The sequence below is a fragment of the Rhizobium sp. Root1212 genome (assembly GCF_001424985.1).
In the GTDB taxonomy this organism is placed as follows: domain Bacteria; phylum Pseudomonadota; class Alphaproteobacteria; order Rhizobiales; family Rhizobiaceae; genus Pararhizobium.
Genome location: NZ_LMDA01000005.1, coordinates 1 through 55,648, shown reverse-complemented (window position 1 = coordinate 55,648; position 55,648 = coordinate 1). Strand labels below are relative to the sequence as shown.

The following is a 55,648-nucleotide window of genomic DNA, read 5'->3' as shown; positions in this document are numbered from 1 at the left end:
GATGCGGTCGGCCAGCGACAGGGCCTCGGCCTGATCGTGAGTGACGAAGATCATCGTGATGCCGGTTTCCTTCTGCACGCGCTGCAACTCGGCGCGCATTTCGACGCGCAGGCGGGCATCGAGATTGGAGAGCGGCTCGTCGAGCAGCAGCACCTTCGGTTCCATCACCATCGAGCGCGCAAGCGCCACGCGCTGCTGCTGGCCGCCGGAAAGCTCTGCGGGTTTGCGGCCGGAAAGGGCTGCGAGACCGACCGATTTGATGCCGGCGGTGACACGGGCGTTAATATCGGCATCCGCCATGCGCTTCAGCCGCAGGCCGAAGGCGACGTTTTCGTAGACCGTCAGGTGCGGGAAGAGCGCGTAGGACTGGAAGACGAGGCCGACATTGCGCTTGTTGGCGGAAACGCGGGTGATGTCGGTGCCATCCAGCGTGATGCGGCCGGAGGTCGGGTTCAGGAGACCGGCGATGGAGCGCATCGTCGTCGTCTTGCCGCAGCCGGAGGGGCCGAGGAAGGCGACGAGCTCGCCCTTGCGGATATCGAGATTGAACTTATTGACGGCGATGGAATTGCCGTAGGAAAGCGTCAGGTTTTCAAGGGAGAGAAAGGCGCGATCAGACATAGCGGGAAAATCCAAGGAAGCGTTCTGCGAGGAAGACGATGCCGATCGACATCAGGGCCAGGAGAGCCGACAGCGCAGCGACGGAGGGATCGTAGGTGGTTTCCATGTAGGAAAGCATGTCGATGGGCAGCGTGCGCACGCCGGGACCGGACAGGAACAGCGAGACCGGCACCTGGTTGAAGCTCGTCACGAAGCCGAGAATGAAGGCGGCGAGGATGCCGGACTGGATGTTCGGCAGCACCACCTTGAAGAAGGCGCCGAGACGGGTGGCGCCGAGCAGCACCGCCGCCTCCTCCATGTCGGAACGCAGGTTGTTGAAGCTCGATGAGACGACGCGCACCGTATAGGGCAGTACCAGCGCCGTATGGGCGAGGAAAAGCGCAATCCCGATCGAGAAGCTGAAGGGCACGACGACATAACGCAGCAGCGCCAGGCCGACGATGATGCCGGGCACGATGATCGGCAAAGTGACGATGGTGTTGACCACCTCGCCGAAGGGCAGCTTGTAGCGCGACAGCGCATAGGCCGCGGGCACGCCGAGCAGCAGCGCCAGGAAGGTGCCGCCGACGGCCAGGATCATCGACATGATGAAGCTGTCGCGGAAACTTTCGACGGTGAAGACCTTGGCGATCCAGCGCAGCGACAGGCCCTGCGGCGGGAAGGTCAGCGTATCGCCGGCCGAAAGCGAGGCGGCGACGATGATCAGGAACGGGCCGATCAGGAAGATCAGCAGTGCCGCGAGGATGAGGGGGGAAAAGGTGCGGTTCATCGCTTGTTCCTCGCGGTGGCGAGCCGCTTCAACAGCAGGTTCGCGGCAAAACACATGGCGATCAGGATGAAGGCGATGACGCTCGCCGAGACGAAATCATTGGCGACGGTGACACGCTGGAAAAGCAGCGTCTCCAGCATCAGCACCTTCGAGCCGCCGAGGATGGCAGGGGTGATGTAGGCGGTCAGCGAGCCGGTGAAGACCAGCGTGCCGCCGACGACGAGGCCTTCGCGGGTCAAGGGCAGGATGACCTTCCAGAACACCTGGAACCAGTTGGCGCCCAGCACGCGCGCGGCAAGGATCGCATCCTTCGGCATGTTTTCGAGCGCGCTGATCAGCGACAGGGTCATCAGCGGCAGGAAGAGCTGCAACAGGCCGATGAACACGGCGGTTTCGGTAAACAGCAGCCGGATCGGCTCGTCGCTGAGGCCAATTGCCTGCAGCGCCTGATTAACGATGCCGGTGCGGCCCAAAATGACGATCCAGGCATAGGTGCGCGCCACCGGCGAAATCATCAGCGGCAGCGAGATGAGGCCGATCATCCGGCCCTTGCCCGCGGCGCTGAGATTGACGATAGCGAAGGCAGCCGCATAGCCGATGACGGCCGAAACCAGCGTCACGGCGATGCCGAGCTTGAAGGTTCGCACCAGCACCAGCCGGTTCAGCGGCTCGGAAAAGAAATGGCCATAGGCTGCGAAGGTCCAGCCGGTGGGGCTGCGAAACCCCTCGGCCAGCACGATGACGACCGGCACCAGGAAGATGATGGCCGCGAAGACAGCCGCCGGCAAAGCCAGCACCAAGGCTTCGGCGCGATTTTGAAACATGCCGTGTTCCTGCTGAAAGGGAGGGGGAGCGAATAGTTGTTGGCAAATAGCGAATAGTCGGAAATCCTATTCGCTATTCGCTATTCGCTATTCGCTATTCGCTATTCGCTATTCGCTATTCGCTATTCGCTAGCTGGCAGCCTTACTGGGCGACCGAGGTGTTCCACTCTTCCAGCCACTTCTCGCGGTAGTCGAGAGTGGTGGCGGCCGGCATGAAGGTCAGCTTGTTGGCGACATCGGCGCCGTAGGTGAGCTTGGCGGCGATTTCCGGGGCAACCACGACATCCTTGTTGGCCGGGCTGTCGACCAGCATTTCGGCGATCTTGGTCTGGACCGGGGTCGAGAGCCAGAAGTCCATGAACTTCAGCGCCAGATCGTGGTTCTTGGAACCCTTGACCAGCACCATGGCGTTCATGTCGCCGGCGTCGCCTTCCTTGGTGGTCGCCCAGCCGATCGGCAGATCAAGCTTGGAGATACCGCCCCAGGAGAAGTGGCCCATGGGGGCTGCCCAGATTTCTTCCTGCTGCATCAGCTGCACGAGCTGCGAGCTTTTCACGTAGAAGGTGACGAACTGGTCGCGCTTTTCGCCAACGGCTTCGACCGCGCCCTTGAGGTCCGGCGTATCCTTGCCGATCGCCTTGCCGATCATCGACAGTACCGGGCCGCCCTGGTTGGTGGTGATGTTCGGCAACGCGACGTGATCGACATACTCGTCCTTGAGGAGATCGGCCCAGGACTCGATCTTCATCTTGTCGGTGCGATAGGCGATGCCGGTCTTGTAGAAGGTGTAGCCGACGCTCATGCCGTCGCCGTTCGGGTCCTTGGCGAAGTCGTAGAGCTTGTCGTAGCTGGAAAGCTTGGTGTGATCGATCTTTTCGGTCAGGCCTTTGCGGGCGGCAGCGAGCGCATCGGCGAGCGAGAACACGGCCATGTCGATGACCGGCGCATCCTTGTTGGCTTCGAGCTTGGCGAGGCGTTCGATGCTGTTGCCGGTCTCCACGACCAGCTTGCAGCCGCATTCGGCTTCGAACGGCTTGTAGAGCAGTTCGCCGAATTCGTCCTGGGCAAAGCCATAGACGGAAATGGTCAGCGTCTGGTCTTCGGCCGACGCGATCGCGGCGCCCATCAGCCAGAGGGCGCCGGCTGCCAGCAATGTCTTGTTCATGTTTACACTCCTCCTCAAGAAAACCGGCCTATGGCTGCGCTTCCGGCGCAGGCCCACTGGAACGGCGAATGACAAGCTCCATCGGCACGGAGGCCTTGCGAGCGGTGACGGGCGGGCTCGGCGTATCGTCCGAGGCATCGCGATCCTTGATCGCCGTCACCAGCGCATCGATCGCGAGCCGGGCGATTTCCGGCATGTTCATTTTCACGGTGGTCAGCGGCGGTGAAATGAAGGACGACCATTGCAGGTTGTCGAAGCCGGTGACGGTCGCTTCCGCCGGAATGGCGATGCCGGCCGATTGCAGCTCGGTCAGCGCCCTCAGCGCATGCGGATCGGAGACGCAGGCAAAGGCGGTAAAACCTCGGGCACGCCATGCAGCGAGATCGAGCGCGCAGCCCTTGCCGTGTTTCGCTTCGATCTCGACGATCCAGATCGTCTCGACCGTCTGCGCATCGGAAAGCTCGGAGCGCATGCCGTTGATACGGGTATTCTGGACGTTGGAGCTTGGATCGTCGCCGATGAGCAGGATCCTGGTGTGGCCGAGCGCCGTCAAATGGCGGGCCACCTGCGCGCCGCCGTCGAAATGATCGCCGGACACCGTGTTGCGCGGCGTCTTCGGCGTGTCGATGATGGCGATGGGGCAGCGGGTTTCCGGGACTTTCGTGCCGCGGCGGGGAACGATGACGATGCCGTCGACGCCACGCTCGACAAGCTGGAAGATCGCCTTGTCCTGGGCGGAGATGTCGTCGCGCGAATTGGCGATCAGCACGCCATAGCCGGCACCGGTCGCCACGCGCTCGATCTCCTGGGCGATCTCCGGATAGAGCGGATTGCCGATATCGGGAAGCACGAGGCCGAGCACGCCGCTGCGGCCGGTGCGCAAGGCGCGTCCGGCCTGACTCGGCACGTAGCCCATCTGGTTGGCGGTCTCGCGGATGCGCTGGGCAAGCTCCGGCGACAGGCGGCCTTTTCCCGATAGCGCATTCGAAGCCGTCGCGATCGACACCCCGAGGTGTCGCGCCAATTCCGAAAGATTGGGTCGGGCCGCTTTCATCAGTGCTCACTGCTGCTTAAACGTTTAAGCATATCTACCATAAAAATTGCCGAAGTCAACGGCGTTGCGGATGCCGACGCTTATTTCTCTGCATTTGTGGGGGGAAGAACCGGCGCTCAGCGCCGGGTGATGCTCTGGCGACTTTCGTAGAGATATTGCGCGCCAATGATGGCGGCGGCGATGATCAGGTAGAAGACCGAGACGAGCAGCAGCACTTCGATTGCCTTGTAGGTCTCCGAGATGATCACGGTCGAGGCTGCCGTCAGCTCGTCGATTGCGACGAGGCTGGCGAGCGAACTGCCCTTGACCATCTGGATCGCGTTGGAAAACAGGGCAGGGGCGGCAAGCCGGTAGGCCTGCGGGGTCATCACCTTCCAGTAGATGGCGAAAGGCTTCATCCCCAGCGCCTTGGCCGCGTCCGACTGTCCGACGGGAATGCTCTCGAAGCCCGAGCGCAGGAATTCCATGTTGTAGGCCGTCGAGGCGAAAATCAGGCCGATCAGCGCCGAGGGCACCGGCTCCAGGTAAATGCCGAGCTTCGGCAGGCCGTAGTAGAGCGCAAACAGGATCGCCAGCACCGGCGCGGCGCGGGCAAAGAAGCTGTAGCCGACGATGACGCGGCGGAAGACGCCGTAGGGACGCTGCATATAGATGGCGAGCGGCAAGGCGAGCAGGTTCGAGACGACGATCACGACGGCCGAGATGTACAGTGTCATCCATAGGCCGTCGAGCAGCATCTGCTGGTAGCTGGGGTCGAGAAGGATGGTCATCGCGCCACCGCCTGTCGCGGCTTGCGCTCGTTGAAGACAAGGAGTGGCGTGACGATCAGGATATAGAGGCCGACGGCGATCGTCAGGAAGGTGAAGGGCGCGTTGGTGGCGGCGATGCCCTGCTTGGTGACATAGAGGATTTCGCTGACCGAAACGGCTGAGGCGATGGACATGCGCTTGACGGTGCCGATCGCATAGGTGATCCAGCCCTTGCGGGCGAGCGGCAACACCTGCGGCACCAGCACCTTCAGAAACACGACAAAGCGTGGCAGGCCAAGCGCGATACCGGCCTCGTACTGGCCGAAGGGGATGACCTTCAGCGCGCCCTTAAACACCTGATAGTCGAAGGCGATGCCGACCAGCGTGAAGGCGATGATGGTCGAGCCGATCGGGCCGAAATCGACGCCGATCTGCGGGCCGCCGAAGAAGAACAGGAACAGCACCACCAGTTCGGGAACCGAACGAAAAAAGGCGCTGAACGCCTCGATCCCTTTGCGTGGGTAAGATGTCTCCCGCCCGTAATGAACGAAGGACAAAAGAAGACCGAAGACCGCCGACAGAGTGAAGACGACGGCCGAAAGCCCGATGGTCAGCACCGCCGCGGTCAACAACCGCGGCAGCCACGCAATGGCGATTTCCATGAGTTACATGCCCCTCGCGGAAAGCCGCTTATTCGGCCTTCGACCAGTCGATCGACGCGCCGAACCACTTGTCGGCGAGACCCTGCAGGGTGCCGTCCTTGCGCCAGGTTGCGAACTTGGCGTCGATGGCATCGGCCAGCGGCTTGTTCTTGGCGTTGACGGCGACGCTCTGGGTGATGGTCGTCAGCAGGTCGTCGAGGGTCACCATGCCGGTCAGCTTGCCGGATTTTTCGAGATACTTCGGTCCGAGGAAATCATGGGCGGCGAAATCGATGCGGTGGTTCTCAAGGTCGAGGAACAGTTCGGTCGAGCCCGGATATTCGCGGGCCTTGGTGATGCAGCCCTCCGGCAGCTTTTCCTTGGCGACCTTCTGGAAGACACCGCCACGCACCGCGCCCATGGTCTTGCCGCAGACGTCCTTCCAGCTGGCGATCTCGCCATCGGGCTCGTGGCGGGTGATAGCCGCGCCATTGACGATATAGGGCGAGAGCAGGAAGAAGTCCTGCGAGGCCAGGCGCTCGGGCGTGCGGGTCACGCCGGAGGCGATGAGGTCGAAGCGGCCGGCGGTCAGGCCCGGCAGCAGGCCGGCGAAATCCAGCTTTTCGAACTTGGCGGTGAGGCCGAGTTCCTTGGCGACCAGATTGACGACGTCGATGTCGAAGCCTTCAAGCTCACCCGCGGCATTGGTCATGCTGAACGGCGGGGCCGAACCCGAGGTGCCGATGGTCAGGGTGTCGGCGGTCACCAGCGCAGCCTTGTAGTCCTGCGCCTGAACCGCGCTTACTCCCAAAAACGCAACGACGGCCAGCACGGCTCTCAGCGCGATTCTCATGATAACTCCTTAAAGGGGGGTGCTTGAAAACGAAACGGGTGGGTTATATCGCAAACCCTTGCGGCCACCAAGGACGCCGGCCACGATGTCCACGATACGTTCCGGCAGAACTGTTTCTCAAGAACAGCCGTTTTCAATGTTGAAGGTTTTTTGGAATGGAACTGCGCTTCAAGCTCAATCACTTCTATCAGGGACAGAATTCGCCTTTCCTGCACGCGGCCGATGCGGGCTATTTCCACGATTTCGGCATCGCCTGCATCTTCGTCGAGGGTTTCAGCTCGTCGCAGGTGACCCGTGCGCTGCTGAGCGGCGAAGCCGAGATCGGCTTCGGCGACGTCTCCTCGGTGTTTGAGCAGGCGTTGCGCACCGGAGAAACCGAAATCTCCTGCCTCGTGCCAATCTACGAGCACACGCCCTGCTGCCTCGGCTATCGCTCGGAGGGTCGGAAGCTGATGTTGGCCGAGGTCGAGACCGGCACGCTCTGCGGCCCGAACGGCGATACCTCGGCGCGGCTTCTGCCGCTGCTTTTGAAACGCAACGGCTATGCGACGGACCGCTACACCTATCTCGGCGTTCAGCCCGAGGAGCGCGACCGGCTGGTGGCCTCGCGTTCGGTGATGGCCGCGACCTGCTTTGACGCAACCTTGAAATTCGCCATGCAGATGCGCGGCCACGACGCTAGCGATCTCGATTTCCTCTATTTCGCCGACAACGGCCTCGACATTTATTCCGGTGCCTTCGTGGCGCTGAATGCGGTTCTGGAGAAGGAGCCGGGCCTCGCCGGCAAGCTGCAGGCCATCGTCCGGCGTGCCTGGCACGATTGCCTCGCCAATCCCGAGCTTGGCGTCGCTGCCGTGATCCGCCGTTCGCCCGACATGGACCCGGCGATCGTGCGCGCCCAGCTCACCTGGATCATGGAGCGCCAGGTCTTCCCGGCCGGCCCGCGGCCGATGACCTTCGATCTTGCCAGCGCCAGGATGGCCGATACCCTCGAATGCGCCGCCTACTCCGTCGGGGACGAGGCCAAGCGCAGCCCGGAAGGCCTGCCGGCTGAAACCTGCCTGAACTGAGCCTGGCTACTGCGGAGTGATGCGCTTCTCAGGCAGAGACGGCTGCCACCGGCTCCGCCGGGCCGCTTGCCGCAAACGCGGACAGGATCAGCGAAAGCACGCCTGCGATCAGGAGCCCGCAGGCCAGAGCGAGCGGCGTACCGTCATAGAAACGGCCGAGCGTGACCGCAAAGCCCGTGGCGACGAGGCTTGAGCCGGAGGCGATCAGCGATGCGCCCAGTCCGGCTACCTGTGCGAGCGAACGCATCGCCATGGCGTTGAGATTGCCGAAGAGGATGCCGATGGCGAAGAAGGCCGCGTAGGTCAGTGCCAGAAGAACCGTGAACGGCAGATGCCCGCCAAAGGCGAGGACCGCCAGAAGCATCGCAAATCCCGAGAGCGTCAGGCCGAGAAAGCCGGCGCGGGCCATGGCGTCCATGCCGAAGCGCTGCACCATCCGGGAATTGAGAAACGAGGCGAGCCCGATGCCGGTGGCCAGCAGGGCGAAATAAAGCGGGAAGGTGTCCGCAATCCCGTAGGCATCGAAGAACAGATCGGCGGCCGTGCTGAGATACAGCAGCTGCGCGCCGAAAACGAGGCCGGTCGCAAGGATCAGCGGCGCCACGCGGCGGTTGGTGAGGATACGATGCCCGTTGCGGAGCAGCAGCCGGGGGCGGAAGGCAATGCGCCGCTCGGGCGGCAGGGTTTCCGGCTGGCGCAGCGTCAGCCAGAGGCCAAGCACGCCGGCCATGACAAGATAGAACATAAAGACGCTACGCCATCCCGCCGCCGCAATGATCGCTTGTGCGAGCGCCGGCGCCAGCATCGGCACCAGAATGAACAGCGTAAACATGAAGGACATGACGCGGGCCATGGCGTCGCCCTCGAACTGGTCGCGGATCATCGCCCGTGTGGCGATTTTCGGCCCTGAAACGCCGACGCCCTGCAGGAACCGTCCGACGATTACCATCTCCAGCGATCCCGCCAGCATGGCGACGACCGTTCCCGCCGCATAGACACAAAGGCCGAGGATAAGCGCCTTCTTTCGCCCCAGCGCATCCGAAAGCGGCCCGAACAGCAACTCCCCGAACGCCATGCCGAGGATGAACAGCGAGATGACATGCTGGGTTGAGAGCGGTGGCGAGATGCCGAGATCGACCCCGATCGCCCGCAGCCCCGGCAGCAGTGCATCGATGCTGACGGAGGTGAGCGACGTGAGCAGGGCATAAAGGGCAATACGTTCGCGGAAACGGGTCGGTGCTGGCATGGGTCTCGTAAGGGGAGGGGCTGGCCGGAACTATAGCAGCTTTTTTTCTCGGGCTTCCTGTTGATAGTTGCAATGGCGAAAAGGCCGGCAACCCCGCGGCGAAATCGGCCGTTCAAGGCTAGTGCGGCGTTATGAATGAAATCGTGAAGCTGTTGATCATCAAAAGCTTGTAGAAAGATGTTGACGATGACGCTATCACTTCCGCCGAGCTTTTTCGCCCTCGACTGGGCGAAAAATGGAGAGGGCTCGCCTGCCGGGCCGGCATTGGGGGAAAAACATTCGATGAAAATCGGTTCACCGAAGGAATTACATGCGGGGGAATCGCGCGTCGCGATGACGCCGGACAGTGCATTGCAGCTGCAGAAGCTGGGTCACGAATGTTTCGTGGAAGCGGGTGCCGGCGCCAAGGCTGGCATTTCCGACGAGGCCTATCGCGCTGCGGGCGTGACGGTTGTCGATGATGCAAGCGCGCTGTTTGCGGTCTCGGATATCGTCACCAAGGTTCGTCCGCCCGAGCCTTCCGAGGTCGCGGACCTCGTTCCCGGCCAGACGCTGATTTCGTTCTTCTATCCCGGCCAGAACGGCGAACTGCTGGAGCTGGCCCGCGCCAAGGGCGCCAACGTCATCGCCATGGACATGGTGCCGCGCATCTCGCGCGCCCAGAAGATGGATGCGCTTTCGTCGATGGCCAATATCGCCGGCTACCGCGCCGTCACCGAGGCTGGCAACAATTTCGGCCGCTTCTTCACCGGCCAGGTGACCGCCGCCGGCAAGGTGCCTCCGGCCAAGGTGCTGGTGATCGGCGCCGGTGTGGCAGGCCTTGCCGCGACCGGCGTCGCCGTCTCGCTCGGCGCCCGCACCTATGCCTTCGACGTGCGCCCCGAGGTCGCCGAGCAGATCGAGTCGATGGGCGCGGAATTCGTCTATCTCGATTTCGACGGCGGAGTGCAGGATGGTGCTGCGACCGGCGGTTATGCTGCTCCGTCCTCGCCGGAATTCCGTGAGAAGCAGCTGGCGAAATTCCGCGAACTCGCGCCCGAGATCGACATCGTCATCACCACGGCGCTGATCCCCGGCCGCGATGCCCCGAAGCTGTGGCTGGCCGATATGGTCGCGGCGATGAAGCCGGGCTCGGTCGTCGTTGATCTCGCCGCCGAACGCGGCGGCAACTGCGATCTGACCGTCGCCGACCAGAAGGTGGTGTCCGACAACGGCGTCACCATTATCGGCTATACCGATTTCCCGAGCCGCATGGCAGCCCAGTCGTCGGCGCTCTATTCCACCAACATCCGCCACATGCTGGCCGACCTGACGCCGGCCAAGGACGGCAAGATCGTCCACAATATGGAAGACGACGTCATCCGCGGATCGACCGTCGCCTTCCAGGGCGCGATCACCTATCCGCCGCCACCGCCGAAGATTGCGGCGATCGCAGCGCAGAAGCCGAAGGAAAAAGTGAAGGAGCCGACGCCGGAGGAAAAGCGGGCCGCCGAGACGGCCGCCTTCAAGGCGCAGACCAGGAGCCAGTTGACGCTGCTCGCCGTCGCGACGGTGCTGCTCTTGATCGTCGGGGCCTATGCGCCGTCGGCCTTCATGAGCCACTTCGTCGTCTTCGTGCTCGCCTGCTTCGTCGGCTTCCAGGTCATCTGGAATGTCTCGCACTCGCTGCACACGCCGCTGATGGCGGTGACCAACGCGATCTCGGGCATCGTCATTCTCGGTGCCCTTCTGCAGATCGGCTCGACCAGCTGGCTGGTGGTTCTGCTCTCGGCGCTTTCCGTGCTGATCGCCACGATCAATATCGTCGGCGGTTTCCTCGTCACCCGGCGCATGCTCGCCATGTTCCAGAAGTCGTGATCGGGGGATTTGCATCATGACCATCGGTATTGTTTCGGCCGCCTATATCGCGGCAGCTGTTCTGTTCATCCTGTCCCTCGGCGGCCTGTCCGGCCAGGAAAGCGCCAAGCGCGCCGTCTGGTACGGCATAACCGGCATGGGCCTTGCGGTCGCCGCCACGGTCTTCGGGCCTGACGTCGGCAACTGGTTCATCGTGCTTTTGATGATCGCAGGCGGGGCGGTGCTCGGCCATTTCGTCGCAAGCCGTGTGCAGATGACCGAGATGCCGCAGCTCGTTGCGGCGCTGCACAGCTTCGTCGGCCTGGCCGCCGTGTTCATCGGCTTCAACGCTCATCTAGAGGCGGCGAATGTCGCCGGCCTCGACGAGGCTGCGCGCGCGACGCTGACCGGCTTTGCCAAGCTGCTGGCCCATAAGGAACCGGTGGAGCTGGCGATCATGAAGGTCGAGGTGTTTCTCGGCGTCTTCATCGGCGCGGTCACCTTCACCGGCTCGGTCATCGCCTTCGGCAAGCTGGCCGGCAAGGTTGACGGCAAGGCGAAGAAGCTGCCCGGCGGGCATCTCTTGAATGCCGGTGCCGCGGCCCTGTCGATCCTGCTGCTACTGCTCTATGTCAACGGCGCCGGCGTCTGGACGCTGGTCCTGATGACGCTGGCCGCCTTCTTCATCGGCTATCACCTGATCATGGGCATCGGCGGCGCCGACATGCCGGTCGTCGTGTCGATGCTGAACAGCTATTCCGGCTGGGCGGCCGCCGCTATCGGCTTCACGCTCGGCAACGATCTCCTGATCGTCACCGGCGCGCTGGTCGGTTCCTCGGGTGCGATCCTGTCCTATATCATGTGCAAGGCGATGAACCGCTCCTTCGTTTCGGTCATCCTCGGCGGCTTCGGCGCGACCGCCGGCCCGCAGATGGAGATATCAGGCGAGCAGATCGCCATCGACGCCGACGGCGTTGCCGCAGCCCTCAACGATGCCGACTCGATCATCATCGTGCCGGGCTACGGCATGGCGGTGGCACAGGCTCAAGCGTCGGTCTCGGAACTGACGCGCAAGCTGCGCGCCGCCGGCAAGACCGTGCGTTTTGCCATCCACCCCGTCGCCGGCCGACTGCCGGGGCACATGAACGTGCTGCTCGCCGAAGCCAAGGTCCCCTACGACATCGTTCTGGAAATGGACGAGATCAACGATGACTTCCACGAGACCGACGTCGTCATCGTCATCGGCTCCAACGACATCGTCAACCCGGCGGCGCAGGACGATCCGAACTCGCCCATCGCCGGCATGCCGGTGCTCGAAGTGTGGAAGGCCAAGCAGGTGTTCGTCTCCAAGCGCGGCCAGGGCACCGGCTATTCCGGCATCGAGAACCCGCTGTTCTTCAAGGACAACACCCGCATGTTCTACGGCGACGCCAAGAAGAGCCTCGATCAGCTGCTGCCGATGCTGGCGTAATTACACATATCGATGGGGCCGCGAGGTCCCATCGACCACCTTGCTCAGGAAAGCCGACCAAGCCCGGCGAAGGGCACGATCTTTGCCCGGTGCAGGCCCTTCTCGACCTCCATCGCCAGTTCGTCGGCGAGCGCCAGAAATTCGCGGCGGCGATCCTCGCGGATGTCGTCAGCAAACTCGTCGACGCAGGCCAGGGCCTTGTCGAGGCAGGCGAGATCGTCACAGATCGCTCGAAAATTCTCATTACGCTCCGCCAGCGCCGTGATTTCCGCCGCCTGCGCGGGAAATCGCCGAAGGGCGGATGCCAGGCCCTCATTCTCCTCTCCGGGCCGCCTGCGTTCCGTCATGGTCACCTCCGGTCGATCGCGCTGCTGCGCCGTAACATGCCCTTCAGAATAGCGGCCTCGCGCGAAAGCTTGACGTAATATACTTGAGGCTACAGGTGTTTACCGCCCCCTGAGGCCGCAAAGGCGTCTCCGGCCGATAGAGCTTACGTGATGATACGGGTTCAATCGGCGAAAACAGGTCTAGCATCGATTTCGCTCTGCAACTCGACCAGCTCGATTTTTTGAGCGAGCCGGTCCGTGTTTCATGCCCGCTGTGCGTGGAGGCTATCGTGTTCCTGGACTATTTTGCTCTGGGTGTTCTGTTCTTCATGGTGATCACTTTGTTTTACGGTGTCATCGCGATCCACGACATTCCGCACCTGATCGCCAAATCCCGGAACCATCCGCACCAGGATGCGATTCATATCGCCGGCTGGGTCAGCCTTTTCACTTTGCATGCCATCTGGCCGTTTCTCTTCATCTGGGCGACGCTTTACCGCGAGGATCGCGGCTGGGGCATCCGCCAGGACGGCAGGCTGCAAGCGCAAGAAGAGGCGAATGCGGAGGTGGCCGTCCTGCAGGCGCGGGTTTTCGAACTTGAGACGCAGCTGAAACAGCAGGCCGGGGAGACCGTCTGATGGACCTGCTTCTGATCCTGACCTATGCGGCCATCTGCATTGCGGTCTTCAAGATCTTCCGCATTCCCGTAAACCAGTGGACCGTTTCGACGGCAGTGCTCGGCGGCGTCTTCCTGATCGCGACCCTGCTCTTGCTGATGAGCTACAATCACCCGTATTCCAGCGATGGCCGCATCTATTTCACATCGGCGCCGGTCATACCCGCCGTGGGCGGCCTTGTCGTCGAGGTACCGGTCGAGGCGAACGTGCCTTTGAAAAAAGGCGACATTCTCTTCCGCATCGATCCGCGCCCCTATCAGTTCACGGTCGACCAGAAGAAGGCGGCGCTTGCCGAGGCCGAGCAGAGCGTGTTGCAGCTCAAGGCCTCGCTCGCCGCTGCGACCGCCGTGGTCGAAGGCGCCAAGGCAAACCGCGACCGTTCGAAGCAGAGCTACGAGCGCTATCTGCAAATCTTCGAGAATTCGAAGGCGCGCGGCGTCGGCACCGCCGTTTCCGAACTCGAAGTCGAAAACCGGCGCGGCCTCTATCTGAGCGAGGTCGCCTCCGTGGCGACGGCCGAGGCCCAGGAACAGCAGGCGCGGCTTGCCTATGAATCGCAGATCGGCGGTGTCAACCCGGCCGTCGCCCGCCTGCAGGCAGAGCTGCGCAATGCCGAATTCGAGCTTGAGCAGACGACGGTGCGCGCCCCGAGCGATGGCTATGTGACCCAGGTCTTCCTGCGGCCGGGCATGATGGCAAACCCGCTGCCGCTCCGGCCCGTCATGGTGTTCATCAACAGCGAGGACCGCATGCTGGCAGCCGCCTTCATCCAGAACTCACTGCAGCGCGTCAATGTCGGCGACGAGGCGGAGGTCGCCTTCAAGGCGGTGCCGGGCAAGATCTTCAAGGCCAAGGTCACCTCCATCATCGATGTGATGGCGCAGGGACAGTTGCAGCCGACGGGCGCACTCATCGATCCGCAGTCGCCGGAACGAGCCCAGCCCGGCCAGATGCTCGCCCGCATCGATATTCTGGAGGATACCAGCGGTTACCAGCTTCCCGGTGGCGTCGTCGCCGAGGTCGCGGTCTATACCCATCACTGGCATCACGTCGCTATCCTGAGAAAGGTGCTGCTGCGCATGAGTTCCTGGATGAACTACGTGTTCCTGGAGCACTGAGATGGAGGGCGGCGCGTCTCTTCGGGCAGGCCGTCTGCCGCTCGCCGCGATCGGATGAAACCATGGGCAACGCACATACCCTGCCGCTTTTCAGGGGCTTTGCCGGCTATCGGCCTGAATGGCTGCGCAACGACATTTCCGCCGGGCTTTCGATTGCGGCCGTCGGTCTGCCGAGCGCGATCGCCTATCCCGCCATTGCCGGCCTGCCGCCGGAAACCGGCATTTATGCCAGTATCGTTGCGGCGATCGCCTATGCGATTTTCGGCGCTTCGCGGCGGCTGACGGTCGGGCCGGATGCCGCGACCATGACGGTCATTGCCGCCGCCATCACGACGATCGTCGCCGGCATGCCGGCTGGCCAGACGGCAGATCGCGTCGCAATCGCAGCACTGCTGGCGCTTGCGGTCGGCATCGCCTGCTTTGTCGCAAGGTTGCTCAGGTTGGGTGTGCTCGCGAATTTCCTGTCGCGGCCGATCCTGGTTGGCTTCTTTGCGGGCATCTCGATCTCGATCCTGACCGGCCAGCTTGGCCGCATGACCGGCGTGAAGATCGAGGCGGACGGATTCGTCGCCCCCCTGCTGGAGCTTGCGGCCAAGGCCGGGTCGATCCACATGCCGACCGTGCTGCTGACGCTGGCGATGTTCGGCGTTCTCATCGTCGCGAAGGCGGTGCGTTTGCCGGTGCCCGGACCGGTGGTCGTGGTGGTGCTGGCGGTGGTGCTGTCGGCGATCTTCGATTTTCAGGGCATGGGCATTGCCGTGGTCGGCGATATTCCGCGCGGCCTTCCCCGCTTTAGCATTCCTTCTCTCGCCGGTGTCTCGCTCCAGCACCTGATCCTCGGCTCTGCGGCAATTTTCCTGGTGAGCTTCGGCTCGGGGATCGTCACGGCCCGCAGCTTCGGCGCCCGCACCGGCGAGCTGGTCAACGCCAATACGGAGTTGGTCGGCCTTGGAAGCGCGCAGGTCGCGGCCGGCCTGTTCGGATCGTTTCCCATCGGCTTTTCGGATTCGCGCACGGCGATCAATCTCTCCGTCGGCGGCCAGTCGCAGCTTGCGAGCCTCGTTTCCGCCGCGACCCTGATGGCGACGCTGCTCTTTCTGAACGAGGCGCTGCGCGTGTTGCCGGTGGCGGCGCTGGCGGCCATCCTCGTGTCCGCCGCCCTTAGCCTCATCGACATTGCGGAACTGAGGACGATCTGGCGGATCAACCCGATCGAGTTCGCCTTTGCGCTGATCGCCATGTGGGGCGCGATCTCCTTCGGCGTGCTCAACGGCGTGATGATCGCGATCGCGGCCACGCTGGTCTATCTGCTGCGCGGCATGATGTTTCCGCGCGATGCTTTTCTGGGTCGGATCGAAGGGCGCGACGGCCTCTACAAGCTGCACCGGTTCGCCGAGGCCAGGGCCACGCCGGGCGTCACCGTCTGGCTGCTGCAAGGAAGTCTGCTGTTTTTCAATGCCGATTACATCAGGGCACGGTTGAAGACCATCGTCGACAAGCTGCCGCCGGATACCCGCTGGTTCGTGATGGATGCGAGCGCAATTGCCCAGATGGACAGCACGGCCGCCGGCATGCTGGAGGAGGTGCGTGCTGATCTTTCGGACCGTGGCGTCCAGCTCTGTTTTGCCGAATTGCATGCCGAAGCGCGGGCCCTGCTGGAGCGGGCGGGCCTCATCGAGCGCATCGGCGCTAACCATGTCTACGAAGATCTGGACGATGCGCTGCAGGCATTCGCAGCGCCGCCGGCAACACGCTTTGAAGCGAGGAGGGAAAAATGAGCAAGAAGAACGACAAGGACGATGCTGTGCCGTCCACGGAGAAGGGCAAGGTGCGAGACTACGAAAAACAGATGGAAAAGCTGCAAGTGGAACTTGCCCATCTACAGGCCTGGGTGAAGAAGACCGGCGCCCGTATCGTCATCATCTTCGAAGGCCGCGATGCGGCGGGCAAGGGCGGTACCATCCGCCGGCTCACGGAACGGGTGAGCCCGCGCGTGTTTCGTGTCGCGGCGCTGCCGGCGCCAAGCGACCGGGAAAAAGCCCAGATGTACATGCAGCGCTACATCGCCCACCTGCCGGCTGGCGGCGAGATCGTGATCTTCGACCGCAGCTGGTACAATCGCGCCGGTGTCGACCGGGTCATGGGGTTCTGCAGCGAAAAGCAGGCGCGCCGTTTTCTGGAGCTTGCGCCGCGCTTCGAGGCGGCGATCGTCGAAAGCGGCACCATTCTCCTGAAATACTTCCTGACCGTCAGCGAGGACGAGCAGGAACGCCGCTTCCGCCGCCGCATCGACGATCCGCTGCGCCAGTGGAAGCTCAGCCCGATGGACGTGGAATCCTATCAGAAGTGGTGGGACTATTCCCGCGCCTACGACGAGATGCTGCGCATGACCGACAGCGAACATGCGCCGTGGTGGATCGTGCCGTCCGACGACAAGAAACGGGCGCGGATCAACTGCATCTCGCACATCCTCCATTCCATTCCCTATGAGCGCGTCAAGTTCGATCCGCCGGATCTCGGCAAGCGGCAAAAGCGGCCGAACGATTATACCGAGGATGACAGCCCGCGGCGCAGCGTGCCGGATATAGCCTGATTTCTCCGGGTATCCCTTTTCTCTTCGGGGAGAAGGGGCCTCGAGCGGCCGCCACATAATCGATTAATCAACCTCATTGATCTACGCCCACCTGTTGCGGTAGGATGCTCCGGCGAACCCAGGCGTGCGGGGGCACATTCCCCTGGGACGCGGTTGAGTGGGGTACGACGATGAGCATCGCACGCCCGGAAGATGGTCCGGCGGCTGCATCTGCACCGCCTATGGACCACGAGATCCGCGACCAGCTTGCCAGAATCCGTTCCAGCCCAGCCTTCGATGCGCCCGACCGCGCACAGAAGTTTCTGTGCTATGTCGTCGAGGAAGCGCTCCAGGGCCGCGCCGACCGGATCAAGGCCTATTCCATCGCCATCGAGGTCTTCCACCGCGATGCGTCCTTCGATGCCCAGAACGATCCCGTCGTGCGCATCGAGGCCGGCCGGGTGCGCCGCGCACTGGAGCATTATTACCTGCTGACCGGGCAGAAGGACCCCATCCTGATCACCATTCCCAAGGGGGGCTATGTTCCCATCTTCAGCCGCGTCTTGGAATGTCCGGCGCAGGCCGACGAGCTGGTGGCGCAGGCCCGGCCGTCCATGGTCGGGCGGCTGGCGGTGCCCGTAACCTGCCTCATGCTTCTCGGCGTCGCTGGCTGGGCTCTGGCCGATCACTCGGCGCTGGGTCCATTCTCGTATGGGGGACCGGCCGCGGTCACCGACCCCGCGCCGGGCATGCCGAAAGTCATCATCGCTCCCTTCGAGGATATCACGGGCACGCCGGGTTCGGCGCTTCTGACGCGGGGGCTGAACGACGAAGTAATCGGCCAGATGGCGCGCTTCAAGGAAATCAACATTCTGGCCGGGGATGCGGCGACCGAGCCCGTCAAGGCATCGCCCTCTGGTTCGTACCTGCCGCTTTACCGGCTGGAAGGGCGCATAAGGCTCGATGCCGACCGGCTCCGCTTCTCCGCCCGGCTGATCGACCGGGACGACGGGGTGATCATCTGGACGAAGACCTATGATGCCGAACTTGGCCGGCGCGCGCTTCTCGATATCGAAACGGAGATCGCCGGCGAAATCGCCATGACGCTGGCTCAGCCCTATGGCGTCATCTTCCAGGCAAAGGCGTCGGAGGTTCTCGACAACCCGTCCGAGGATGCCAAGGCCTATGCCTGCGCGCTTTCCTATTACGGCTACCGGGCCGACCTCAACCGGCAAACCCATGCCGCCGTTCAGGGATGCCTTAAGGAGGTCGTTGCCCGTTATCCCAACTACGCGACGGCGTGGGCCTTGTTGTCGCTGACCTATCTCGACGAACTGCGGTTTCGCTACCGGCTCGATGCCTCGACCGCCGCGCCGATCGATCTTGCGCTGCAGACCGCTGCAAGGGCCGTCTCGCTCGATCCCGGCAATGTTCGCGCGCTGCAGGCTGAAATGCTCGCCGACTATTTCAACCGCGATGTCCAGAATGCGCTGGCGATCGGCGAAAAGGCTTATGCGCTCAATCCCAACGACACGGAATTTGCCGGCGAATACGGGTTCCGCCTCGCTCTTTCCGGCGAATGGGAGCGTGGTTGCAGGCTCTTGTCGCAGACCATCACGCGCAATCCGGGACCGGTGGATTATTTCCGCTCCGGCATGGCCGTCTGCGCCTATATGGACCGGGATTACCAGGCGGCGGAACGATGGGCACGGGCGGCCGATCTGCCGGACAATCCGATCTATCACGTGATCCTGGCGGCGATCTACGGCCAGAGAGGAAAAATGCCCGAAGCCCGGCAGGAAAGCGGCTGGCTGGAACGCAATGCTCCCGACTACCTCACCGGCATCCGCAAGGAAGTGAGCACGCGCATCCTGCGGCCGCAGGATCAGGAGCATTTCATCGAGGGCTTGATAAAAGCCGGCTTCAGTATTCCCGTCGAGCGCAGCTCGGAAACGATGCCGCCGGCCGTCGCGCTCAGCGCATCGAATGGATAGCCTGTTCCTGCGCAGGGGTGGGGTTTCGCACCCAGGCGGCCAGAAGATCGTAGAACACGCTGAGCACGATCGGGCCGAGAAACAGGCCGATCAGGCCATAGGCGATCGTGCCGCCGATCACCCCCATGAAAATCACCAGCATCGGCGTCGACAGGCCGCGCGAGACAAGCACCGGCTTCATGACGTTGTCGATGAGCGCGACGGGCAGCAGCAGCAGGGTCAGGAAGAGCGCGAAGGTGAAATCCTGCGTCGTCCAGGCCCAGATCGCCACGGGCAGGAGCACCAGCGCCGGGCCGATCTGGATGATGCAAAGGATCAGGATGACGAAGGTCAGCCCTCCGGCGCCGGGGATCGCGAAGAAATGCAGCACGAGCCCGGCCAGCAGCGTCTGCACCAGCGCCACGCCGATGACGCCGGTTGCCACGTTGCGGATCGTCGCGCCCGCAAGGCGCACGAAGCCGAGCCCTCTTTCGCCCGCCACCCGCTCCGCGAAACGGTCGGCGCTCAAGGCGAGCCGCGGGCCATGGCCGAAGAAGAAGCCGGCGATGATGATCGAGGTGATGAAGCTGAGAAGCCCGAGCCCGACGGCGGCGCTCTTGCCGAGCACGTACCGGCCGGCCTGCAGCAGGGTCGGCTGCAGATATTCGAGCGTCCCGGCAAGATTGGTCGCGGCAAGCGTCCAGGCTTCGTGGATGCGCTCTCCCACGACAGGCCAGTCGCGCACGGCTTCCGGCGGCATTGGAAAATGCAGCGTTCCCGTCGAAAGCTTGTCGATCAGCCAGCGGGTCGCATCGACGAAATTGAGCGCGATGGCGGCAAGCGGGCCGATGATGATGGCAAGACCGAGCAGGGTGATGAGAAAGGCCGACAGCCTGCGCCGGCCCCCCAGCAGCCTGCACAGGGTATTGTGGAACGGATAGAGCGCGACCGTCAGGATCGCGGCCCAGATGACGATCAGGATGAAGGGCGCGACGAGCGTGTAGGACCAGTAGGCGAACAGGAAGACGATCCCGACGCGCACGAAATCGGTGATGCGCGTCTCGATGCTTGAGCGCCCGCCGACGGCAGGATCGCCGAGGGGGACCAAAGGCTCGTCCATGGCATTCCCTTCTGCAAAAACCGCAGGGTTTCATTCCCTCAGGCGACCGGCGGTTCCCAGCTCAGGTAGAAGCCGATATCGCCAGGCACGCCACCGGGGAAGTTGATCACCATGGCTTTCAGACGATAGCCCTGCGGCTGCGCCGCTTCCTTGAAGCGATCATAGAGTTCCTTGGCCTTGCCCTGCAAGGTTTGCGGCCAGTCCGGATCGGCGCTGTTGATGGCGCGGCCGCTATCGGAGCAGAAATCCGAGGGAAAGCTGTAGACCAGCGCCTCCATCTTTCCATCCTTAACCGCCCGCGACACGACATTGCGGATGATGGCCCGCTCCTGTTCGCCGACATGCTTGTTGAAGAAATCGTCGGCAAATTTCGACAGTTCCTCGCGCTGGCGGTCGCGCAGCTTGTCCTGGCGTTCCATCTCGGCAAGCTGCTTTTCGAGGATTTGCTTGCGCAGGTCATCGGCGCTGGGAACGGGCGCATTGGGATCGAACGTGTTCTGCGACATATCGACGACTCCGGTTTCGTTTGGCCGCCGAGAATAGGCTCAGGCCGGAGACGCCAGAAGTAACATACGGGAACATCCGTAGTATCCGCCTCATTTGCCGTTCCGGGCCGTGGCCAGGCAGCGGCGGGCGTTCACTCGATCCAGCACTCGCCACCGCCGGGATTTAGGCTCCAGCGACCGCCTTGCGGCCGAAGGAAAGCAGTTCGCGAGTATAGTCTTCGGCCGGAGCGCGGGTCACATCCTCGGTCCTGCCGAACTCGATCACGTCGCCACGGCGCATGACGAGCAGCGTGTCGGAGATATGGGCGACGACCTTCAGGTTATGGGTGACGAACACCATCGACAGGGCGCGGCTTTCCTTCAGGTCGGAGAGAAGGTTGAGAATCTGGGCTTGTACCGAAACGTCGAGCGCCGAGGTCGGCTCGTCGAGGATGAGCAGGCTGGGTTCCAGCGCCAGCGCGCGGGCGATCGCCACGCGCTGCGCCTGGCCGCCGGACAGTTCTCGCGCACGGCGATCGAGGAAGTCAGCCGGCAGGCCGCAGTCTGACAGCAGGCCGGTGATTTTTTCGCGCATGGCCGGGCTTTGGGGCCCGCCCGCCGCCAGCATCGGTTCGGCCAGGATTTCGGCGATCGTCAGCCGCGGGCTGAGAGACAGGAACGGGTTTTGCGAGACGACGCCGATCTTCTGACGCGCCCGGCGCAACGCATCGCCCTTCAGCGCCAGCCAGTCCCGGCCTTCGAGTTCGATGGCGCCGCTTTCCACCGGCAGCAGCCGCAGGATGGCGCGCAGCAGGCTGGTTTTGCCCGAGCCGCTTTCCCCGACGATACCAAGCGTTTCGCCCTTGGCGAGCTGGAAGCTTGCGCCATTGACCGCAGGTTTCGGGCGGGGGGAGAACAGGCCGCCGCGATAGCGGATGACGAGATTGTCGACGCTCAGTACCGAACTCATCGCGTGCCCTCCGGCAGATGGCACAGCCAGCGGCGGCCGTCGTTGCCGCGCTCCGGCGGCGGTTCGGCCGCGCAGACCGGCATGGCCTGCGGACAGCGCGGCGCAAACGCGCAGCCGGCGATGGTCGAGCGTGGGGCGGGGATGGAGCCCTCGATGGCCGAAAGCCGTGCGGCATGGGGAGCCGCGTCCGGCAAGGCCGCAAGCAGCGCGCGGGTATAGGGATGGCCAGGACGCTGCAACACATCGTCGACCGGGCCGGTTTCGATGGAGCGGCCGGCATAGAGCACGGTGGCGCGGTCGCAGGCTTCGGCGATGACATCCATGTCGTGGGTGATCATCAGCACGGTCAGGCCGCGCTCGGCCACAAGCTTGCGCAACAGCGCGAGAACCTGCGCGCCGACCGAGACGTCGAGCGCCGTGGTTGGTTCGTCGGCGATCAGGAAATCGGCGCCGGTCGCTAAGGCTTGGGCGATGACCACGCGTTGCTGCATGCCGCCGGAAAGCTGGTGCGGATAGCTGCGCAGCACCCGTTCGGGATCTGGCAGACCGGTTGCGGCGAGCAGGCCGGCGGCTTCCGCACGGCGCGCACGGCGGGGCATGTCGCGATGGGCGCGGATCACGTCGTCCATCTGGCTTGCGATGCTGAGCACCGGATTGAGGGCGGCGGCAGGGTCCTGCGAGATCAGGCCGATCCGCCGGCCGCGCAGGCGAACGGCGTTTTCCCGCAGGTCTTCGCCGTCGAAATGGAAACGGTCGGCTTGAATGCGCGCACCCTTCGGCACGAGGCCGAGCGCCGCCATGCCGGTCATGGTCTTGCCGCAGCCGGATTCGCCGATGACGCCGTGGATTTCGCCACGCTCGATATCGAGGCTGACGGCGCGAACGGCGTGGACGTCGCCATCCGGCGTCGGAATGCTGACGGAGAGGTTTTTGATCTCAAGCAGAGGCACGGGATGCACCTCCCTTGCGGTCGCGCAGCGCATCGCCGAGCACGCTGAAGGCCAGGGCGATGATGAAGATCGTCATGCCCGGCATCGCCGAATACCACCAGCGGGCCGGGAAGAATTTGCGGCCGGCATCGACCATCTGGCCCCAGTCGGCAGTCGGCGGCAGGATGCCGAGGCCGAGGAAGGAGAGGGCGGCGGCGGTGAGAAGCGCCGGCCCGACATCGAGCGCCGCCTGTACGGTCAGCGGCCGTCCCGTGGCCGGCAGGATGTGGCGGATGATGATACGCGGGTGCGAGACGCCGGAGAGACGTGCAGCCTCGACATAAGGTTGCCCGCGCAGCACCAGCACCTCGGCGCGGGCAAGCCGCGCATACCACGGCCACCAGGTCACGGCGACGGCGATGATGCTGTTGAGGAAACCGGGTCCGAGGGCGGCGGCCATCAGCACGGCGAGCAGCAACGCCGGAAAGGCGAGGAAGACATCGGTGCCGCGCATCAGCGCCTCGTCGATCCAGCCGCCGAAATAGCCGGCGGCGAGCCCGACCGGCAGGCCGATCAGCAGCGAGAAGGCGACGATCAAGAGCCCGTTAGTCAGCGAGACGCGGGTGCCGTAGATGATGCGGCTCAGGATGTCGCGGCCGAGATGGTCGGTGCCAAGCCAGTAGCTGGCCGAGGGCGGCTGCAGCTTGGCGATGACGTTCGGCGCACCGGCGCCCTGCAAGGGGTAGGGCGCGATCCACGGCGCGAGAATGGCGACCAGCACGAAGAGGGTGACGATCGCAAGCGCGATGCTGCCGGGGATGCCGAGGCGGTGAACGAGTTTCTTCATGACAGCGCCACCCGCGGGTCGACCAGGGCCTGGGCAATGTCGATCAGGAGGTTCATCACGACATAGCAGATCGTCACCACCATGGTCACGGCGGCGATGACGGGGAAATCCTTGGCGAGAATGGCCTCGGAGACATAGCGGCCGAGACCCGGCCAGGCGAAGATAATCTCGACCAGCACCGCGCCGGTCAGGGCATAGGCAAAGGAAAGACCGATCACCGTCAGCGCCGGCCCCATGGCATTCGGCAGCGCATGGCCGAACAGGATGCGCGGCTCGGATAGGCCGAGCGCGCGGGCGGCGACGATATGGCGGCGTTCGAGAATTTCGATCATCGCCGAGCGCGTCAGCCGCATGGCGACGCCGGCGGGATAGGAGGCGAGCGTCAGGGCCGGCAGGATCAGATGGGCGAGCGCATCGCCGAAAACATCGAACCGTCCGGCAAGGATCGCATCGATGAGATTGAAGCCGGTGATCATCTGCAAGGGGGCGGAAATGGCAATTTCCCGCGACAGGCGCCCGGACAGCGGCAGGATGCCGAGCCATTGGGCGAAGACGAGTTGCAGGATCATCGCGAGGAAGAAGGTCGGCATGGCGACGGCTGCAATCGAGCCGAAGCTTCCCAGCCTGTCCGCCCATCGTCCTTGGTGTGCGGCGGCGACGACACCGAGCGGAATGCCGATCAGGAGCGCAAGGCCGGTGGAGAACACCGCAAGCTCCAGCGTGGCGGGAAGATAGGCGCGCAAATCTTCGGCGATCAGGCGGCGTGACTTGTAGGAAATGCCGAAATCGCCGGAGGCCATGGCGGTGGCGAAAGTGGCGAAACGGGCCTGAAGCGGCGCGTCGAGATTAAGCTCCTGACGCGCCTTTTCGATCTGTTCGGCCGTGGGGCGCGGGCCGGCATAGAGCGCTGCCGGGTCCGAGGGAACGACCTGTGCTACGACGAAGACCAGAAAGGTCACGCCCACCACTACGAAGGCGGAAAGCAGCATGCGGCGCAGGATGTAGCGGAGGAGTTCCATCAGCAGGACCGCCGGTTGGGGGAGGGGTTTCCGCAAACTCTGTGCGCGGCGTGAGCACCCCCCTCCGTCAGCTCCGCTGACATCTCCCCCTCAAGGGGGGAGATCGGGAGCGAGAGGCCAACCCCAGCCGATCTCCCCCCTTGAGGGGGAGATGCCCGACAGGGCAGAGGGGGGTGATGCGGCAACTTCCGAACCCGCCAATAGACCCCCTCATCCGGCGCTGCGCGCCACCTTCTCCCCGTGAGGGAGAAGGGAAGGCCGGAGGCCGGGGTGACGTGAGGGAGAAACATCATCGGCTCTGTCTTACCGGCTCAGTTCGTTGACGAAGGTGATATGCCCGTAGGCCGGATTATCCTTATACCCCTTGATGTCGGCGCGAATGATATGGACATTCGGCTGGTCGAGCATGAACACGGCGGCCGCGTCCTCGATCACCTTGCGCTGCGCTTCCCTGAACAGGGTTTCAGCGCGGGGGCGGTCGGTGCCGGAAAGCTTTGCCGCTTCGTCGATCTTCGCGTCTACGTCCGCGTTCGAATAGTAACCGAGGTTGAAGTTCGGCTTTTCTTCGCTGTGGAACAGGTTGAAGAGATAATCGTAAGGGGTGACGAAGGTCGGCCACCAGAACATGACGAAGATGTCCTGCGCGGCTTCCGGGTTCGACTTTGCGAGCTGCCACTGGGCTTCCCAGGCCATCGGCTGCAGCGTCAGCGTGATGCCGAGCGTTTCCAGATTGGCCTTCCAGAGTTCGCCGGCAACCGCCTCGATCGCCTGCGACGAGGAATAGGTCATCGTCAGTTCGAGGCCGGACTCGATGCCTTCTTCGGCCAGCAGGGCCTTTGCGGCTTCGAGATCGGTCTTCGGAACCGGCGCGTCTGCATCGTGGCCCCAGATGCCGGCCGGGATGACGCCCTTGGCGCGAGTGCCGAAACCGCTGGTGCCGGCGGCGATCACGTCGTCATAGGGGAAGGCGAGCGAGAGGGCCTGGCGCACCTTCACCTTGTCGAGCGGCTTGCGCTTGACGTTGTAGAGGCCAAACAGGGTTTCGAAGGAAGGATTGACCACGACATTGAGGTCGGGATTGGACTTCAACGCTTCTAGGTTTTCGTAGGGCAGGCTGTAGGTCCAGTCGGCCTGGCCGCTTTCGATCATGTTCTGGGCGAGGGTCGAATCCTCGGTGATCTCGAAGGAGACGGTCTTGAAGCCGTTTTCCGGCACCTTGCCCCAATAGCCGTCGGCGCGGTCGAGAACCGCGCGCTGGCCGGGCTCGTAGCGGGTGATCTTGAACGGACCGGTGCCGCCGTCATTGCCGGCGTTGAACCAGGCATTGTCCTTGTCCAGCACCGAAGGGGCATAGATCCAGGCGGCGAAGCCGGCGGATGCGATCAGATCGAGCGGCTGCGGTTCGGAAAGCTGGAACACCACCTTAAGCGGCTCCGGCGTTTCGATGGAGGTCACCGGACCCCAGATGAAGGAAGCACCGCCGCCGATCTTCTTGGTGCGCTCGATCGAGCCCTTGACGGCTTCCGACGTGAGCGGGCTGCCGTCATGGAACTTGACGCCATCGCGCAGGGTGAAGGTCCAGGTCTTGCCGTCGGCGCTGACGTCCCAGCCGGTGGCGAGCAGAGGCTCGATCTTGGCCTCAGACGTTTCGGTTGCCGGGATGTAGCGGGCAAGGCCCTCATACACGTTGGCGAGCACCGCGCCGTCATTGGAAAACGAGGTTGCGGGGTCGAGATCGGGGAAGCTGGTCGGGCAGGCGAGGGTGAAAATGCTGCCGGTGCCTTCCGCCATGGCGAAATTCCAGCGGGTGGCGGCAGTGGCAAGCGCAGCGAGCGCTGTCGTCTTTAGAAAATTGCGGCGATTCATGTTCGTTCTCCCATGGAGGTTGGACGGGCGCTCAGGCGCCTTCTTCTGTATAGTAAGGGACGGCGGGCGCATCGGCGCTGATGCCCATCGGCACGAAATCGAAATCATAGCCGAAAGCGCGGGGGCCAACGGATTCCAGCGCGATCTCGCTGCGCAGCAGCACCGGCGCCGGCATGGAGAGCACATCGATGCGCAGGCCGTAACGCAGTTCTTCCGTGCCGATGGCGCGGCCGGTTTCGGAATCGACGATGCAGATCAGGTCCGGGACCATGGTAATGATCTTTTCGCCTTCGCGGGCGATCAGGTATTCGTTCTGGATTTCGATGGCGATCGAGCGGCCGGCATCCTCATCGAGCCCGGCAACCGTCAGCGTGCCGCGGTTGAAGCCGGCCGAGATGCGGCGGGCGATGTCGGTGACCTTGCCGCGCATCAGCCTCACGCCGCCGGATTGCTTGAGGATCGCCTCGACCGGGTCTTCCTTGGCGGCGCGGGCGTTGATGACCGCATCGCCGAGGCTCCAGGCCTGGCTGGTCGTGTGTGGCACGCCGAAGCGGCGCACGAACTCGCCGGACATCGGCGCGGTCGTCATCAGTGCCGTGCAGCCCATGGCGATGGTGCTGGCGCGCATGAGCTTTTCCAGCATTTTCGGCGTGGTCGCCTCGGTGATGATCAGCACGTTGCCGTCGGCATCCGCAAGGCCGGCTGGCTTCACGGCCTGGCCGTGGATGAAGAAGGTGGTCATCTGCACTTCCGGGAAAGCGCGGCCCATGCCGTCGGCATCCACCACCGGCAGATCGACCATGGCCGCCGTCAGCATCGGCGCGATGCCGTTGCCGCCGCCCACTTCGTCACCCAGAACCGCATCGACCTTGCGGCCCATGTGATGTTCCAGCGCCTGCATCAGGCGTACGCCTTCGGCGCCCTCGGCGATCTTCTCGATGCCAACGGTCGGGGCGCCGATGCCGCCAAGGCCGATAATCTGCGCATCCGGCGCCATGTCGGCCGGGCGCACCATACGGATGCGCTTGCCCTCACGCAGCAGCGCCTTGGCGCGCAGCGCACCATGATAGGTGCTGCCGCCGCCGCCGGTGCCGAGAATGCCGCAGCCGATGGCGATGCGGTCGATATCCGTTTCGGTGAGCGTCCAGTATTTCATGCCCGCAATTCTCCAATCACTTTCGCGGCGACGCGAACGGCATTGCCCGGCAGATAGGCCAGGGGCGTTTCTTCGATTTCGGCAAGGGCGATCGTCGATGCATCGGCGCCGGCTTCGACCGCGCGGGCGCGGGCTTCGGCAACGATGCCTTCCAGCGCGATCTCGCGGGTGGTGCCCTCAAGCGAGACGACGCTGTCGACCTCGCCGGAAACCTGGGCGATGGCGGCCCCGATCGCATTGGCGGAGCCGAAATGATCTGGCTTCAGCGAAACGGAGGTGCCTTCGAGCAGTGCGTCCACCAGCACAGAGCCGCCGCCGACCAGAATGGCCGGGATCGGCTCGGCGCTCGGCTTCATGCGGTCGAGCACGGTTTCGATACTGGCCTTCATCTGCGCCAGCATCTGGCGGGCAAATTCGGGGGTGATGTGGGATAGGCGGCTGCGGTCGCCGAGATCGACGAGGCCGGCGGCAACGGCGATGTCGGTCGCCGTCAGCGTATCGCCGCCGAAGCAGATCGCCTTTTCCGGCAGGCGGAAGCCGACCGAGTCAGGACCAACCGTCGGCTTCTCACCCGGCCGCACGATGCTGCCGCCGCCGAGGCCGAAGGAATAGACATCCGGCACGCGAAAATTGGTCGGCACGCCGCCGATGGCCGCCCCTTCGCTACGGGTGCGGGGGAAGCCGGCTACCAGCATGCCGATGTCGGTGGTGGTGCCGCCGATATCGATGACGGCGGCATCGCTGAGCCCAGTGAGGAAGGCCGCACCCCGCATCGAGTTGGTCGGGCCGGAAGCGATGGTGAAGACCGGATAGCGCTCGGAAAAATCCGCCGCCATCAGCGTGCCATCGTTCTGGGTGAGGTAAAGCGGGCAGGTGAGGCCAAGCGCCGCAAAGGCCGAGCGGAAGGCTCCGACCGTCTCATGGCCAAGCTTGTGCAGGCTGGCATTGAGGATCGTCGCATTTTCACGCGGTAGAAGGCCGGTGCGGCCGACCCGGTGTGACAGGCTGATCGCGGCCTCCGGCATTTCCTCGGCAACGATGTCGGCCGCCTCGTTTTCCATGCGCGGATCGACCAGCGCGAAAACGGAGCAGATGGCGATGGACGAGATGCCGCGGGCACGCCAGTCGCGGCAGGCGGCGCGGATCGCCGGGCCATCGAGCGGGGCGATTTCCGAGCCGTCATAATTCACGCCGCCATCGACGAGGACAGCACCGCCGTCGACGATGTCGCGCAGGTTGTCCGGCCAGTCGATCAGCGGCGGCAGCGAGCGGGTCGAGGCACCGCAGAGACGCAGGATACCGACCTTTTCCAGATGCCGGCCTTCGACGACGGCATTGAGAAAGTGGGTGGTACCGATCATCACGGCATTGACCGCGCCGGCTGCAATGCCGGCTTCCGCGAGAACCGCGCGGATCGCCGTGCCGACGCCCGAGGTCACATCCGCCGTGGTCGACGATTTGACCGTCGCCAGAACCTTCGAGCCGTCGAGCAACGCCGCATCCGTATTGGTGCCGCCGACATCCACCCCAATGCGCAGCATGGGTTATCCTTTCTTCTTGCCGCCGAGGTCCGTGCCGCGGTTGAGCGCGGTCGTTCTCGTGCCGAAAACCTTGTAAAGCCTGAGCACGACCGAACTCGTCACACGCTTGACGCCCGGCAGCTTGCCCAGTTCCTGGTCGATGAATTCGAAAAGCGCCGCATGATCGGCGACGAACAGCGAGGCGCTGAGATTGGCCGAACCGCTGGTGGCGGCGAGGTAGCCGATCTCGTCATATTCGGCGAGCTGTATGGCCACCTCCTCCAGCTTGCCGGGCTCGACCTCGATGATCAGCTCGACCTGCACGTCGCGGCCGAGCGCCACCGGATCGGGGATGGCGCCGATGACGATCATCTTGGCCTGCAGCAGCCCGGCGATGCGATTGCGGATCGTGCGCTCCGAAACGCTGCCGATCCGGCCGGCGATTTCTGCCGCCGACAGGCGTCCGTCTTCGGTGAGATAACCGATGATCTCGCGATCCAGATCGTCGATGATGTAGCGCTGGGACATAAGCGGTTCCATTTCGGCCTGATATCCCGGAGTAAATTTCCGAAACGGAATTATGTCAACAATATTTCAGCCATATCGGGGAAATTTTTCCGAAAGTGTCCCGGAATTGGCTCTTTGGGAGAGGTTTGTTGCCGAAACGGCATTCGGCGACGTGGAAGTGGCGCGTGTCCCTCAGTCCCCGTTGGCCCCCAGCACGGTCTCAAGACCATCCAAACAAAACAAAACCCGCAGGTTTCCCTGCGGGTTTTGGCGTCATGGTTCGCTTTTCGAGCGGGCCGATCCTATGATCTCAGTCCTTGCGCGCCTTGGCTTCGCGACGACGGGCGTGGAGGATGGCTTCGGTGTAGCCGTTGGGCTGCGAGCGGCCCTTGAACACCAGATCCTCGGCTGCCTTGAAGGCTGGACCGTCGAAGGCAGGGGCCATCGGTTGGTAGGTCTTGTCTCCGGCATTCTGGCGGTCCACCAGCTCGGCCATGCGGCGCATGGCGTCGCGCACCTGGGTCTCGCTGACGAGGCCGTGCAGCAGCCAGTTGGCGACGTGCTGGCTGGAGATACGCAGCGTCGCGCGGTCTTCCATCAACCGGATGTCGTGGATATCCGGAACCGTCGAGCAGCCGACGCCTTGATCGACCCAGCGCACGACATAGCCCAGAATACCCTGGAGATTGTTTTCCAGTTCTTCGGCGATCTCGGCGGCCGAATAGGTGCGGGTGGCGAGCGGCAGGGTCAGCAGGCCTTCCAGCGTGCCGGGGCGGGCGTGGCCCTTCAAGCCCCTCTGGACGGCCGACACGTCGACGGCGTGGTAGTGCAGCGCATGTAAGGTTGCCGCGGTCGGCGAGGGCACCCAGGCGACGGTTGCGCCGGCGCGCGGCTGGCCGATCTTTTCCGACACCAGGTCCGCCATGCGGTCGAGTGCGGTCCACATGCCCTTGCCGATCTGGGCGCGGCCCGGCAGGTTGCGGGCGATGCCGATATCGACATTGTTGTTTTCATAGGCCTTGATCCAGGCGGTCTGCTTCATTTCCCCCTTGCGCACCACCGGGCCCGCTTCCATGGCGGTGTGGATCTCGTCGCCGGTACGGTCGAGGAAGCCGGTGTTGATGAAGAAGGTGCGGTCGCGCACGCGCGACAGGCAACCGGCGAGGTTGAGCGAGGTGCGGCGCTCCTCGTCCATGGTGCCGATCTTCATCGTGTACTTGGGAAGGCCGACCAGTTCCTCGATACGCTTGAACAGGAGGTCGGAAAGGCCGACTTCGTCCGAACCGTGCATCTTCGGCTTGACGACATAGATCGAGCCGGTGCGGCTGTTGCGCACGGCGTTGTCGCCGCGGATATCCTGTACGGCGCTGGCGACGGTGATGGCGCAATCGAGGATCGCTTCCGGCACCTCATCGCCGTTTTCATCGAGCACGGCATCGGTAAACATATGGTGGCCGACATTGCGCACCAGCATCAGCGAGCGGCCGTGCAGCGTCAGTTCGGCGCCGGCGGGCGTCGTGTAGCTGCGGTCGCCGGTCAGCTTTCGCTCGACCTTGGTGCCGTTCTTGTCGATCTGGGCGGTGAGCGTGCCGCTCATCAGGCCGAGCCAGTTGCGATAGGCGGCAACCTTGTCTTCCGCATCGACGGCGGCCACGGCGTCTTCCAGGTCCATGATGGTCGAGAGGGCGGATTCGAGGATCACGTCGGAAATGCCGGCCTTGTCGGCCTTGCCGACGGCGCTTTCCGCATCGATGACGATCTCGATATGGAGATTGTTGTTGACGAGCAGGATCGCGGTCGGGGCATGCCGCGGTCCGCGGAAGCCGGCGAGCTTGGCGGGGTTGCTGAGGCCGTAACGGCCACCGTTTTCGGAGATCGCCAGCAGTCGGCCGCGTTCGATCAGATAGCCGGTCGCATCACCATGGCTCATGCCGTCGAGCGGCGCGGTCTCATCGAGGAAGGCGCGTACGCGGGCGGCAACCGCAGCGACGCGGACGGGGTTAAGGCCGGCGTCGTCGCGGGCGCCGTCCGTTTCCGGTATGACATCGGTGCCATAGAGCGCGTCGTAGAGCGAGCGCCAGCGGGCATTGGCGGCGTTCAGCGCATAGCGGGCGTTGGAGAGCGGCACGACCAGCTGCGGGCCGGCGAGCGTGCCGATCTCGGCATCGACGTTCTTGGTCGCGACCTGATAGGCATCCGGCGCCGGCGGGTCGCGCAGATAGTCGATCTCGCGCAGGAAAGCCTCGTAGGCTGCGGCGTCATGCGGCTTGCCCTTGTTCTGGCGGTGCCAGGCGTCGATCTTTTCCTGCAACTGGTCGCGGATGGCGAGCAACTCGCGGTGTTTGGGCGAAAGATCGCGGATGATCGAGGCAAGCTCCTGCCAGAACGGGCCGGCGTCGAGCCGGGCGCTGGGCAACACTTCCTTTTCGACGAAGGCATGCAGCAATGGGTGGACGGCAAGGCCCGCGACACGAGTGTAGCTATCGGGAACAGTCACGGAAGGAACTCCTCTGGTGGTTTCGGATGTCACGGTTCTGGCGCCCGTGGCGGGGCTGGCATGCGTCCGTGCACCACGGTTGGCGGGCACCTGTATATGGCCGATGTCATCGCAGATTTTGTATACATTGACAACATAATCTCGATACAAGATAGTATCCAAAAAGCCGGAGACGAGATGCCTTTGCATCCGGCCTTCGAGATCGGGGAGGGGAGTGAAATGAGAATGCCGACCTGGAACGCCGATGCCACCGCCCCCTTCGGCTACGCAAAATCGATTGACGCCATCCGGAAGAGCACTGCGCATCTGCCTGCACCTTGCGCCGACCTCGATATTCCCCTTGAGGCCGCAGCATGATCGGGATCGTCAAGAACACACTGCCCGGCGGGCGGGAGATGAACGCGCTGCACACCCTGAAGGCAGCTTCCGAGCGGGGCTTGCAGGGCGTGCTGTTCAACACGCTGACCGACATCAGCGCGACCCTCGATCCGGCTGAGATGCAGGCCGTGCGCGCCGAGGCCGACCGGCTGGGCGTGCGCCTCTCGGCCAATCTCGGTTTCCTCAATCCCGCTTTGCCGTTCCGCTGCCAGCCGATCGTCGATGCCGGCAACGGCGATCTTGAAGCCGGCCTGCGCCGCCTGATCGGACTTGCCGCCGATGCCGGCATTCACGACCTGATGTTCGTCGTCGGCATGATCGAGGAGCGTTTCCGCTCCGACGTCTTCTGGCAGGCGCAGTGCGATGCTGTAGCCGCGCTGGTGTCGCGTGTCGCGCCGCTGCTGCGCGAGCGCCGTTCACGGCTGCTCATCAAGACCCATGAGGAAATCACCACGGCGGAAATCCTTGAGATCATCCGCAAAACCGGGCCTGATCTGCTCGGCGTCGCCTATGATCCGGTCAATGTCGTCTGCCGCATGGAAGACCCGGTCGCGGCCGCCCGGCGCGTCGCGCCCTATACGGCGCAACTCCACATCGACGATGCGGTCTTGCGCTTTCAAGACGGTGGTATCCGCAGGTTTCTCGCGCCGGTTGGCGAAGGGCTCGTCGACTGGGATGCGATCTTCGCTCTGATGCCGACGGCTTTCCGCTGGGTGGAAACCCATATCGGGCAGTTTGCCATGCCGGTGTTCGATCCGGAATGGCTGCGCGCCCAGCCCGGCATCGCTGTCGAGGAGTTCGCCTCGGTGCTCGCCATGGCGACCGCATTCGGTGATCGCGATATCCCCTGGGACCAGACGAAGCCTGCCGACAGGCTGCCGCAGACCTTTGAAAAGCTTTTGAAATGACCGATCTATACGGCCGCGCCGGCCGTGCAGGCCTTCCTCCCAGACCTTCCCGGCATACCCCTCTGCCGGGAGGGCAGCTTGTCCGGAGCGTTTCATCGGCGCATTGAACGGTGAAACGCTCCGGAGTTTCTTTCAGCGGCCAAGGGCACTCGACAGCATCAGCCACGGACCACCCTGTTCCCGCCGCCCGAGGAGCGTCCATCAGGCGTAGCGTGAGAGGATTTCACTCAGGTTGCGCTCCGTCTTCTTCCGCTGGCCGATATTGGCGCGGTCGAACACCTGTCCCAGATGCTTGACGATGGCATTGGCAGCCGCTTGCGGGTTACGGGCGCGCAGCGCATCGAGCACTTCGGCGTGCTCGTCGACGCTGCAGTCCGGCTCCTGATGGGTGCTGTGCTGGGCCAGGATCAGCGAGGTGCGGGAAATCAGCGATTTCAGGAAACCGGCCAGCACCTCGTTGCCGCTCATGCGCGCGGCAAGCAGATGGAACTCGCCGGAAAGCAGGATGGCGCGGGCATGGTCGTGGCCGTCCACCTTGTGCTCGTCTTCCAGATGCTGCTGCAGCATCTGGATCTGCTTGTCCGTGATTATCGAGGCCAGCTTGTGAAAGATTTCGCGCTCGATGGCGTTGCGGGCCTCGAACACCTGGCGGGCTTCTTCCGGCGTGGTCGAGGCGACGAAGGCGCCCCGGTTCTGGCGGAACTCGACCAGGGATTCGGTGTGAAGCCGGTTGAGGGCGGCCCGGACGATGGTGCGGCTCACGGAAAACAGCGTGCCGATGGTCTCCTCGCTCAGCTTGGTGCCGGGCATCAGTTCCTGGGCAAGGATCGCCTGAAAGAGGGCATTGTAGACCGCATCGATCCTGGAGCCGCTCTTTTCGTCCGGATCGTGGGCGTTGGGTTTGTTCATCGTCGCATATCCTGCTGCGGCACGGTTACCGTGACTTTTTCTCTTTCCTCAATTGCCTTGGCCCATTCGGAAAGACAAGAAAAATACGATGACGCAGAGTTGTAGTCCGTTCAAGCATGGGAAAATCGTGTCCATTCGCCAGAAAACCGTCGTCGGACCGCCCGCATCCGCAGTCTTGCGCCCTCTGTTTGCCCCGCAGAGACAGCAAAAACGGCGCGCGGTGAAGTTGAACTATGAAATGGGCGGATGACCTCGTGAAATGTGATCGGGAGGGTGTGCCTCTCAATGCGCATTGCCTGACGAGGGCGACAGAAGCCCCGGATCGGAAAGCACCTTGCGCAGCCGTTCCGACAGGCCCTTCGTCCTTCCCGGCGGCCGGATGGCGGTTGCCGTGCGCGCGTCCTGCGCGAGCCGGATGGCCTTGCGTACTGCGATCCGGTGCGGATCGAGAATGGGGGCGGGGCATGCCCGGATGATGTCCGGCAGGATCGGGATCAGCCCCGCGCCGCCGACGACCAGCCGGGCAGCACCCTTTTCGCCTGCCACGCGGGCGAGCGTTGCGGCGAGGACGCCGGCATCCTCCTGGTCATCGTCGATCGCATGGATGCCGGCGACGCGGCTTTCGAGCCCGAGCTGGCGGACCAACTCGCCCAGCATGTCGCACCATACCTCGCCGCGCGTAGCCACGAGAAAGCGGCCCTCCTCGGCCGCGGCGGCAAAAAGTCCGGCCTCGGCAAAGCCGACGGAGGGCAGGCCGGTCATTTCCCGGATCGCTTCGAGAGCAGGGTCGCCGAAGCAGGCGAGCACGATGGCGTCGGGATTGTCCTCCCCGGTGATCGCATCGGCGGCGGCATCGAGCACCGCATGTCCGGCAATCGCGACCGCCGAGCGCGACGACAGGTAATGAAAGCCGAACCGGGCAGTCACGGTCCTCACGGTGGCGCCGCCTCCCGCTTCTTCCTTCACCAGCGCGTCGATGACACCGGAAACCTGTGGGGATGTGTTCGGATTGATGACAAGCAGGCGCACCATGAGAACCTCGAAGGCAAGACCGAACGGCAATGCGGGGGCCGGATAGGACCCGGATCGATGGAACCCGCCGTTGCCACATCTTTCACCGGACTGTAACGTATCATATGTGATCGCAATTTGTATCCAATATGTCAAGGCGCTAACGGTATTGATGGTCTCGATATCTTCGGGGTGCCGATTGGCGCAGGGTAGAGTGGCTTTATGCCTGGTTGTGGCGTGCGTTTCGTTGGCTCATCGTCAGGCGCAGCCGTTCTCTTGGGATATCCGGTTCGTCGGTACCCCGAATTTTTGCCATCTTTTTCGCGGCCGGTGTGCGATAGCCCGCAAATGCCGGGCTTTCGGAAAGAGGGGTTTTCGCGACGGAGGCCATTGTCTGGCCGTCAAATTTATGTATACATTATGCGATAATATTTGATACAGATACATCAAATCTTACGTGGTCAACGCGATTTCACGGACGGGAGGAACGGAAGTGAGCAGCATCGTTTCGCAAAGCGGCAAGCGCCGCCATGTAGCGCGCATGATCGGCGCGCTTTCTCTTGCGCTGGCTTGTGGGGTCGCGGGCTCGTCCGCCCTGGCCGCAGACCGCGCTCACACGATCATCGTGGGCCTCGGCGGCCAGATCAACACATTGGACCCGCTGCGCGCGGACTATAACCAGACCAATACGATCGCCAGCGCCCTCTACGATACGCTGGTCACCTATGACGGCTCCAAGCTGACGGCTTGGCTTGCCGCCGAGTACGCCTATTCGGATGACGCCAAGTCGATCACGATGACCCTGAAGCCGGGTGTGAAATTCCACGACGGCACGGCACTCACCGCCAAGGATGTCGCCTTCACGCTGGACCGGCTGAAGAAGCTCGGGACCGGCGTCGCCTCCTTCGTCAACGGCTACGATTCGACCACCGTCACCGACGATACCCATCTGACGATCAACCTGACGAAGCCGAATACGCTGTTCCTGCCGTCGCTCAGCAAGATCTACATCCTGAATTCGGCTCTTGTGACCGCCAATGCCGGCGGCGACGACGGCCAGGCCTGGCTGCAGTCCCACGATGCCGGCAGCGGTCCTTTCATGCTGGGCGACCAGTCGCAGGCCGTGGTCATCGATCTCTTCAAGGATTACTGGGCGCCGGAAGCCGGTCGCCCCGAATCGATCGTCTTCCGCCGCATTGACGAAAGCGCGACGCGCCGTGACGAACTGCTGGCCGGAAACATCGACGTCGGCTTCTCCATCGCCGACCGCGACGCTGCCGGCATGGGCACGAACCCGGACCTGAAGGTCGTGCCGATCAATGCCAGCTATCAGGCCGATATCCTCTTCAACACCAGCACCGGGCCGACCGCCGATCCCAAGGTGCGCAAGGCGCTGCGCATGGTCTATGACTATGCAGGCGGCCTGCGCGGCATTCGCGGTAGCAACGGCAAGATCGCCAACGGCCCGCTGCCGGCGCGCCTCGATTGCCGCCCCGATCTGCCGGAGGTCAAGCAAGACCTTGAGGCGGCCAAGGCGCTGCTGGCGGAAGCCGGCGCAACCGGTATGAAGTTCAAGATGAGCTTCCAGCCGGTGTTCGAACTGCAGAAGCAGGAAGCGACGCTGTTCCAGTCCAACATGCGCGAGGCCGGCATCGAGCTGGAGCTGGAGCCGATCGCCTTCCCTAACTATCTGGCGGCGCTGAAGGACACGGCGACGATCCCGCAGATGATGCTGCTCGAAGACTTCGCCCAGGTACCGGATTCGGGCATCGTCCTGACCAAGGGCTATCGCTCGGATGCGGTCGGCACCAACCGCGTCGGCTACAAGAACCCCGAGGTCGACAAGCTGCTCGACGAAGCGCTTGCCACGGTCGACGATGCCAAGCGCTGCGAACTCTATAAGCAGGTGCAGGTCATCCTCGATAAGGACTCGGTGATGGTCGATATGTACGGCGTCTACAAGCCGGCCGTTTACCGTCTCGGCACGCTGGCCGATCTCAATGCCAGCATGCTGGTGCCGCCGGCCGAACCGGCCGATTTCCGGCTTGCAAATCCGTAAGGAGCAAGTGTCATGACGGGACTGCGTGTCTATTCCTGGTTCCTGCTGCGGCGCCTCGGCCTCGCAGCCCTGACCCTCTGGGGGCTGGCGTCGCTGGTTTTCCTGATGGTCAAGCTGATGCCCGGCGACGAGGCGCAGATGGCCGCGGGTGCCGATGCGTCCGCCGTCCAGATCGAGGCGGTGCGCGAACGGCTGGGGCTCGATGCCCCGGTTATCATGCAGTATCTCGGCTTTCTCGGCCGTATCCTGAGGGGTGATTTCGGAACCTCGAACGTCACGCTGCAGCCGGTGTTGAGCGATCTCTCGGTGGTGCTTCCCAGCACCTTCGAGCTGGTGTTCTTCGCCATGGTGATCAATCTCACGCTTGCGATCCCGACCGGTATCGTTGCAGCTTATCGTTCCGGCCGCACCTTCGATACCATCTGCCGGATCGCGGCGGTGACGCTCGGCGGCATGCCGGCCTTCTGGCTGGCGCTGGTGCTGCAATATGTGCTGGGCAGCCTCTGGCGCGTCGTGCCGATTTCGGGGCAGGCCTCGTTCGGCATGGCTGCACCGGTCGTCACCGGTGCGCCGACGCTCGATGCTGTTGTCGCCGGCAATGGCGCAGCCTTCATCGATGCGCTGCATCACCTGATCCTGCCGGCCGCGGTTTTGGCGATCCTATTCTCGACCCAGATTTTCCGGGCTCTGCGCACCGGTCTGCTGGGCGTGCTGAAAAGCGATTTCATCATGGCCGTCCGCGCCAAGGGCGCGTCGTCGAGCCGCATGCTGGTGCGTCATGCGCTGCCGAACAGCCTCAATCCGGTGCTGACGCTTTCGGGCACGCAGGCCGGGGCGATGATCGGCTCGGCCGTGCTGGTCGAAACCGTTTTCGCCCGCAAGGGCATCGGCGCCTATATGTTCAATGCGGTGGCGCAGAAGGATACGTTCGCGGTGCTCGGCTCGGTGATGTTCATCGGCGCGGTCGTCTGCATCATGAACCTTTTGGTCGATATCGCCCAGCTGCTGGTCGATCCGCGCATCCGCTCGGCCCAATTCGGAGGAAGCAGGGCATGACGACCGTATCGGCCATGTCAGGGGCTCCGCGCCGTCGCCGGCTCGCGCTTTCACCTTTCGATACCGCCGTGATCGTGCTGGTCTGCGTGCTGCTGCTGGCGGCCGTCTTCGGACCGTTCTTCGCCCCCGATAGCATCTACACGTCTGACATCGCCAACTCGCTGATGCCGCCGAGCGCCGCCAACTGGTTCGGCACCGACGATCAGGGACGCGATGTCTTCTGGCGTCTCGTTGCCGGCGCGCGCACGACGCTGCTGTCGTCCTTCCTCGTCGTGACGCTCTATTCGCTGATCGGCGTCACCATCGCCACCGTTGCGGCTGCAGGTCCGCGCTGGCTTGACGAGGCGCTGATGCGCCTTACTGATATCGGCCTTGCCCTGCCCAGCATGATCGTGGCGCTCGGCTTTGCCGCCGCCATGGGGCCGAGCCTGAAATCGGCGATCATCGCCATGGCGATCACCGGCTGGCCGACCACCGCCCGCCTGCTGCGCGGCATCATGCGCCAGACGATGGAATCGCAGTTCGTCGCCGGCGCACAGGTTCTCGGCGTGTCGCGCTGGCGGCTGATGACCAAGCATGTGCTGCCGAATTCGCTCGACGTGCTCATCGTCAAATGGGCCGGCGACATCGGTAACACTGTTCTCGTTCTCGCAAGCCTCTCCTTCATTGGCGTCGGCGCCCAGCCGCCGAGCCCCGAATGGGGCGCGACCATCGCCGGTGCCCGCGGTTATGTCTCGACTGCCTGGTGGACCGTGGTCATGCCGGGTGCCGCCGTCGCCATCACCTCCATCGCGTTCGGCCTGCTTGGCGATATCATCCAGGTCCGCCGCGATCCGTCGCTCGGGGGGAATTGAGGCGATGGATTTTCGTCAGGAAGGTTCGGTCATGTTCCCATCGAAAACGCAAAAGCCGCTTGTCGAGGTCCGCGGCCTCAGCGTCGACATGCCCTTGGCCGGCGGCAAGGACGGCCTCAGAATCGTCGACAATATCGATTTCTCGATTGCGGTCGGCGAGCGGGTCGCCCTCGTCGGCGAGTCCGGTTCCGGCAAGTCGGTGACCGCCCGCGCCGTGATGCGGCTCGATCCGGTAGCCCGGCTTTCCGGCAAGATCGATTTCGAGGGCCGGGACCTGCTGACCCTCTCCGAAAAAGAGATGCGGCACTATCGCGGCAGCTCCATCGCCATGGTGTTTCAGGACCCGATGAGCTTCCTCGATCCGCTGATGACCATCGGCGATCAGGTGGCCGAGACGCTGCGCATCCGCGGCATCGGCCGGGTGGAGGCGCGCAAGCGGGCGCTTTCGGTGCTCGACGAACTCGGCGTCGACCGCGCCGCCGAACGGCTCGGTTCCTATCCGCATGAATTCTCCGGCGGCATGCGCCAGCGCGTCGTGCTCGCGATGGCGCTGGTCGGCGAACCCAAGCTGTTGATCGCCGACGAGCCGACCACGGCGCTCGACGTGCGCGTTCAGGATCAGGTCCTCGACCTCTTGGACGACGTTTCGACGCGCCGCGGCCTTGCGGTGCTTTTCATCACCCACGATCTCGGCGTCGTCGCCGGTTTTGCCGAGCGCGTCATGGTCATGTACTCCGGCCGTATCGTCGAGGATGGCGACGTCCATGCGGTGTTCAAGGACCCGAAGCATCCCTATACGCGCGGCCTGATCCGGGCCGTGCCCCGCATCGATCAGGATCTGGAAGAGCTTTACGCCATTCCCGGCGCCCCGCCGGCGCCGATGGCGCGGCCGGCCGGCTGTCCTTTCAACCCGCGCTGCAGCGATGCCTTTGACCGTTGCCGGGCCGAGTTGCCGGCGGTGCTGCCGGTTACCGGCGAGCGGGTCGCCTGCCACCTGCACGACCGCAAGGGAGCCTGAGCCATGCTGCTGACGGTCGACCGCATCAACAAATCCTATTCCTCCTTCCCCAATCCGCCGGTGCAGGTGCTGCACGACGTTTCGTTTTCACTGGCGCCGGGACAGGCGCTCGGACTGGTCGGTGAATCCGGCTCCGGCAAATCGACCATCGCCAAATGCCTGATGGCGCTTGCTGCCCCGGAAAGCGGCTCGATCCTCTATGACGGAATGGATGTTTCCAAGGCGCGGGGCGCGGAACTGCTGCGTTTCCGCCGCGAAGTGCAAATGGTCTTCCAGGACCCCTATGGCAGCCTCAACCCGCGCATGAGCGTGGAAGAGCTGATCGGCGAGGGGCTTCTGGTTCACAAGTTGGAGCCGACGGCCGCGCGCCGCCGCGAGCGGGTGGCGGAGATCATGCGCACCGTCGGCCTCAACCCCGATGACATGGTGCGCTTCCCCCGTTCGTTCTCCGGCGGGCAGAGGCAGCGTATCGCGATCGCGCGGGCGCTGGTCATCGGGCCGCGCATTCTCGTCTGCGACGAACCCGTCGCGGCCCTCGACGTTTCGGTGCAGGCGCAGGTGATCAACCTGTTGCGCGACATGCAGCGCAAGCTCGGCCTCGCCATCGTCTTCATCGCCCACGATCTCGCGGTCGTGCGCCATCTCTGCGACAGCATCGTCGTGCTGCACAAGGGCAGGGTGGTGGAAGCAGGCCCTCGCGCCGACATCTTCGAGCGCCCGCGGGAAGCCTATACGCAGGCGCTGCTGGCGGCCGTGCCCGTGCCCGATCCCGAGATCGGCCGCGCCCGCCGCGAGCGGCGTCACGTTTTGACCTGACATTGCAAGGAGACATATTCGATGCGTATTGGTGTCGACGGCCGCAAAATCCCGGAGGCCGCGAAACGCGGTCCCGTCGCCAGTTTCGATCACGGCAAGGAACTCGGTATGGAAGGGCTCTTCTTCCGCACCGTGCTCGATATCAGCCCGACGCTGGATATCGGCACCCTGAAGGAGATCAAGGCCCGCGCCGATGAACTCGGCATGTACATGGAAGCCGGCCTCGGCAAGGTGAACCCCTATGCCACCCCGGAAGCGCCCGAGCTGCGCATGGTCGGCAATGGCGACATCCTGCTCGGCTTCCGCCGGATGATGGAAGCCTGCGCCGCCATCGATTGCCGCGAACTGTGGGTCGCCACGGCCAATTACAAGCCGGCCTTCGTCGGCCGTTTCGCCTATGACCGGTTCCGCACCGACGTCACCTGGGCCGAACAGCTGGAGGCCACCGCCCGCTTCCTGAAGAAGCTTTCGCCGATCGCCCGCGATCTCGGCATCCACCTCAATCTCGAAACCCACGAGGAGATCACGTCGTTCGAGCTGGTGCGGCTCGTCGAAGAGGTCGGGCCGGATACGACCGGCATCGTCTTCGATACCGCAAACGTGCTGCAGCGCGGCGAGCATCCGGTCTGGTCGGCAAAACGTGTCGCGCCTTATGTGCGCCAGACCCATATCAAGGATGCGCTGATCGCCTATGATGGTGCGGTGCTCGATTTTCAGATGCGCCCCTGCGGCGCGGGTGTCGTCGATTTCCGCCAGATCCTGCCGATCCTCGCCGCGGCCAACCCGACGATGAACCTGACGATCGAGAACTACGAGTCCTTTACCGACCGGCCGCGCACGCCGCCGAAGATGGTGATCGAGATCGCCGATCCGAAATGGCTCGAAGGCCATCCCGATCTGACGCCGGAGGAATATGCCGCCTATATCGAGATGGTGCAGGCCTATGGCCGCCGCATCGCGGCGGGCGAGATCATGGACCGCGCCACCTACGCGGCCTGGGCGCAGGCGAATTTCCACTATGACGAGACGGTGCAGTACATCCAGCAAAGTGCGGCGCATGTCCGCTCGATCTGCGAGGAACTTGGCCTGCCGCTGGAGAAGAAGGCGGCGTAGTGCTTTTCCCTCGGAGTACGTCTGGTTCGGATTGAGCCGGCCGTAATTACAGGAAACGTGCCTTGACCAGAATCTCTGCCAACTGCTCGACTTCCGCGAAGGTGCTCTTCAACTCGGCCTCGTAGCTGTCGAGAATGCGCTTTTCGAACGAGGCGATCAGGGATGCGGTCGTGTACTTGCGCACGGCGAAGATCACGTCGAAGCCGAATTTCTCGGTATAGCGGGACAGCAGTTCCAGAAGCCGCGCCTGTTGGCCGGCCGTCATGGCGCGAAGCCCGGAGGACTGGCTTTCGTCCGCGACGATCTCGGCCGTCTTCACGGCCGGATCGAGCGGGGTATAGGCCTTCAGCACCTCCATCCGCTCGGTGTCGCTGGCGGCGCGGAACTGATCACGCAGCGCGGCAAAGATGCTGCCGGCATCCTCGAGCGGCACGACGGCGGCGTCGAAGGCGCGGCCGGCGATCGAGTCGCCGTTGCGGAAACAGGTTCCGAAGGCCTCGACGAAGCCCACCCGGTCGAAGGCGGGCGCTTGCGACGCCGTACCGACGCCCTGTGTAACCTGATGTCCTGACATGATGTCTCCTTCCTCGGTTACGGCCCGCACGGCCGACCGGTTTTTCCGCGGCTTTCACCGTGATGCACTTCACTCCTAAGAGAGCTGCGGATCGTGGTATGCCACAACAGCCAACTCAAGCTTGTCGCCATTTATGTATACGAAACTACCAGTAAAATGTGTTTCATTAATTTACAAGTGTATACGATTTCTGCGGAACGGCACAGCCACCCATCGAAAAAGTAGGAGCAGGACCATCCGCGTCGCCGCTGTAACCCAGCGGGACGCGAGCCGGCTGGCGTAGGCTTCGGTTTTCGACGACGCCGCTGCGGGGAGACCCGCTGAGGAGGCCGACGGTTGAGGGATGTCGCCGTTCGCCCTTCCAGCCGCAAATCTTTTCACTTCATGCGTCAATAAGGAAAGATAGTTTCTCTATAAAATTGATGCACTATCTACACTTTCTCCCTGTGGCAGCCCGGACGAACACCAAGGCGGGTGCCTGCCGACCCACAGGAGAGCATCATGGCACGCAAGATCAGACTTGGAGCATTTCTTCCCGGAGGCGGCCAGCATGTCGCCGCCTGGCGTCACCCGGACCAGCCGGCCGACGGCGCCACCAGTTTCGAATTTCACAAGCAACTGGCCCAGACGGCCGAACGCGGCCTGTTCGACGCCTATTTCCTCGCCGACAATCTGGCGATCGGTTTTGGCGGCGCGCGGGAAGGCGGCAATGCCAAGGTGGCGGGCTTCGAACCGGTAACGCTGTTTTCGGCGCTCGCGCCCTTCACCACCCATCTCGGCTTCATCGCCACCGCCTCGACCACTTATGAAGAGCCCTACACCACAGCGCGCAAATTCGCCTCGCTCGACCTGATCTCGGGCGGCCGGGCGGGCTGGAACGTCGTCACCACGACGGGCGATCCGACCGCCCAGAACTTCAACCGCGAAACTCAGCTCCCGCACGCCGCCCGCTATCGCCGCGCGGCCGAGCATGTCGACGTGGTCAAGAAGCTCTGGGACAGTTTCGAGGACGACGCGTTCCTGCGCGACAAGGAAGCCGGCGTCTTCTTCGATCAGGAGAAGCTGCACGAGACCGGCCATCGCGGCGAGCATTTCCAGGTGCGCGGCCCGCTCAATGTCTCGCGCTCGCCGCAGGGCCATCCGGTCATCGTCCAGGCCGGCCAGTCCGATGACGGCCGCGGGCTCGCGGCGGCGACGGCCGAGGTGATCTTCACCGCTCACCAGCACATCGAGACGGCGCAGGAATTCTACCGCGACATCAAGGCGCGGGCGCGCGGTCTCGGCCGCAACCCGGATCATATCCTGATCATGCCCGGCGTCTCGCCCTTTGTCGGCCGCACGGAGGAAGAGGCGCGGGAGAAATACGACCGCCTGACCTCGCTGATCGTCGAAGCCGATGGTATTGGTCTTCTCAACGGGCTGACCGGCGGCACGCTCGATCTCAACGGCTACGATCTCGACGGCCCGCTGCCGCCGGCACCGCCGACCGAGGGCATGAAGAGCCGGCAGGCGCTGATCCGCCAGATCGCCGACGAGAACAATTTCACCATCCGCCAGCTCTACCAATGGATCGCCTCGGCCCGCGGCCACTACACGATCGTCGGCACCCCGGAAAAGATCGTCGATACGCTGCAGGAATGGTTCGAGAACGAGGCCGCCGATGGCTTCAACATCCTGCCGCCGTGGCTGCCGACCGCGCTCGACGATTTCGTCGATCTCGTCATTCCCGAACTGCAGCGCCGCGGCCTGTTCCGCACCGCCTATGAGGGCAAGACGCTGCGAGAAAACCTCGGCCTGCCTTTCCCGATCAACCGCTGGACCGCCGAGCGCTCGGTCATCCAGGCCGCAGAGTGAGGGCGTCGGTCATGGCCTACGAAAACATCGATCTTTCGCTTGCGCCGGATTTCCAGGGGAGCCGGGCGGTTTCGGTCCTCGGGACGCGCCTGCGCGCCGTCGTCACACCGTTCCTTACCCGCTACGGTCTTGTCATCGCCTTCCTCGCCGTCTGGCAGGTGTCGAGCACGCGCGGCTGGGTCAATCCGGCGGTCTTCCCGCCGCTCGACGTCATCCTTGCGGCGCTCTGGGACAGCCTCGCCAGCGGGGCGCTGCTCGATGATATCGCCATCAGCCTGCAGCGCGCCGGTATCGCCTTTGCCGCAGCCGTTGTCATCGGCATTCCGCTCGGCCTGTTCATGGGCCAGGTGAAGGCGGTGGAGCAGGCGCTCGATCCGCTCCTACAATTCTTCCGCCAGACCTCGGCGCTGGCGCTCTATCCGATTTTCATCCTGCTGCTCGGACTTGGCGAAACGTCAAAAGTCTTTGTCATCTTCTGGGCGACGCTGTTTCCGGTGCTGCTGGCGACCATCGGCGGCGTCAAGGAAGTGGATGGCAAGCTCATCGAGATGGCGCGCACCTATGGCGCCGGCCGGCTTGCCATCTTCCGCCGTGTTATCCTGCCGGCTTCCGTTCCGGCGATCTTTGTGGGCCTCCGGCTTTCCGCCACCACGGCGCTGTTGCTGCTGATCGCCGCCGAGATGATCGGCGCCAACAAGGGCATCGGCTTCCAGGTGATGAATGCCCAGTACAATTTCCAGATCCCGCTGATGTTCGCGGCGATCCTGCTGCTCGCTCTGCTGGGTCTCGCTGCCAATGCCATCCTCGTGCTGCTTCAGCGCCGGCTCTGCCGCTGGTCGCAGCCCGGCCTCTGATTTCCCCTTTTCCCCCTTTCACAGGAGACGATCCCATGACCTTCCATTCCCGCCTTCTCGCCTCAGCCGTTCTGTTTTTCGGGCTCGCCGGCACCACGCTTGCCGCCGATGAGGTGAAGCTTCGTTATCTCGCCAGCCAGGGCGGCCTTTCCGCCCATGAGCTTGCCGCCGAGCTCGGCTATTTCGACGGCACCGGCATCACCCTTGAAAATGTCGGTTATGCCACCGGCGGCCCGGCCTCGCTGATCGCGCTCGCCTCCGGCGATGTCGAGATCGGCAGCGCGGCGACCTCGGCCGTCCTGAACTCGATCGTCGGCGGCAATGATTTCGTCGCCGCCTATCCCTCGAACGGCATCAACGACGAGGTGCAGTCGATCTTCTACGTGCTGGAAGACAGCCCGATCAAAACCATCAAGGACATCGCCGGCAAGAGCATCGCCGTCAACACGCTCGGCGCCCATCTCGATTACACGATCCGCGAGGCGCTGCATCAGGCGGGTCTGCCGTCGGATGCGGCAAATCAGGTCGTCGTGCCCGGCCCGCAGCTGGAGCAGGTACTGCGCTCCGGTCAGGTCGATATCTCGGCCTTCGGCTACTGGCAGACCACCTTCGAGGGCGCGGCGCGCAAGAATGGCGGCCTGCGCGCGGTCTTCGACGACACCGATGTTCTCGGCGAGATCGCCGGCGGTTTCGTCGTGCTGCGCCGTGATTTCGTCAAGGAGCACCCGGACGCGGCCAAGACCTTCGTCGAGCAATCCGCCCGTGCGCTCGACTATGCCCGCGAGCACCCGGAAGAAACCAAGGCCGTCTTCGCCAAGGCCCTGAAGGAACGCGGCGAAAATCCTGAGATCGCCCAGTATTTCCGCGGCTACGGCGTGCGTGAGGGCGGCCGCGCCGTCGATCGCGACGTCCAGTTCTGGATCGACGTGCTGGTGCGCGAAGGCAAGCTGAAGGACGGCCAGCTGGCGGCGAAGGACATCCTTTACTCGGCTGAAACGGCAACCAACTGAGGAGCGGCACCATGAGCATCGCGCCGTCCACCGAGCGGGGAGAGGTGACGATCCGTCACCTCTCGAAATCCTTCACCCTCAACGGGCGGCCCTTGCCCGTGCTGCGGGGCCTGAACCTCACGATCCGCCCCGGCGAAAGCCTCGCCATCGTCGGCGCCAGCGGCTCGGGCAAGACCACGCTGCTGCGCGTTCTGGCCGGGCTCGAAGAGGCCGATGCCGGCGAGGTGCTGATCGACGGCCGCCCGGTGCACGGTGTCGGCGCCGAGCGTGCCGTCATCTTCCAGGAGCCGCGGCTTCTGCCGTGGCTCACCGTGCTCGACAATGTCGCCTTCGGGCTTGAGACCCGCGGCCTTGGCAAGGAGGAGGCGCGGGCCCATGCCCGACGCTATACCGAACTCGTGGGGCTGCAGCCGTTCGAAAACGCCTATCCGCGCCAGTTGTCGGGCGGCATGGCGCAACGCGTCGGCATTGCCCGCGCGCTCGCCGTTCAGCCGGAAATCCTGCTTCTCGACGAACCGCTCGGCGCGCTCGACGCCATGACCAAGATCGGCATGCAGCAGGAGCTGGCGCGCATCTGGCGCGACGAGGACGTAACGACCATTCTCGTCACTCACGATCTGGAAGAGGCGATCTATCTGGCCGACCGCATCCTCATCCTGCCGCGCGAAAAGGGGGGCGAGCCGAAGTTCATCGATATCGACCTGCCGCGCCCGCGTGATCGCACCGCGTCGGCTTTCGTGCGCCAGCGGGAAGAGCTTCTTGCCCTCTTCGGGCTGCACTGACGTATCTGGGGAAGAAAGGCCCCGCCGAGGAACGGCGGGGCAAGAGGCATCCATGTTTGGCTCTATGGATGCGGGGAAGCATTCTCAAATCGAATACGATTTACAGTAAAGAGCGACTTCCAAGGCCTGAAAAGGCCAGAATCCCCGATTTCGGTACGCTTCAAAAAGAAACCCGCCGGAAGGGCGGGAGAAGATGGAGAAATGCGCGTACAAAAAACCAATCGCGCTTGGTGGCAAAGGTGCGCGCCAGAGGTAAAGAGCGTGTAAAGAACCGAGGGCGAAATCTTTGGGTCAGGCAAATCCTGTTGCGGTTTCAGGCGACCCGCTGCACGGATTGTCGCAGGTTCCGCCGGAGTTTGTGCCCGATGCCTGTCGCCAGTCTCGCCATGTGTGTCAGCCCGCCGCCGGTGGCGCAGGCGACGCGGCTGTTCTGGCAGGCTTTGGCCGGGCGTTTGCGCGCCCTGGGGCTCGATGCCGCCGCGAGCCGCAGGCCGATGTCGCAGCGATCGATTGCGTCACCTTCGGCAATCGCTGCGCTTCGATCCGGGCCGTGTCGCGGGCGTGCGCGTCCTCATGGAAACAGCAAAGGGGCCGGGCCTGCGCTTCAAGCGGCTGGCGGAGCTGGAAAGGCAGGCCGTGACCTTTGGCTATCCCGCGCTCGCCTGACGGTGTAGCCTTGTCCAAACCGAGAAAGAGACAGAGATGAAGACATTCGAACTGGGAAAATCGGGCGTGACCGCCTCTTCGGTGGTGCTGGGGCTGATGCGCATCGGCACGCTTGAGGACGGCGCTATCCGCCAGCTGTATACGAAGGCGCGGGATGTCGGCATCACCATGTTCGACCATGCCGATATCTATGGCGGCAGCCCGCATCATTGCGAGCAGCGTTTCGGCGAGGCGGTGCGCCTGTCGGCGGCGGAGCGCGAAGCGATCGTGCTGCAGAGCAAATGCGGCATCCGCCGGCGTTATTTCGATTTCTCCAAGGAGCATATCCTTGAATCGGTCGATGGCTCGCTTGCGGCGCTGAAGACGGACTATCTCGACGTTCTGCTGCTGCATCGCCCCGATGCGCTGGTGGAGCCGGAAGACGTGGCGGAAGCCTTCGATGCGCTGCAGGCATCGGGCAAGGTGCGCCATTTCGGCGTGTCGAACCACACACCGGCCCAGATCGACCTCCTGAAGACGGCGGTGCGCCAGCCGCTCGTCGCAAACCAGCTGCAGCTCAGCGTCACCCATGCGCCGTCGGTCGCCTTCGGGGTCGCGGCGAATATGGCGGGCAACGAGCAGTCGATCGATCGTGACGGCGAGGTGGTCGTCTATTCGCGCATCAACCGCATGACGATCCAGGCCTGGTCGCCGTTCCAGCGCGGCGGCCCCATCCGCAGCATCTTTCTCGGCGATACCGAGAATTTCCCGGACCTCAACGTGGCGCTTAACGAACTTGCGGAAAAATACGCGGTTTCACCCTCGGCCATCGCGCTCGCCTGGATCGGCCGCCACCCGGCCAACATGCAGACCGTACTCGGAACGACGAGCCCCGACCGCCTCGCCGATATCGTGCCCGGTGCCGATATTCAGCTGACCCGTGAGGAATGGTACCGCCTGTTCATCGCAGCGGGGCATATTCTGCCCTAAATCTTCAATGCCGCTCCCAGGACTGCATAAACCTGCGGTTCGAGCATCTGTGAGACGTTGAAGCGCATGAAGCCGGTGGCGGACTGGGAGTGGCTGAAGACGTTTCCGGGCGCAAGCACGACATTGCGCTCCAGCGCCGCGCGGGCGACATCGGCGGCATCGATCCCGTCCGGCAGCCGGCACCAGAGGAACATGCCGGCCTGCGGCTGAAGCCAGGGTTCTATACCCAAAAGTTTCAGCCGCGCCGAAACATCCGCCATCATCTGGGAAAGGCGGATGCGCAGGCCCTCCACGTGCTTGCGGTAGCTGCCGTCGCTCAACACGCCGAGCACCAGCTCGGCCGTCAGCCGGCCGCTGCCGAAGCTGGTGGCGATCTTCAGGTCGATCAGCCCCTCGATCCACTCCGGCCTCGCCGCGATGAAGCCGCAACGCGCCGCAGCCGACAGCGTCTTCGAAAAACTGCCGATATGGATCACTCGGTCGAGCCCGTCGAAGGCGGCGAGGCGGGCGGCGGGCATATGCTCGAAATCGGCGAAGATATCGTCCTCGATGATGGTGATTCCGAACTGTTCGGCAAGCTTCAGCACCCGGTGCGCCGTCACCGGCGAGAGCGTGGCGCCCGTCGGGTTATGGATCGCCGAATTGGTGATGTAGAGGCGCGGACGATGCGTGGCGGCGATCTCGGCGAAAAGGGCGGTATCGGGACCGGCCGGCGTATAGGGCACGCTGACGATCTTGACGCGATGCGCCCTCAGCAGCGCCTGGAAATTGAAATAGCAGGGATCGTCGATCAGCACGGTATCGCCGGGCTCCAGCAGCAGCCGGCAGAGAAGATCGATCGCCTGGGTGCCGGAATCGGTCAGCATGATCTGCTCGGGCGAGGCCTCGATACCGCGCTCGGCCATGCGCCGCGCGATGAGCAGCCGCAGTGCCGGCAGGCCGAGCGGCGAGCCGTAGTCGGCGAGCGCCGAGGCTTCGGCCCGCGCGAGGTTACGCAACGCCCTGCGGATATTGTCCTGCGGAAGCCAGGAGGGCAGCAGCCAGCCGCAGCCGGGCTTCAGGTCCTCGGCCTCCGCCTCCAGCGACTGGCGCGAAACCCAGAAGGGATCGACCGCCCGATCACGCCGCGGGCCGGCCTCGGCAAGCGAGAAAGGCGCCGTCTGGTTCGCCACGTAGAAGCCTGAGCCCGGCCGCGAGGTGATCGTGCCCTCCGCCACCAGCCGTTCATAGGCCTCGACCACGGTGGAGGTCGAGACTTTCAGCGTGCCCGCGAGGCTTCTGACCGAGGGCAGTTTTGCCCCCGGCGTCAGCGTCCGGCCGGCGATGCGCTGACGGATCGTCGCCATCACCAAGGCGACGCGGGTCATGCCGAGGGGGAGCGTTCCATCCATCCGTACTGGTACCTTTATCATAACAGTTTGTCGAAACTGTATCAGACTGTGGCTGGCGAGACCATCCGTCCGGGCCGATAAAGGCCGAAACAGGAATGGAGTGTTTCATGGACCGCGCGACGGCCGGATGGGTCAATGGTTTTATCGGCATGCTGATCTTCTCGGGCTCGCTGCCCGCAACACGGGTCGCGGTCATCGCCTTCGATCCGGTGTTTTTGACGGCGGCGCGGGCGGCGATCGCGGGGCTTCTGGCGCTGTTGCTGCTTCTCATCTTTCGGGAAAAGCGGCCGAGCGGCAGCGAGACGGTTTCGCTTGTCGTCGTGGCGCTCGGCGTCGTCGTCGGCTTTCCGCTGTTGACGGCGCTGGCGCTTCGGCATGTCACGTCAGCGCATTCCATCGTCTTCATTGCGCTTCTGCCGCTGGCGACGGCGGCGTTCGGCGTGCTGCGGGGCGGCGAGCGGCCGAAGCCGCTGTTCTGGTTGTTTTCCGGGCTCGGCAGTCTGCTGGTAGCTGCCTTCGCCATCACCCAGGGGCTGACGGCATCGCCTGTCGGCGACGGGCTGATGCTGGCGGCGGTGATCGTCTGCGGACTTGGTTATGCCGAGGGCGCGCGGCTGTCGCGCACATTGGGCGGATGGCAGGTCATCTCATGGGCGCTGGTGATTTCGCTTCCCGTCATGGGCGTGGCTGCGGTTGCCTTCATGCCCGTCAGCTTTGCCGAAGTCGGCACGCCCGCTGTTCTCGGCCTCGCCTATGTCTCGCTGTTCAGCATGCTGATCGGCTTCGTCTTCTGGTATCGCGGGCTCGCCCAGGGCGGCATCGCGGCGGTCGGCCAGTTGCAATTGCTGCAGCCGTTCTTCGGGCTGGCGCTGGCCGCGACGCTGCTTGGCGAAGCCGTGACCTCGATGATGCTTTTGGTCACGCTCGGGGTCATCGCCTGCGTCGCCGGCGCGCGCAAGTTCGCGCGGTAATCCGCGAAATTGCCTTATGTCATCGCGATGTCATGTGACAATGCTGTTTGTTTCGTCATGAAACGTCCGCGCGGAATCGGCGCGGGCCGGGCAATTGACGGAGTGATCGCATATGGAAACGGCATTCGCGCTTGCCGCGGGAGCGCTCGTCCTCGCCAATCTGGCCAGCATCCTGATTGCCGGCCGGCGCATGCAGAAAAACGGAGCGCCGGCGCCGGAGATTGCCGGTACGCCGCCGGTCTCGATCGTCGTGCCGGTGCGCGGCATCGAGAATTTCACCGGCGAAACGCTCGAAGCCGCCTTCCGGCTGAACTGGCCGGATTACGAGTTGCTCTTCTGTGTCGCCGATGCCGACGACCCGGTGATCGAGGCGATCAACGATGTGGCCACAGCGTATCCGCGGGTCGACATGCGCATCCTCACCGGCGACGACCGCATCAGTGCCAATCCCAAGCTCAACAATTGCGTCAAGGGCTGGGAGGCGGCGCGGCACGATTGGGTGGTGCTGGCCGATTCCAACGTGCTGATGCCGCCGGATTACATCCAGCATCTTCTGGCCGGATGGCGCCGGGATAGCGGCGTCGTCTGCTCGACGCCGCTCGGCTCGCGGCCGGATGGTTTCTGGGCCGAGGTCGAATGCATGTTCCTCAACACCCAGCAGGCGCGCTGGCAATATGCCGGCGAGGCCATCGGTCTTGGCTTCGCGCAGGGCAAGAGCATGCTGTGGCATAAGCCGATGCTTGATTCCGTCGGCGGTATCCAGGCGTTGAATGCCGAGATCGCCGAGGACGCGGCGGCAACCAAGCTGGTACGCGAAATCGGCCGGCACGTGCATCTGGTCTCGGCGCCCTTCGAGCAGCCGCTTGGGCGGCGCAGCGTCGAGGATGTCTGGTCGCGTCAGGCGCGCTGGGCTCGTCTTCGCCGGGTGACCTTCCCGGCCTTCTTCACGCCGGAGATCGCGCTCGGCGCCTTCCCGCCGATGCTGCTGGCGCTGGCCGCGGCGGTTCTGGCGGGCGTTGCGCCGCTGCCGGTGCTCGGGCTGGTCGCGGCTGCCATCTATCTGCCGGAGATGGCGCTGGCGGCGGCCAAGGGCTGGCGGCTTTCGCTGCTGTCGCTGCCGGCCATGATGGTGCGGGATGCGATGATGCCGATGATCTGGCTGAAGAGCTGGGTCAGCGGCACCATCGACTGGCGCGGCAACACCATGACGATCGGAACCGGCGTCTGCGAACTGAACGAGACGCCGGTCCACTCTGCCTGAGCGGGCCAGAGACTGGCCCACTCTTACGCCGCTTCGTCGCGGTCGAGAGCCGCCTGCACCCGCTCCCACACCCGCCCATGCCGGGGCACGTCGAGCTGGAACACGTCGTCCAGCACATCGGCAAAGGCACCCATGCTGTCGATGGTCTGCTCGGTGATGCCGGCGGCCGTGACCCGGCGCAGCCGGTTGTTCTGCAGGCCGACATAGCCTTCCGCCGTATGCCGCACGATGGCGAGCGCGCCGGTGAAGGGGGAGGCGGGGTCGCGCATCAGCCATTCCTGCGATGCCGCAAGTGTTGCCTCGTCCTGATGATCCGGGCGGAAATCGAAGCTCGGGGCAAGGCCGAGCGCATGGTTGTGGAAGCGCAGCCAGCCATCCGCCGTCGGCATGATCGAAAAATCGAAGCCGCGCTGGCTGATCGGGCCGACCGCAAGCGGTACGGGCCCGACAATGGCGTCGGCCACGCCGGCCTCGGCGAGGTAGGGGCGGTCAAGATCGACGCGCAGCGTCAGATGATTGCCGATCGCGACATCGCCGAGCTTGGCGCGGTTGACCCCGCCGCACAGCCGGGTGACGCGAAAGCCGAGGCCGGCGAGGGCGGCACCCAGCAGTCCGTTCATCTCGTAGCACCAGCCGCCGCGCCGGCCTGTCACCATTTTGTCGAAGATGCGTTGCGGATCGATGGACGAGGGCCAGCCCATGAAGGCATCGAGCCCTTCCCAGGTGAAGGTCATCAGATGCGCCTTGTGGATGGCGGCAAGGGCCGCGAAGTCGAGATTTTGCGGGCGTTCCTGCCCGATGCGCTTGAGGTACAGGTCAAGCTGGTGGTTGTCGAGTTGCATGGTGTTCTCCGAAAAAAGAGGGAGGGAAGGGTCAGGCCGCGTTGCGATCGGCCGGCGGCAGAAGGGTGAGGCCGAATTCGGCGGCGATGGCGGCGATCTCGGCCGGCGTTTCCGGCTTGCAGAGTTCGATCATCGGAAAGAAGCTCTCGAAGCCGCCCGGCGTCACGACTGCCATCAGGTGACCCTCGGTCGCGCCGATGTTCTGGAAGCGGTGGGGAATGCCGCGGGGCAGGGCGATGCAGCCGCCGGGGCCAAGTTCGGTATAATCGTCGGCGCACCAGAAGCCGAAGGTGCCCGAAAGCACGCGGAAGAACTCGTCCTCCCGTTCATGCACATGCAGCGGCGGACCTTCGCCCGGCACGATGAAGGCTTCGAGCATGCCGAGGCGCCCGCCGGTATTGCCCGCCACGATGCGGATGATGTGGTTGCCGAAGGCCATGGCCGGGGTGCCATGGCGTGGGGGAGAGATGGCGGCGCGGGTAAATGTCTTCATGTCTGTCTCCAGCTTCTTCTGCCTTGCCGAATGCGGCAGGCGTTGCGGCAATCTGCTGCAACACGGCATCCGGCGGTGTTCCACCGGTGACAGGGTGCTGGAGGTTGGACGTGTAGAGGCGGGCTATTCGCGCCAGAAGCGTTTGGTATCGATCAGCTTGTCGAGTGTGCGCTGGCCGTCGCGGATCAGCCGTGCCTTGGCATCCTCGTCAATGGCGTTGCGGGGGCCGGCTGCATCTGCCAGCCCCAGAGCTTCGAAGACATGCGGCGCCATGACCATGTCGTTGAGGAGCCCAAGGCGATCCTGCAGGTTTTCCATTCTGTCGACGAATTTCCTGTAGCGTTTCTGCGCCCTCTTGCCGGCAAAGAGCGGGCCGAAGAATTCGGCGGCATAGCGCAGTTTCTTGGCGGCCTTGCGGGCTTCGTGGCGCTGGGCGTCGTCGACTTCGGCAAGCGCTCGTCCCGCCTTCTTCAGTTTCCGGCGCTTGCGGTCGAGGGCCTGCAAGGCGAATTCCGCTGCCGGCGTGCTGCGGATCTCCTCGGTTTCCGGCAGGCTCAGATAGTCGCCACAGCGGAGCCATGCGTTGAAATCGAGGGCCAGCGACCGGGCGCGGGATGAGCGCAGGGCCTCGTCGACACGGCCATAGGCTTCACCGCGCGCCGCCTCCAGCCTGTCGTGAAGTTCGCCTTCCTTCTCTTCCGCCAGCAGAACGTCGATATTGCGGGCATCGCCCAGCGTGTTGGCGAGCCATTTCAGCTCGTCCTTCAGGGGCTGCGCATCCGGCAGCATCGCGCGGTAGAGTGAAAGGGCGGAGCGGAGCCGGCGCAGGGCAACGCGGGCCTGATGCAGCGCCTCGGCGTTGCGGTTTTGCAGGAAGATGTCTTCATTCAGGCGGAAATGCCGGAAGCAGGCTTCCGCGATCGCCTGGAACGAAGAGGCGGCGCTCATGCTGCGATCGAGCCGCATCGGCTCTGATTTCAGGGCGGGCCGCAGTTCCTCGCGCAGGCCATAGCCGCGCTCGGCCTTCGAGCGCACGCCAATGCGCACTGGAACGATGTCGGCGATCCGGCGCATCAGCACGAACAGCCCTTGCACGCTGCCGCCCTTCAGTTCCAGCTCCAGCTCGCAGAGCGGCGTGCGGCGTTCGCCGGCGATGACGAGGCCCTCGTCGAGCGCCACCTCGATTACCGTTTCGCCCTCGGTCACGTTCCAGATGCGCCTGATCACCTCGACCGAAAATTGCGGCTTGAGGTCGTCGGCGCCGATGGCGAATTCCGTGCGCAGCGGCGTCAAATAATCGATGACGGGGGTTTCGCCCGCGACCGGCATTTCCCACTCGTCGCGGGCGAAAAGCGCGCCCGCCGGGCCGCCGGCCTTCACCGTCTGGATGCGATCATTGCCGCTTGTCCGGATTCTGAGGGAAAACCCTGCCGTTTTCAGTCGTGTATCGGCCGTGTCGAAATAAACGGAGCGCAACGCCCTGGTGGCCGCCGGTTCGCCCAGCAGGCCGGAGGCGGCGAGGGTTTCGGCAGCCTCGGCGGTCAGTTCCAGTTTCAGTTCGGTTTCGGTCGGCAAGGGTGTTCTCCATGTCCCGGTTCAAAGGGGAGGACGCGGGGGGTAGTTTCCAGCCCTCGGGAGATAAGGCGGCCGCGTAACAGGACGAAGACGTCCGCCATCCACAGCCTAGCGCGCTTTTCGCAGAACTGCCAGTTGCATGGATGTCGCACAGATGTGGCCCCTTGCCTTGGCCGGCGATGCGCGGTTACCCATGTCGTCTCCGGCTGCGGCCTGCCGGAACAACGAGGATGATCCGATGATCGAGAGCGACAGCACGACCCTTCCCGAACGCAAGCGTGGCTCTGGCGCCAAGATGGTCTACGACCTTGTGCGCGACGAGATTCTCGATCTGGTTCTGCCGCCTGGCAGCCCGGTGGACGAGGTGCAGCTCGGAAGAGCCGACCAGACCGCATTCTGCAGG

At 63.9% G+C, this 55,648-nt stretch carries 52 protein-coding genes and 1 pseudogene (1 of these 53 cut by a window edge); 25 read left to right on the top strand and 28 right to left on the bottom strand.

The window, feature by feature from the left end; all coding sequences use genetic code 11:
* The 8 genes from ASC86_RS09160 to ASC86_RS09125 all read right to left on the bottom strand — a co-directional run.
* On the bottom strand, nt 1-621 hold the 5' portion of the coding sequence (locus ASC86_RS09160; protein ID WP_056319513.1) for an ABC transporter ATP-binding protein. 408 nt of this gene lie to the left of the window's left edge; 621 of the gene's 1,029 nt are visible here — the first part of the coding sequence; its start codon is at nt 619-621; its stop codon lies beyond the left edge, outside the window.
* Nucleotides 614-1,390 (bottom strand): ABC transporter permease, encoded by a 777-nt coding sequence (locus tag ASC86_RS09155; protein ID WP_056319511.1) that lies wholly within the window; start codon nt 1,388-1,390, stop codon nt 614-616. The genes ASC86_RS09160 and ASC86_RS09155 overlap by 8 nt, the downstream gene beginning before the upstream one ends.
* Nucleotides 1,387-2,214, bottom strand: coding sequence for an ABC transporter permease (locus ASC86_RS09150; protein ID WP_056319509.1), 828 nt, complete (start codon nt 2,212-2,214; stop codon nt 1,387-1,389). The genes ASC86_RS09155 and ASC86_RS09150 overlap by 4 nt, the downstream gene beginning before the upstream one ends.
* Nucleotides 2,215-2,356: 142 nt before the next feature.
* Nucleotides 2,357-3,379, bottom strand: a complete 1,023-nt coding sequence (locus tag ASC86_RS09145; RefSeq protein ID WP_056319507.1) for an ABC transporter substrate-binding protein — start codon at nt 3,377-3,379, stop codon at nt 2,357-2,359.
* A 28-nt stretch (nt 3,380-3,407) separates the two neighbouring features.
* Nucleotides 3,408-4,433 (bottom strand): LacI family DNA-binding transcriptional regulator, encoded by a 1,026-nt coding sequence (locus ASC86_RS09140; RefSeq protein WP_056319505.1) that lies wholly within the window; start codon nt 4,431-4,433, stop codon nt 3,408-3,410.
* A 116-nt stretch (nt 4,434-4,549) separates the two neighbouring features.
* Nucleotides 4,550-5,203 carry an amino acid ABC transporter permease gene (locus ASC86_RS09135; protein WP_056319503.1) on the bottom strand — a complete coding sequence of 218 codons (654 nt, stop codon included), beginning with the start codon at nt 5,201-5,203 and terminating at the stop codon, nt 4,550-4,552.
* Nucleotides 5,200-5,844, bottom strand: a complete 645-nt coding sequence (locus tag ASC86_RS09130) for an ABC transporter permease subunit (RefSeq protein WP_056319500.1) — start codon at nt 5,842-5,844, stop codon at nt 5,200-5,202. Before ASC86_RS09130 ends, ASC86_RS09135 begins: the two co-directional genes overlap by 4 nt.
* A gap of 28 nt (nt 5,845-5,872) precedes the next feature.
* Entirely contained in the window at nt 5,873-6,676 is an 804-nt protein-coding gene (locus ASC86_RS09125) for a transporter substrate-binding domain-containing protein (RefSeq protein WP_056319498.1), read from the bottom strand.
* A gap of 155 nt (nt 6,677-6,831) precedes the next feature.
* Here ASC86_RS09125 and ASC86_RS09120 point away from each other — a divergent pair, with 155 nt between their 5' ends.
* Nucleotides 6,832-7,746: an ABC transporter substrate-binding protein gene (locus ASC86_RS09120; RefSeq protein WP_056319495.1), complete on the top strand. Its 915-nt coding sequence runs from the start codon at nt 6,832-6,834 to the stop codon at nt 7,744-7,746.
* 28 nt (nt 7,747-7,774) lie between these two features.
* Here the strand turns inward: ASC86_RS09120 and ASC86_RS09115 are convergent, their stop codons facing one another.
* Entirely contained in the window at nt 7,775-8,992 is a 1,218-nt protein-coding gene (locus tag ASC86_RS09115) for a multidrug effflux MFS transporter (RefSeq protein ID WP_056319493.1), read from the bottom strand.
* A 282-nt stretch (nt 8,993-9,274) separates the two neighbouring features.
* Here ASC86_RS09115 and ASC86_RS09110 point away from each other — a divergent pair, with 282 nt between their 5' ends.
* Nucleotides 9,275-10,849 carry a Re/Si-specific NAD(P)(+) transhydrogenase subunit alpha gene (locus ASC86_RS09110; protein WP_056319489.1) on the top strand — a complete coding sequence of 525 codons (1,575 nt, stop codon included), beginning with the start codon at nt 9,275-9,277 and terminating at the stop codon, nt 10,847-10,849.
* 16 nt (nt 10,850-10,865) lie between these two features.
* Nucleotides 10,866-12,299, top strand: a complete 1,434-nt coding sequence (locus tag ASC86_RS09105; RefSeq protein WP_056319487.1) for an NAD(P)(+) transhydrogenase (Re/Si-specific) subunit beta — start codon at nt 10,866-10,868, stop codon at nt 12,297-12,299.
* Nucleotides 12,300-12,343: 44 nt separating this feature from the next.
* Here the strand turns inward: ASC86_RS09105 and ASC86_RS09100 are convergent, their stop codons facing one another.
* Nucleotides 12,344-12,646, bottom strand: coding sequence for a hypothetical protein (locus ASC86_RS09100; protein WP_056319484.1), 303 nt, complete (start codon nt 12,644-12,646; stop codon nt 12,344-12,346).
* Nucleotides 12,647-12,915: 269 nt separating this feature from the next.
* Here ASC86_RS09100 and ASC86_RS09095 point away from each other — a divergent pair, with 269 nt between their 5' ends.
* The 5 genes from ASC86_RS09095 to ASC86_RS09075 all read left to right on the top strand — a co-directional run bounded on the left by ASC86_RS09095 (nt 12,916) and on the right by ASC86_RS09075 (nt 18,986).
* Complete coding sequence (locus ASC86_RS09095) at nt 12,916-13,263, top strand: DUF3302 domain-containing protein (protein ID WP_056319482.1); 348 nt, start codon at nt 12,916-12,918, stop codon at nt 13,261-13,263.
* Nucleotides 13,263-14,420, top strand: a complete 1,158-nt coding sequence (locus ASC86_RS09090; RefSeq protein WP_056319479.1) for an HlyD family secretion protein — start codon at nt 13,263-13,265, stop codon at nt 14,418-14,420. The genes ASC86_RS09095 and ASC86_RS09090 overlap by 1 nt, the downstream gene beginning before the upstream one ends.
* A 62-nt stretch (nt 14,421-14,482) precedes the next feature.
* Nucleotides 14,483-16,198 (top strand): SulP family inorganic anion transporter, encoded by a 1,716-nt coding sequence (locus tag ASC86_RS09085; protein ID WP_056319476.1) that lies wholly within the window; start codon nt 14,483-14,485, stop codon nt 16,196-16,198.
* On the top strand, nt 16,195-17,013 hold the full coding sequence (gene ppk2 / locus ASC86_RS09080; protein ID WP_056319473.1) for a polyphosphate kinase 2: 819 nt from the start codon (nt 16,195-16,197) through the stop codon (nt 17,011-17,013). Before ASC86_RS09085 ends, ppk2 begins: the two co-directional genes overlap by 4 nt.
* A gap of 170 nt (nt 17,014-17,183) precedes the next feature.
* A complete protein-coding gene (locus tag ASC86_RS09075) occupies nt 17,184-18,986 on the top strand; it encodes a hypothetical protein (protein ID WP_056319471.1) in 1,803 nt (600 codons plus the stop codon).
* Here the strand turns inward: ASC86_RS09075 and ASC86_RS09070 are convergent.
* From ASC86_RS09070 to ASC86_RS09020, 11 genes are all read right to left on the bottom strand, one after another.
* A complete protein-coding gene (locus ASC86_RS09070) occupies nt 18,967-20,085 on the bottom strand; it encodes an AI-2E family transporter (protein ID WP_056319469.1) in 1,119 nt (372 codons plus the stop codon). The genes ASC86_RS09075 and ASC86_RS09070 overlap by 20 nt on opposite strands.
* A gap of 38 nt (nt 20,086-20,123) precedes the next feature.
* Nucleotides 20,124-20,591, bottom strand: coding sequence for a hypothetical protein (locus ASC86_RS09065; protein WP_056319466.1), 468 nt, complete (start codon nt 20,589-20,591; stop codon nt 20,124-20,126).
* 163 nt (nt 20,592-20,754) lie between these two features.
* On the bottom strand, nt 20,755-21,540 hold the full coding sequence (locus ASC86_RS09060; protein ID WP_056319464.1) for a dipeptide/oligopeptide/nickel ABC transporter ATP-binding protein: 786 nt from the start codon (nt 21,538-21,540) through the stop codon (nt 20,755-20,757).
* Nucleotides 21,537-22,490, bottom strand: a complete 954-nt coding sequence (locus tag ASC86_RS09055; protein ID WP_056319462.1) for an ABC transporter ATP-binding protein — start codon at nt 22,488-22,490, stop codon at nt 21,537-21,539. Before ASC86_RS09055 ends, ASC86_RS09060 begins: the two co-directional genes overlap by 4 nt.
* A complete protein-coding gene (locus ASC86_RS09050; protein WP_056319460.1) occupies nt 22,477-23,316 on the bottom strand; it encodes an ABC transporter permease in 840 nt (279 codons plus the stop codon). Before ASC86_RS09050 ends, ASC86_RS09055 begins: the two co-directional genes overlap by 14 nt.
* Nucleotides 23,313-24,335 (bottom strand): ABC transporter permease, encoded by a 1,023-nt coding sequence (locus ASC86_RS09045; RefSeq protein WP_056319457.1) that lies wholly within the window; start codon nt 24,333-24,335, stop codon nt 23,313-23,315. Before ASC86_RS09045 ends, ASC86_RS09050 begins: the two co-directional genes overlap by 4 nt.
* Before the next feature lie 303 nt (nt 24,336-24,638).
* Complete coding sequence (locus ASC86_RS09040; protein WP_056319455.1) at nt 24,639-26,201, bottom strand: ABC transporter substrate-binding protein; 1,563 nt, start codon at nt 26,199-26,201, stop codon at nt 24,639-24,641.
* A 31-nt stretch (nt 26,202-26,232) separates the two neighbouring features.
* On the bottom strand, nt 26,233-27,357 hold the full coding sequence (locus ASC86_RS09035) for a DUF917 domain-containing protein (RefSeq protein WP_056319452.1): 1,125 nt from the start codon (nt 27,355-27,357) through the stop codon (nt 26,233-26,235).
* Complete coding sequence (locus tag ASC86_RS09030) at nt 27,354-28,898, bottom strand: hydantoinase/oxoprolinase family protein (RefSeq protein WP_200943792.1); 1,545 nt, start codon at nt 28,896-28,898, stop codon at nt 27,354-27,356. Before ASC86_RS09030 ends, ASC86_RS09035 begins: the two co-directional genes overlap by 4 nt.
* Nucleotides 28,899-28,901: 3 nt before the next feature.
* Complete coding sequence (locus tag ASC86_RS09025; RefSeq protein ID WP_162244987.1) at nt 28,902-29,405, bottom strand: Lrp/AsnC family transcriptional regulator; 504 nt, start codon at nt 29,403-29,405, stop codon at nt 28,902-28,904.
* Between the two features lie 289 nt (nt 29,406-29,694).
* Nucleotides 29,695-31,881, bottom strand: a complete 2,187-nt coding sequence (locus ASC86_RS09020) for a malate synthase G (RefSeq protein ID WP_056319448.1) — start codon at nt 31,879-31,881, stop codon at nt 29,695-29,697.
* A gap of 96 nt (nt 31,882-31,977) precedes the next feature.
* Between ASC86_RS09020 and ASC86_RS25640 the strand changes: the two genes are divergently transcribed.
* Both ASC86_RS25640 and ASC86_RS09010 read left to right on the top strand, forming a co-directional pair.
* Nucleotides 31,978-32,238, top strand: coding sequence for a hypothetical protein (locus ASC86_RS25640; RefSeq protein ID WP_162244986.1), 261 nt, complete (start codon nt 31,978-31,980; stop codon nt 32,236-32,238).
* Nucleotides 32,235-33,167 carry a TIM barrel protein gene (locus tag ASC86_RS09010; protein WP_056319441.1) on the top strand — a complete coding sequence of 311 codons (933 nt, stop codon included), beginning with the start codon at nt 32,235-32,237 and terminating at the stop codon, nt 33,165-33,167. The genes ASC86_RS25640 and ASC86_RS09010 overlap by 4 nt, the downstream gene beginning before the upstream one ends.
* Nucleotides 33,168-33,368: 201 nt before the next feature.
* Here ASC86_RS09010 and ASC86_RS09005 read toward each other — a convergent pair whose 3' ends face one another.
* Both ASC86_RS09005 and ASC86_RS09000 read right to left on the bottom strand, forming a co-directional pair.
* On the bottom strand, nt 33,369-34,076 hold the full coding sequence (locus ASC86_RS09005; protein ID WP_082509980.1) for a GntR family transcriptional regulator: 708 nt from the start codon (nt 34,074-34,076) through the stop codon (nt 33,369-33,371).
* Between the two features lie 282 nt (nt 34,077-34,358).
* Nucleotides 34,359-35,108, bottom strand: a complete 750-nt coding sequence (locus ASC86_RS09000) for an aspartate/glutamate racemase family protein (RefSeq protein ID WP_156386964.1) — start codon at nt 35,106-35,108, stop codon at nt 34,359-34,361.
* A gap of 472 nt (nt 35,109-35,580) precedes the next feature.
* Here ASC86_RS09000 and ASC86_RS08995 point away from each other — a divergent pair, with 472 nt between their 5' ends.
* From ASC86_RS08995 to ASC86_RS08970, 6 genes are read left to right on the top strand one after another with little or no spacing between them, the layout of a single operon-like run.
* Nucleotides 35,581-37,146, top strand: coding sequence for an ABC transporter substrate-binding protein (locus ASC86_RS08995; RefSeq protein ID WP_056319437.1), 1,566 nt, complete (start codon nt 35,581-35,583; stop codon nt 37,144-37,146).
* Between the two features lie 12 nt (nt 37,147-37,158).
* Nucleotides 37,159-38,202, top strand: coding sequence for an ABC transporter permease (locus ASC86_RS08990; protein ID WP_056319435.1), 1,044 nt, complete (start codon nt 37,159-37,161; stop codon nt 38,200-38,202).
* Complete coding sequence (locus ASC86_RS08985) at nt 38,199-39,056, top strand: ABC transporter permease (RefSeq protein WP_056319431.1); 858 nt, start codon at nt 38,199-38,201, stop codon at nt 39,054-39,056. The genes ASC86_RS08990 and ASC86_RS08985 overlap by 4 nt, the downstream gene beginning before the upstream one ends.
* A gap of 31 nt (nt 39,057-39,087) precedes the next feature.
* Nucleotides 39,088-40,074, top strand: coding sequence for an ABC transporter ATP-binding protein (locus tag ASC86_RS08980; protein ID WP_056319626.1), 987 nt, complete (start codon nt 39,088-39,090; stop codon nt 40,072-40,074).
* Between the two features lie 3 nt (nt 40,075-40,077).
* Nucleotides 40,078-40,890 (top strand): ATP-binding cassette domain-containing protein, encoded by an 813-nt coding sequence (locus tag ASC86_RS08975; RefSeq protein ID WP_056319429.1) that lies wholly within the window; start codon nt 40,078-40,080, stop codon nt 40,888-40,890.
* Nucleotides 40,891-40,911: 21 nt separating this feature from the next.
* Nucleotides 40,912-42,003 carry a sugar phosphate isomerase/epimerase family protein gene (locus tag ASC86_RS08970; RefSeq protein ID WP_056319426.1) on the top strand — a complete coding sequence of 364 codons (1,092 nt, stop codon included), beginning with the start codon at nt 40,912-40,914 and terminating at the stop codon, nt 42,001-42,003.
* Nucleotides 42,004-42,049: 46 nt separating this feature from the next.
* On the opposite strand, the gene ASC86_RS08965 is transcribed toward ASC86_RS08970, so the two are convergent.
* Entirely contained in the window at nt 42,050-42,577 is a 528-nt protein-coding gene (locus ASC86_RS08965) for a 2-oxo-4-hydroxy-4-carboxy-5-ureidoimidazoline decarboxylase (RefSeq protein ID WP_056319424.1), read from the bottom strand.
* A 501-nt stretch (nt 42,578-43,078) separates the two neighbouring features.
* Between ASC86_RS08965 and ASC86_RS08960 the strand changes: the two genes are divergently transcribed.
* From ASC86_RS08960 to ASC86_RS08940, 6 genes are all read left to right on the top strand, one after another.
* Entirely contained in the window at nt 43,079-44,431 is a 1,353-nt protein-coding gene (locus tag ASC86_RS08960; RefSeq protein WP_056319422.1) for an LLM class flavin-dependent oxidoreductase, read from the top strand.
* A gap of 11 nt (nt 44,432-44,442) precedes the next feature.
* A complete protein-coding gene (locus tag ASC86_RS08955; protein ID WP_056319419.1) occupies nt 44,443-45,285 on the top strand; it encodes an ABC transporter permease in 843 nt (280 codons plus the stop codon).
* Nucleotides 45,286-45,320: 35 nt separating this feature from the next.
* Nucleotides 45,321-46,295, top strand: a complete 975-nt coding sequence (locus ASC86_RS08950; protein ID WP_056319417.1) for an ABC transporter substrate-binding protein — start codon at nt 45,321-45,323, stop codon at nt 46,293-46,295.
* An 11-nt stretch (nt 46,296-46,306) separates the two neighbouring features.
* The gene (locus tag ASC86_RS08945) at nt 46,307-47,077 is read left to right on the top strand and encodes an ABC transporter ATP-binding protein (protein ID WP_056319413.1); all 771 of its coding nucleotides are present in this window, start codon (nt 46,307-46,309) and stop codon (nt 47,075-47,077) included.
* A gap of 510 nt (nt 47,078-47,587) precedes the next feature.
* Entirely contained in the window at nt 47,588-47,743 is a 156-nt protein-coding gene (locus ASC86_RS26540) for a hypothetical protein (RefSeq protein ID WP_244477568.1), read from the top strand.
* 36 nt (nt 47,744-47,779) lie between these two features.
* Nucleotides 47,780-48,712 carry an aldo/keto reductase gene (locus ASC86_RS08940; protein WP_056319411.1) on the top strand — a complete coding sequence of 311 codons (933 nt, stop codon included), beginning with the start codon at nt 47,780-47,782 and terminating at the stop codon, nt 48,710-48,712.
* Here ASC86_RS08940 and ASC86_RS08935 read toward each other — a convergent pair.
* The gene (locus ASC86_RS08935) at nt 48,709-50,124 is read right to left on the bottom strand and encodes a PLP-dependent aminotransferase family protein (RefSeq protein ID WP_056319408.1); all 1,416 of its coding nucleotides are present in this window, start codon (nt 50,122-50,124) and stop codon (nt 48,709-48,711) included. The two genes, ASC86_RS08940 and ASC86_RS08935, sit on opposite strands and share 4 nt — an antisense overlap.
* An 86-nt stretch (nt 50,125-50,210) precedes the next feature.
* On the opposite strand from ASC86_RS08935, the gene ASC86_RS08930 reads away from it, so the two are divergent.
* Together ASC86_RS08930 and ASC86_RS08925 are read left to right on the top strand one after the other, a co-directional pair.
* Nucleotides 50,211-51,074, top strand: a complete 864-nt coding sequence (locus ASC86_RS08930) for a DMT family transporter (RefSeq protein WP_056319405.1) — start codon at nt 50,211-50,213, stop codon at nt 51,072-51,074.
* Between the two features lie 112 nt (nt 51,075-51,186).
* Nucleotides 51,187-52,335, top strand: a complete 1,149-nt coding sequence (locus ASC86_RS08925; RefSeq protein WP_056319403.1) for a ceramide glucosyltransferase — start codon at nt 51,187-51,189, stop codon at nt 52,333-52,335.
* 23 nt (nt 52,336-52,358) lie between these two features.
* Here ASC86_RS08925 and ASC86_RS08920 read toward each other — a convergent pair whose 3' ends face one another.
* The 3 genes from ASC86_RS08920 to ASC86_RS08910 form a co-directional block, all read right to left on the bottom strand.
* Entirely contained in the window at nt 52,359-53,177 is an 819-nt protein-coding gene (locus tag ASC86_RS08920; RefSeq protein WP_056319401.1) for an arylamine N-acetyltransferase, read from the bottom strand.
* Between the two features lie 31 nt (nt 53,178-53,208).
* Entirely contained in the window at nt 53,209-53,670 is a 462-nt protein-coding gene (locus tag ASC86_RS08915) for a cupin domain-containing protein (RefSeq protein ID WP_056319398.1), read from the bottom strand.
* Between the two features lie 123 nt (nt 53,671-53,793).
* Complete coding sequence (locus ASC86_RS08910) at nt 53,794-55,245, bottom strand: CHAD domain-containing protein (RefSeq protein ID WP_056319396.1); 1,452 nt, start codon at nt 55,243-55,245, stop codon at nt 53,794-53,796.
* A 193-nt stretch (nt 55,246-55,438) separates the two neighbouring features.
* Between ASC86_RS08910 and ASC86_RS25635 the strand changes: the two are divergent.
* Nucleotides 55,439-55,648: pseudogene (locus ASC86_RS25635) on the top strand (hypothetical protein); the annotation flags it as partial.

What these genes read in the sequence shown, in the direction of transcription:
- ASC86_RS09155 (WP_056319511.1), bottom strand. Translation starts at nt 1,390, where the DNA reads ATGAACCGCACCTTTTCCCCCCTCATCCTCGCGGCACTGCTGATCTTC.
- ASC86_RS09150 (WP_056319509.1), bottom strand. Translation starts at nt 2,214, where the DNA reads ATGTTTCAAAATCGCGCCGAAGCCTTGGTGCTGGCTTTGCCGGCGGCT.
- ASC86_RS09145 (WP_056319507.1), bottom strand. Translation starts at nt 3,379, where the DNA reads ATGAACAAGACATTGCTGGCAGCCGGCGCCCTCTGGCTGATGGGCGCC.
- ASC86_RS09140 (WP_056319505.1), bottom strand. Translation starts at nt 4,433, where the DNA reads ATGAAAGCGGCCCGACCCAATCTTTCGGAATTGGCGCGACACCTCGGG.
- ASC86_RS09135 (WP_056319503.1), bottom strand. Translation starts at nt 5,203, where the DNA reads ATGACCATCCTTCTCGACCCCAGCTACCAGCAGATGCTGCTCGACGGC.
- ASC86_RS09130 (WP_056319500.1), bottom strand. Translation starts at nt 5,844, where the DNA reads ATGGAAATCGCCATTGCGTGGCTGCCGCGGTTGTTGACCGCGGCGGTG.
- ASC86_RS09125 (WP_056319498.1), bottom strand. Translation starts at nt 6,676, where the DNA reads ATGAGAATCGCGCTGAGAGCCGTGCTGGCCGTCGTTGCGTTTTTGGGA.
- ASC86_RS09120 (WP_056319495.1), top strand. Translation starts at nt 6,832, where the DNA reads ATGGAACTGCGCTTCAAGCTCAATCACTTCTATCAGGGACAGAATTCG.
- ASC86_RS09115 (WP_056319493.1), bottom strand. Translation starts at nt 8,992, where the DNA reads ATGCCAGCACCGACCCGTTTCCGCGAACGTATTGCCCTTTATGCCCTG.
- ASC86_RS09110 (WP_056319489.1), top strand. Translation starts at nt 9,275, where the DNA reads ATGAAAATCGGTTCACCGAAGGAATTACATGCGGGGGAATCGCGCGTC.
- ASC86_RS09105 (WP_056319487.1), top strand. Translation starts at nt 10,866, where the DNA reads ATGACCATCGGTATTGTTTCGGCCGCCTATATCGCGGCAGCTGTTCTG.
- ASC86_RS09100 (WP_056319484.1), bottom strand. Translation starts at nt 12,646, where the DNA reads ATGACGGAACGCAGGCGGCCCGGAGAGGAGAATGAGGGCCTGGCATCC.
- ASC86_RS09090 (WP_056319479.1), top strand. Translation starts at nt 13,263, where the DNA reads ATGGACCTGCTTCTGATCCTGACCTATGCGGCCATCTGCATTGCGGTC.
- ASC86_RS09085 (WP_056319476.1), top strand. Translation starts at nt 14,483, where the DNA reads ATGGGCAACGCACATACCCTGCCGCTTTTCAGGGGCTTTGCCGGCTAT.
- ppk2 (WP_056319473.1), top strand. Translation starts at nt 16,195, where the DNA reads ATGAGCAAGAAGAACGACAAGGACGATGCTGTGCCGTCCACGGAGAAG.
- ASC86_RS09075 (WP_056319471.1), top strand. Translation starts at nt 17,184, where the DNA reads ATGAGCATCGCACGCCCGGAAGATGGTCCGGCGGCTGCATCTGCACCG.
- ASC86_RS09070 (WP_056319469.1), bottom strand. Translation starts at nt 20,085, where the DNA reads ATGGACGAGCCTTTGGTCCCCCTCGGCGATCCTGCCGTCGGCGGGCGC.
- ASC86_RS09065 (WP_056319466.1), bottom strand. Translation starts at nt 20,591, where the DNA reads ATGTCGCAGAACACGTTCGATCCCAATGCGCCCGTTCCCAGCGCCGAT.
- ASC86_RS09060 (WP_056319464.1), bottom strand. Translation starts at nt 21,540, where the DNA reads ATGAGTTCGGTACTGAGCGTCGACAATCTCGTCATCCGCTATCGCGGC.
- ASC86_RS09050 (WP_056319460.1), bottom strand. Translation starts at nt 23,316, where the DNA reads ATGAAGAAACTCGTTCACCGCCTCGGCATCCCCGGCAGCATCGCGCTT.
- ASC86_RS09045 (WP_056319457.1), bottom strand. Translation starts at nt 24,335, where the DNA reads ATGGAACTCCTCCGCTACATCCTGCGCCGCATGCTGCTTTCCGCCTTC.
- ASC86_RS09040 (WP_056319455.1), bottom strand. Translation starts at nt 26,201, where the DNA reads ATGAATCGCCGCAATTTTCTAAAGACGACAGCGCTCGCTGCGCTTGCC.
- ASC86_RS09035 (WP_056319452.1), bottom strand. Translation starts at nt 27,357, where the DNA reads ATGAAATACTGGACGCTCACCGAAACGGATATCGACCGCATCGCCATC.
- ASC86_RS09030 (WP_200943792.1), bottom strand. Translation starts at nt 28,898, where the DNA reads ATGCTGCGCATTGGGGTGGATGTCGGCGGCACCAATACGGATGCGGCG.
- ASC86_RS09025 (WP_162244987.1), bottom strand. Translation starts at nt 29,405, where the DNA reads ATGTCCCAGCGCTACATCATCGACGATCTGGATCGCGAGATCATCGGT.
- ASC86_RS25640 (WP_162244986.1), top strand. Translation starts at nt 31,978, where the DNA reads ATGGCCGATGTCATCGCAGATTTTGTATACATTGACAACATAATCTCG.
- ASC86_RS09010 (WP_056319441.1), top strand. Translation starts at nt 32,235, where the DNA reads ATGATCGGGATCGTCAAGAACACACTGCCCGGCGGGCGGGAGATGAAC.
- ASC86_RS09005 (WP_082509980.1), bottom strand. Translation starts at nt 34,076, where the DNA reads ATGAACAAACCCAACGCCCACGATCCGGACGAAAAGAGCGGCTCCAGG.
- ASC86_RS09000 (WP_156386964.1), bottom strand. Translation starts at nt 35,108, where the DNA reads ATGGTGCGCCTGCTTGTCATCAATCCGAACACATCCCCACAGGTTTCC.
- ASC86_RS08990 (WP_056319435.1), top strand. Translation starts at nt 37,159, where the DNA reads ATGACGGGACTGCGTGTCTATTCCTGGTTCCTGCTGCGGCGCCTCGGC.
- ASC86_RS08985 (WP_056319431.1), top strand. Translation starts at nt 38,199, where the DNA reads ATGACGACCGTATCGGCCATGTCAGGGGCTCCGCGCCGTCGCCGGCTC.
- ASC86_RS08980 (WP_056319626.1), top strand. Translation starts at nt 39,088, where the DNA reads ATGTTCCCATCGAAAACGCAAAAGCCGCTTGTCGAGGTCCGCGGCCTC.
- ASC86_RS08975 (WP_056319429.1), top strand. Translation starts at nt 40,078, where the DNA reads ATGCTGCTGACGGTCGACCGCATCAACAAATCCTATTCCTCCTTCCCC.
- ASC86_RS08970 (WP_056319426.1), top strand. Translation starts at nt 40,912, where the DNA reads ATGCGTATTGGTGTCGACGGCCGCAAAATCCCGGAGGCCGCGAAACGC.
- ASC86_RS08965 (WP_056319424.1), bottom strand. Translation starts at nt 42,577, where the DNA reads ATGTCAGGACATCAGGTTACACAGGGCGTCGGTACGGCGTCGCAAGCG.
- ASC86_RS08960 (WP_056319422.1), top strand. Translation starts at nt 43,079, where the DNA reads ATGGCACGCAAGATCAGACTTGGAGCATTTCTTCCCGGAGGCGGCCAG.
- ASC86_RS08955 (WP_056319419.1), top strand. Translation starts at nt 44,443, where the DNA reads ATGGCCTACGAAAACATCGATCTTTCGCTTGCGCCGGATTTCCAGGGG.
- ASC86_RS08950 (WP_056319417.1), top strand. Translation starts at nt 45,321, where the DNA reads ATGACCTTCCATTCCCGCCTTCTCGCCTCAGCCGTTCTGTTTTTCGGG.
- ASC86_RS08945 (WP_056319413.1), top strand. Translation starts at nt 46,307, where the DNA reads ATGAGCATCGCGCCGTCCACCGAGCGGGGAGAGGTGACGATCCGTCAC.
- ASC86_RS08940 (WP_056319411.1), top strand. Translation starts at nt 47,780, where the DNA reads ATGAAGACATTCGAACTGGGAAAATCGGGCGTGACCGCCTCTTCGGTG.
- ASC86_RS08935 (WP_056319408.1), bottom strand. Translation starts at nt 50,124, where the DNA reads ATGATAAAGGTACCAGTACGGATGGATGGAACGCTCCCCCTCGGCATG.
- ASC86_RS08930 (WP_056319405.1), top strand. Translation starts at nt 50,211, where the DNA reads ATGGACCGCGCGACGGCCGGATGGGTCAATGGTTTTATCGGCATGCTG.
- ASC86_RS08925 (WP_056319403.1), top strand. Translation starts at nt 51,187, where the DNA reads ATGGAAACGGCATTCGCGCTTGCCGCGGGAGCGCTCGTCCTCGCCAAT.
- ASC86_RS08920 (WP_056319401.1), bottom strand. Translation starts at nt 53,177, where the DNA reads ATGCAACTCGACAACCACCAGCTTGACCTGTACCTCAAGCGCATCGGG.
- ASC86_RS08915 (WP_056319398.1), bottom strand. Translation starts at nt 53,670, where the DNA reads ATGAAGACATTTACCCGCGCCGCCATCTCTCCCCCACGCCATGGCACC.